Annotated in this window: 46 protein-coding genes and 1 pseudogene (1 of these 47 running past the window's edge); 24 read left to right on the top strand and 23 right to left on the bottom strand. The window is 67.6% G+C overall.

From position 1 onward, the window contains the following. The 3 genes in view from H162_RS0116520 to H162_RS0116510 are tightly spaced (at most 11 nt apart) and all read right to left on the bottom strand, a layout consistent with a single transcriptional unit that may run on beyond the window. A protein-coding gene (locus tag H162_RS0116520) for an MFS transporter (protein ID WP_020654596.1) crosses the window boundary here: on the bottom strand, nt 1–131 show its 5' end (the start). The gene continues 1168 nt to the left of window position 1, outside the view; only the first 131 of its 1299 coding nucleotides appear in the window; the start codon lies at nt 129–131; its stop codon lies beyond the left edge, outside the window. Continuing rightward, nucleotides 128–2608 carry a family 20 glycosylhydrolase gene (locus H162_RS0116515; RefSeq protein ID WP_156885653.1) on the bottom strand — a complete coding sequence of 827 codons (2481 nt, stop codon included), beginning with the start codon at nt 2606–2608 and terminating at the stop codon, nt 128–130. The genes H162_RS0116520 and H162_RS0116515 overlap by 4 nt, the downstream gene beginning before the upstream one ends. Before the next feature lie 11 nt (nt 2609–2619). Further along, nucleotides 2620–5256, bottom strand: a complete 2637-nt coding sequence (locus tag H162_RS0116510) for a TonB-dependent receptor (RefSeq protein ID WP_026354728.1) — start codon at nt 5254–5256, stop codon at nt 2620–2622. A 405-nt stretch (nt 5257–5661) separates the two neighbouring features. Between H162_RS0116510 and H162_RS0116505 the strand changes: the two genes are divergently transcribed. The 4 genes from H162_RS0116505 to H162_RS0116490 all read left to right on the top strand — a co-directional run bounded on the left by H162_RS0116505 (nt 5662) and on the right by H162_RS0116490 (nt 8932). Further along, on the top strand, nt 5662–6297 hold the full coding sequence (locus tag H162_RS0116505; protein ID WP_169444506.1) for a choice-of-anchor J family PEP-CTERM protein: 636 nt from the start codon (nt 5662–5664) through the stop codon (nt 6295–6297). Between the two features lie 51 nt (nt 6298–6348). Continuing rightward, nucleotides 6349–6768 (top strand): post-PEP-CTERM-1 domain-containing protein, encoded by a 420-nt coding sequence (locus H162_RS0116500; protein ID WP_020654592.1) that lies wholly within the window; start codon nt 6349–6351, stop codon nt 6766–6768. Between the two features lie 2 nt (nt 6769–6770). After that, nucleotides 6771–8255 (top strand): PA domain-containing protein, encoded by a 1485-nt coding sequence (locus H162_RS35660; RefSeq protein WP_020654591.1) that lies wholly within the window; start codon nt 6771–6773, stop codon nt 8253–8255. 275 nt (nt 8256–8530) lie between these two features. Then, on the top strand, nt 8531–8932 hold the full coding sequence (locus H162_RS0116490; RefSeq protein WP_020654590.1) for a cupin domain-containing protein: 402 nt from the start codon (nt 8531–8533) through the stop codon (nt 8930–8932). Between the two features lie 64 nt (nt 8933–8996). Here H162_RS0116490 and H162_RS0116485 read toward each other — a convergent pair whose 3' ends face one another. Beyond that, nucleotides 8997–10334, bottom strand: coding sequence for an HD-GYP domain-containing protein (locus H162_RS0116485; protein WP_040787597.1), 1338 nt, complete (start codon nt 10332–10334; stop codon nt 8997–8999). Nucleotides 10335–10569: 235 nt separating this feature from the next. On the opposite strand from H162_RS0116485, the gene H162_RS0116480 reads away from it, so the two are divergent. Then, a complete protein-coding gene (locus H162_RS0116480) occupies nt 10570–12156 on the top strand; it encodes an FAD-dependent oxidoreductase (protein ID WP_020654588.1) in 1587 nt (528 codons plus the stop codon). 86 nt (nt 12157–12242) lie between these two features. Here the strand turns inward: H162_RS0116480 and H162_RS34120 are convergent, their stop codons facing one another. Beyond that, entirely contained in the window at nt 12243–12440 is a 198-nt protein-coding gene (locus H162_RS34120) for a hypothetical protein (protein ID WP_156885652.1), read from the bottom strand. 3 nt (nt 12441–12443) lie between these two features. On the opposite strand from H162_RS34120, the gene H162_RS35655 reads away from it, so the two are divergent. Then, nucleotides 12444–14066 carry a methyl-accepting chemotaxis protein gene (locus tag H162_RS35655; protein ID WP_040787595.1) on the top strand — a complete coding sequence of 541 codons (1623 nt, stop codon included), beginning with the start codon at nt 12444–12446 and terminating at the stop codon, nt 14064–14066. An 86-nt stretch (nt 14067–14152) separates the two neighbouring features. On the opposite strand, the gene H162_RS0116470 is transcribed toward H162_RS35655, so the two are convergent. Together H162_RS0116470 and H162_RS0116465 are read right to left on the bottom strand one after the other, a co-directional pair. Next, nucleotides 14153–14809 carry a hypothetical protein gene (locus H162_RS0116470; protein WP_020654586.1) on the bottom strand — a complete coding sequence of 219 codons (657 nt, stop codon included), beginning with the start codon at nt 14807–14809 and terminating at the stop codon, nt 14153–14155. Nucleotides 14810–14942: 133 nt separating this feature from the next. Next, nucleotides 14943–16178 carry a serine hydrolase domain-containing protein gene (locus tag H162_RS0116465; RefSeq protein ID WP_156885651.1) on the bottom strand — a complete coding sequence of 412 codons (1236 nt, stop codon included), beginning with the start codon at nt 16176–16178 and terminating at the stop codon, nt 14943–14945. 164 nt (nt 16179–16342) lie between these two features. On the opposite strand from H162_RS0116465, the gene H162_RS0116460 reads away from it, so the two are divergent. Next, nucleotides 16343–17329, top strand: a complete 987-nt coding sequence (locus tag H162_RS0116460; protein ID WP_026354724.1) for an LLM class flavin-dependent oxidoreductase — start codon at nt 16343–16345, stop codon at nt 17327–17329. A gap of 6 nt (nt 17330–17335) precedes the next feature. On the opposite strand, the gene H162_RS0116455 is transcribed toward H162_RS0116460, so the two are convergent. The 3 genes from H162_RS0116455 to H162_RS0116445 form a co-directional block, all read right to left on the bottom strand. Beyond that, on the bottom strand, nt 17336–17926 hold the full coding sequence (locus H162_RS0116455) for an isochorismatase family protein (protein WP_020654583.1): 591 nt from the start codon (nt 17924–17926) through the stop codon (nt 17336–17338). A 186-nt stretch (nt 17927–18112) separates the two neighbouring features. Beyond that, on the bottom strand, nt 18113–20887 hold the full coding sequence (locus H162_RS0116450; RefSeq protein WP_020654582.1) for a M16 family metallopeptidase: 2775 nt from the start codon (nt 20885–20887) through the stop codon (nt 18113–18115). Between the two features lie 180 nt (nt 20888–21067). Further along, nucleotides 21068–22243 carry a PQQ-dependent sugar dehydrogenase gene (locus H162_RS0116445; protein ID WP_020654581.1) on the bottom strand — a complete coding sequence of 392 codons (1176 nt, stop codon included), beginning with the start codon at nt 22241–22243 and terminating at the stop codon, nt 21068–21070. 134 nt (nt 22244–22377) lie between these two features. Here H162_RS0116445 and mepK point away from each other — a divergent pair, with 134 nt between their 5' ends. Genes mepK through H162_RS0116425 form a run of 4 tightly spaced genes read left to right on the top strand, consistent with a single transcriptional unit; the run spans nt 22378 to nt 25394 of the window. Continuing rightward, entirely contained in the window at nt 22378–22917 is a 540-nt protein-coding gene (mepK, locus tag H162_RS0116440) for a peptidoglycan L,D-endopeptidase MepK (protein WP_026354722.1), read from the top strand. 4 nt (nt 22918–22921) lie between these two features. Next, the gene (locus tag H162_RS0116435; protein ID WP_020654579.1) at nt 22922–23734 is read left to right on the top strand and encodes a hypothetical protein; all 813 of its coding nucleotides are present in this window, start codon (nt 22922–22924) and stop codon (nt 23732–23734) included. Further along, on the top strand, nt 23731–24042 hold the full coding sequence (locus tag H162_RS0116430) for a hypothetical protein (RefSeq protein ID WP_020654578.1): 312 nt from the start codon (nt 23731–23733) through the stop codon (nt 24040–24042). Before H162_RS0116435 ends, H162_RS0116430 begins: the two co-directional genes overlap by 4 nt. A gap of 56 nt (nt 24043–24098) precedes the next feature. Further along, nucleotides 24099–25394 (top strand): M20/M25/M40 family metallo-hydrolase, encoded by a 1296-nt coding sequence (locus H162_RS0116425; RefSeq protein WP_020654577.1) that lies wholly within the window; start codon nt 24099–24101, stop codon nt 25392–25394. A gap of 33 nt (nt 25395–25427) precedes the next feature. On the opposite strand, the gene H162_RS0116420 is transcribed toward H162_RS0116425, so the two are convergent. After that, nucleotides 25428–26513, bottom strand: a complete 1086-nt coding sequence (locus H162_RS0116420) for an endonuclease/exonuclease/phosphatase family protein (protein ID WP_020654576.1) — start codon at nt 26511–26513, stop codon at nt 25428–25430. A gap of 293 nt (nt 26514–26806) precedes the next feature. On the opposite strand from H162_RS0116420, the gene H162_RS0116415 reads away from it, so the two are divergent. From H162_RS0116415 to H162_RS0116395, 5 genes are all read left to right on the top strand, one after another. Further along, nucleotides 26807–28234 (top strand): PQQ-dependent sugar dehydrogenase, encoded by a 1428-nt coding sequence (locus H162_RS0116415; protein ID WP_229452103.1) that lies wholly within the window; start codon nt 26807–26809, stop codon nt 28232–28234. A 15-nt stretch (nt 28235–28249) separates the two neighbouring features. Then, nucleotides 28250–28693, top strand: coding sequence for a thioesterase family protein (locus H162_RS0116410; protein WP_020654574.1), 444 nt, complete (start codon nt 28250–28252; stop codon nt 28691–28693). Between the two features lie 118 nt (nt 28694–28811). Beyond that, entirely contained in the window at nt 28812–29396 is a 585-nt protein-coding gene (locus tag H162_RS0116405; protein ID WP_211223708.1) for an RNA polymerase sigma factor, read from the top strand. A gap of 17 nt (nt 29397–29413) precedes the next feature. Next, a complete protein-coding gene (locus tag H162_RS0116400; RefSeq protein ID WP_020654572.1) occupies nt 29414–29917 on the top strand; it encodes a hypothetical protein in 504 nt (167 codons plus the stop codon). Between the two features lie 29 nt (nt 29918–29946). Beyond that, complete coding sequence (locus H162_RS0116395; RefSeq protein WP_020654571.1) at nt 29947–31017, top strand: hypothetical protein; 1071 nt, start codon at nt 29947–29949, stop codon at nt 31015–31017. Between the two features lie 98 nt (nt 31018–31115). Here the strand turns inward: H162_RS0116395 and H162_RS0116390 are convergent, their stop codons facing one another. Next, a complete protein-coding gene (locus H162_RS0116390; protein WP_020654570.1) occupies nt 31116–31607 on the bottom strand; it encodes a DUF3016 domain-containing protein in 492 nt (163 codons plus the stop codon). A gap of 150 nt (nt 31608–31757) precedes the next feature. On the opposite strand from H162_RS0116390, the gene H162_RS0116385 reads away from it, so the two are divergent. Together H162_RS0116385 and H162_RS0116380 are read left to right on the top strand one after the other, a co-directional pair. Continuing rightward, nucleotides 31758–32495 carry a DNA-formamidopyrimidine glycosylase family protein gene (locus H162_RS0116385; protein WP_020654569.1) on the top strand — a complete coding sequence of 246 codons (738 nt, stop codon included), beginning with the start codon at nt 31758–31760 and terminating at the stop codon, nt 32493–32495. A 190-nt stretch (nt 32496–32685) separates the two neighbouring features. Then, nucleotides 32686–34191: a DUF3369 domain-containing protein gene (locus tag H162_RS0116380; RefSeq protein ID WP_020654568.1), complete on the top strand. Its 1506-nt coding sequence runs from the start codon at nt 32686–32688 to the stop codon at nt 34189–34191. Between the two features lie 57 nt (nt 34192–34248). Here the strand turns inward: H162_RS0116380 and H162_RS0116375 are convergent, their stop codons facing one another. Further along, a complete protein-coding gene (locus H162_RS0116375; RefSeq protein WP_020654567.1) occupies nt 34249–36201 on the bottom strand; it encodes a GAF domain-containing sensor histidine kinase in 1953 nt (650 codons plus the stop codon). Between the two features lie 128 nt (nt 36202–36329). After that, on the bottom strand, nt 36330–36839 hold the full coding sequence (locus H162_RS0116370; RefSeq protein WP_020654566.1) for a hypothetical protein: 510 nt from the start codon (nt 36837–36839) through the stop codon (nt 36330–36332). 549 nt (nt 36840–37388) lie between these two features. On the opposite strand from H162_RS0116370, the gene H162_RS0116365 reads away from it, so the two are divergent. Next, a complete protein-coding gene (locus H162_RS0116365) occupies nt 37389–37766 on the top strand; it encodes a hypothetical protein (protein WP_020654565.1) in 378 nt (125 codons plus the stop codon). Nucleotides 37767–37906: 140 nt separating this feature from the next. Continuing rightward, nucleotides 37907–40561: a bifunctional diguanylate cyclase/phosphodiesterase gene (locus tag H162_RS0116360; RefSeq protein ID WP_084677036.1), complete on the top strand. Its 2655-nt coding sequence runs from the start codon at nt 37907–37909 to the stop codon at nt 40559–40561. Here the strand turns inward: H162_RS0116360 and H162_RS31090 are convergent. Together H162_RS31090 and queC are read right to left on the bottom strand one after the other, a co-directional pair. Next, the gene (locus tag H162_RS31090; RefSeq protein WP_020654563.1) at nt 40558–41238 is read right to left on the bottom strand and encodes a metallophosphoesterase family protein; all 681 of its coding nucleotides are present in this window, start codon (nt 41236–41238) and stop codon (nt 40558–40560) included. The genes H162_RS0116360 and H162_RS31090 overlap by 4 nt on opposite strands. A gap of 12 nt (nt 41239–41250) precedes the next feature. Then, the gene (gene queC / locus H162_RS0116350; protein WP_020654562.1) at nt 41251–41967 is read right to left on the bottom strand and encodes a 7-cyano-7-deazaguanine synthase QueC; all 717 of its coding nucleotides are present in this window, start codon (nt 41965–41967) and stop codon (nt 41251–41253) included. Nucleotides 41968–42178: 211 nt separating this feature from the next. Between queC and H162_RS0116345 the strand changes: the two genes are divergently transcribed. Together H162_RS0116345 and H162_RS0116340 are read left to right on the top strand one after the other, a co-directional pair. Continuing rightward, a complete protein-coding gene (locus H162_RS0116345; protein WP_020654561.1) occupies nt 42179–43969 on the top strand; it encodes an autotransporter assembly complex protein TamA in 1791 nt (596 codons plus the stop codon). Further along, nucleotides 43969–48411: a translocation/assembly module TamB domain-containing protein gene (locus H162_RS0116340; RefSeq protein ID WP_020654560.1), complete on the top strand. Its 4443-nt coding sequence runs from the start codon at nt 43969–43971 to the stop codon at nt 48409–48411. The genes H162_RS0116345 and H162_RS0116340 overlap by 1 nt, the downstream gene beginning before the upstream one ends. 52 nt (nt 48412–48463) lie before the next feature. Here H162_RS0116340 and H162_RS34755 read toward each other — a convergent pair whose 3' ends face one another. Continuing rightward, nucleotides 48464–48634 (bottom strand): hypothetical protein, encoded by a 171-nt coding sequence (locus H162_RS34755; RefSeq protein WP_020654559.1) that lies wholly within the window; start codon nt 48632–48634, stop codon nt 48464–48466. A gap of 137 nt (nt 48635–48771) precedes the next feature. Here H162_RS34755 and H162_RS0116330 point away from each other — a divergent pair, with 137 nt between their 5' ends. Beyond that, a complete protein-coding gene (locus tag H162_RS0116330; protein WP_020654558.1) occupies nt 48772–49290 on the top strand; it encodes a CcdC protein domain-containing protein in 519 nt (172 codons plus the stop codon). Between the two features lie 22 nt (nt 49291–49312). Here the strand turns inward: H162_RS0116330 and H162_RS0116325 are convergent, their stop codons facing one another. The 6 genes from H162_RS0116325 to H162_RS0116295 form a co-directional block, all read right to left on the bottom strand. Then, nucleotides 49313–49819 carry a hypothetical protein gene (locus H162_RS0116325; RefSeq protein WP_156885649.1) on the bottom strand — a complete coding sequence of 169 codons (507 nt, stop codon included), beginning with the start codon at nt 49817–49819 and terminating at the stop codon, nt 49313–49315. Nucleotides 49820–50213: 394 nt separating this feature from the next. After that, the gene (locus H162_RS0116315) at nt 50214–53036 is read right to left on the bottom strand and encodes an ATP-binding protein (RefSeq protein WP_020654555.1); all 2823 of its coding nucleotides are present in this window, start codon (nt 53034–53036) and stop codon (nt 50214–50216) included. An 8-nt stretch (nt 53037–53044) separates the two neighbouring features. Next, nucleotides 53045–53764, bottom strand: coding sequence for a hypothetical protein (locus tag H162_RS0116310; RefSeq protein WP_020654554.1), 720 nt, complete (start codon nt 53762–53764; stop codon nt 53045–53047). Further along, on the bottom strand, nt 53757–55127 hold the full coding sequence (locus H162_RS0116305; protein WP_020654553.1) for a hypothetical protein: 1371 nt from the start codon (nt 55125–55127) through the stop codon (nt 53757–53759). Before H162_RS0116305 ends, H162_RS0116310 begins: the two co-directional genes overlap by 8 nt. A gap of 208 nt (nt 55128–55335) precedes the next feature. After that, complete coding sequence (locus H162_RS0116300; protein ID WP_020654552.1) at nt 55336–56088, bottom strand: DUF3108 domain-containing protein; 753 nt, start codon at nt 56086–56088, stop codon at nt 55336–55338. Between the two features lies 1 nt (nt 56089). Beyond that, nucleotides 56090–57235, bottom strand: a complete 1146-nt coding sequence (locus tag H162_RS0116295) for a DUF3108 domain-containing protein (RefSeq protein ID WP_020654551.1) — start codon at nt 57233–57235, stop codon at nt 56090–56092. A 234-nt stretch (nt 57236–57469) separates the two neighbouring features. On the opposite strand from H162_RS0116295, the pseudogene H162_RS0116290 reads away from it, so the two are divergent. Continuing rightward, nucleotides 57470–57671: pseudogene (locus tag H162_RS0116290) on the top strand (IS630 family transposase); the annotation flags it as partial.

Genomic DNA, 57671 nt, shown 5'->3' with positions numbered 1-57671 from the left:
TGCCCGGCCACCAGCGCCACCGCGTAGAACGGCAGTCCCTGCGCCAGGTACAGGGTCGGCACCCAGGCCAGCGGATGGCGGTGCGTGCCTACGGCGGCGGCGGGCGGGGTCAGGTCGTGCATGGCGCTCATGGCATATCCAGGGTCAGGCTGACGATGCGGCTGTGGCGGCCGCGGGTATCGAAACTGGCGATCCGGAACGTGCTGCCTGCCGCCAGCGGCACCGGCCCTGCATAGCGCGCCGCGCCCGCATGCGGCTCGGAACCGTCGACAGTGTAATGCAGGGCAAGTCCCGGCAAGGCGACATTCGCATGGGCCGCCCCGTCGCGCAGCAGCACGCCTGGCGGCGGCAGGCGGTAGCCATAGGGGCGCGGCGCGCGGTCCAGGCGCGGCAGCTCGCGCCGTCCGAGCCGGTTGGCGAATTCGTTCCAGTCGCGCTCCACCACGGCGGCGCGCTCGCGCGCGTCGGGGATGTGCTGCCAGCCGGGATCCGGCGCCCAGGCCCGCTCGGCCAGCGCGATCAGGCGCGGCAGCGCCAGGTAATCGATGCGCGCGGCGCTGCGCGCGTTCTCGCCCCACAGCTGCCCCTGCAGGCCAACGATGCGGCCATGGCTGCCGGCCTCCAGGCGCTGCATGCGCGCCAGCAGCGCCGGATCGAGCCTGCGTCCCATCGGGTCGTGTTCGAGCGTGGCGGCGGCGTCCAGCGGGCAGAAGGAAAACGCATGGCGGGTCTCGACGAAACCGGCCCAGTAGTAGCCCGGCTCCTCGGGATGCTTGGCATAGGCCAGGTCGAAGTACAGGTTGGACGCGTTGGACAGCACCACCTCGTAGCCGGCGTTGGCCAGCCGGTAGGCGCAGTCCTCCTGGCCCGAGCCCCAGGCATTGTTCCACACGTAGACGTGGAAGCCCGGCCCGGCGAAGCGCGGGTTGGGCCGCATCGCGCCGCCCTGCTCTTCCACCAGCGCGGTCTCTTCCCAGCCCGCGAAGCCGACCCCGTGGCGCGCCAGGATCGCGCGGCAGCGCGCCACGAAGTCGCCATGCAGCTGCGCCGCCGAGGTCCAGCCTTCCTGCGCCATCTTCGCGCGGCAGCGCGGCGACCCGAGCCAGGCGCCGGCCGGCACTTCGTCGCCGCCGGTGTGGATCACGCGCAGCATCACGCCGGCCTTGCGGTACAGCGCGCACACCGTTCCCACCACGGTGTCGATGAAGCGGTCGACCGAGGGCAGCGCGATGCAGATCACGTTGTCCTGCCACAGCTGGACCGATTCATAGTCGGAGCGGTCGTCCGGGTCGCTCAGCAGGTAGCGTTCGGCGCCTTCGAGGTCGCCGGCGGCGCGCAGGCGTTCGTAGCGGGCGCGCATCGCCACCACCGCCGCGCGCGCGTGGCCGGGCATGTTGAACTCCGGGATCACCTCGATGTGGCGCGCCTGCGCATGGCGCAGGATGGTGATGAATTCCTCGGCGCTGTAGTAGCCGGTGCCGGCCGAACCGTCGACGGCGGCGCCCGAGCCGAACGAGGGCGGCAGGCAGGACTGGCCATCGCTGGCGACGCCGCGGCGCGCGCCGATCGCGGTCAGTTCGGGCAGCGCGCCGATCGCCAGGCGCCAGCCTTCGTCGTCGGTCAGGTGGAAGTGAAAGCGGTTCAGCTTGTAGCTCGCCATGCAGTCGAGCAGGCGCAGCACGGTGTCGACGCCGGCGAAGTGGCGCGCCACGTCGAGCATCATGCCGCGGTAGCCGAAGCGCGGCGCATCCAGCACCCGTCCCAACGGCAGGCTGCCGTCCGGCGCCAGCAGCTGCGCCAGGCTCTGGATGGCGTTGAACACGCCGTGGCTGCCTGCGCCGCGGATGCGCACCTGGCCAGGCGTGATCACGATCTCGTAGGCCTCCTGCGGCGCGCCGGGCACGGCGCAATCGACCGGCCCGGTCTCGAGAGCGATGCCAGCCGCTTCGCCCGGCGCCGGCGGCAAGGCTTCCAGCATGGCCGCCAGCAGCGCCGCTTCGTTCACCAGGGCGGCTTCATGCAGCGGCAGGGAATCAGGTCCCAGGCGGCACCGTCCGGACTCGAAACGGGCCAGGAGCGGGCGCGGCGTGATGCGGCCCAGCTCGTCCTCCGGCAGCAGCCGCAGGCCGGCATTGCGCGCATGGCGGCGCCGCGCATCCTCGGTCGGCAGCCGGTCTTCGCTGCTGCGCCGGCGCTGCTCCGGCTGCGCGAAGGGCGCGATCGCCGGATCGCCCAGGTCGAGCGCTGCGCCGCCGTCTCCCGGGATCAGGTAAAAGCCGAGCGGCGCATCGGTGACGCTGATCGCCCAGTGCAGCGAACTGTACTCGACGCGGTGGCGCTGCCCCGGCAGCCAGGCGCCGGCGTCCGCCATCGTCAGGCGGAACAGGTCGCCGTTCAGGTGCTCGATCGCATAGCCTGGCGTCACGCTGCCGGCCAGCGCCTTGCGGCAGGTGTTGAAGCACACCGCCCATCCCGGGGCGAGCGCCTGCTCCGACACGTTGGTCAGCTCCAGGCGCGCCCGGAAGCTGGCGTCATCGAGGGTGTTGGTCAGGCATTCCCAGGACACGGCGACCGGCGTCGCGCCCGTTCCGGATTCATGCTCGCGCATCGGCATCCTGCTTACAGCTTGCCGCGCAGGCCGAGGTAGAAGGTGCGGCCGTTCGAGTAGAACGCGCGCGGCCGGTCTTCGTTTTCGGCGTACATCCTGATGGTCTCGTTGGTCAGGTTCAGCGCATCGAAGCTCAGGGTCAGGCGCTCGCCCAGCTTGACGTTGACCGAGCCCGCCAGCGAAGGCATGCCGTCCACGTGCTGGCTGGCGCCGCGGTCCACGCCGGCCTTGTAGCGCGAGCGGTAGTTGTAGGCCAGCCGTGCGGAAAAGCGCTCGTTCTCGAAGTAGCCGGTGACATTGCAGGTATTCTTCGAGGAGTTGAGCAGCTCGCCGCCGTCGTCCAGTTCGCCGTCGGCGAAGGTATAGTTGACCAGCATGCCGAAGTTGTTCGCGAGCGGCTGCTGCCAGCTCAGTTCCACGCCCCGGTTCCGGCCGCTGGTGTTGAACGGCGACGTGATCTGGTAGGTGGCCAGGGCGCTGCGCTTGTTGTTGTAGTAGGTGCCGCTCGAGGTGCCCTGGGCCACGATCGAGCGCAGGTCCATGTAGAAGAAGCCTGCCGACAGCAGCGCCTTGGGTGCGAAGTACCATTCGGCCGAGAGGTCGAAGTTGGTCGAGCGCACCGGATCGAGCCTGACGTTGCCGCCGCTGCCGCTCAGGGCGTCGTCGTTGAGCGATACCGAGCCGCCCAGCGCGCTGTAGTCCGGGCGCGCCATGGTCTTCGCCAGCGCGCTGCGGATGCTCAGGTCCGGCGTCAGCGCGTATTTGACATTCATGCTCGGCAGGTAGTCGCGGTAGGTGCGCTTGAAGGTGGTCGGGGTATAGGGACCGAAGGCCGAGCCGGTGATCGGGCTCGGGCCGCCCGGCAGGTTGACCACCGTGGCCTGGCGCGTCTCGATCGCGCGCAGGCCGAGGTTGCCGCTCCAGCGCTCGCCGCCGAAGTCCAGCATGCCGTACAGCGCGGCGGTCTTCTCGGCGACCTGGAATTCGTCCATCCAGTTGTGGCGCAGCGTGTAGTCGAGCAGGCGGTTGCCGGGGAGCGCGCCCCAGGCGCCGAGCGCGGCGCCGTCGTACTTGAAGTAGTTCGACGCCAGGTTGCCACCCAGGCCGTTGGCGAAGTCGGACGGATACATCTGGCCGCTCCATGCCGGGCCGGGATTGGTGAAGCCCAGCGGCCCCGGACGGGTCTCCAGCGGGTGCTCGGCGGTGCGGTGGTGGTCGGTCCAGCGCGCGCCGAAGCGCAGCGCCTGCGCCAGCGGATGGTCGAGGCGCAATTCGCCGTCGAGCTGGGCGTATTTTTCCTGGTCGACCGACTGCGCCTCGCCGCCGCCGGCCCACGCGGTCGAGCCGGGCGAGGTGGTGTTCCCGCCCGGGTAGCCGACCGAGGCCGGGGAGAGACCGTTCAGGGCATACACCATGCCGCCGTCGACATTGTTCTGGTAGAACACGTCGTTGCGGTCATAGCCGACGCCGTGGGTCTTGCCCAGCTTGCCCGACAGGGTCAGGCGCTGGCTGACGCGCAGCTTGCCGTTGAAGTCCAGGTACCACGATTCGCCGCCCGCTTCCGGGCGGTAGATGTTGTCGACCTCGCCCGCATTGCGGGTGAAGCCGGCCGCTACCAGGGTGTTGTTGCGCACCACCGGGTTGGCCGGGACCAGGTTCATGCTGTTGATCGAGTTGGCCGGCGCGGCCAGCCAGTTGGTGTTCAGGTGCGGGGCTTCGAGTTCGGAATAGAAGCCGTTCAGGTCCAGGCTCAGGTCGCGCGAGGGGCGCACTTCGATGTCGAAGGCGCCGCCGGTGCGCTTCTTGGTCTGCTCGAACAGGCTGGCGCCGATGAAGGTCGGCACCGCCACGCCGGCCAGCGCGGGATTGGCGATGGCGGCGGCGCTGGTCGCGCTGATCGGGGTGTAGCCGAGGATCTCCTGGCCGTCGCGGCGCACGGTGGCCTTTTCCGAGAACGCCTGCACCAGGATGCCGGCGGTATTGCCGGCGTTCTTCCAGCTTACCAGGCCGGACAGGTGCGGCTCGGTTTCTTCCGACAGGTCGTTGTAGTTGGCCTGCACCGAAGCCTCCACCGTCAGCTGCTGGCGGAAGTCCAGCGGGCGGCGGGTGATGACATTGATCGCGCCCGAGACCCCGCCTTCGACCAGGTCGGCCGTCGGGCTCTTCTGCACCACGATCGAGCCCACCAGTTCCGAGGGCAGCAGCGAGAAGCTGCTCGAGCGGCCGACATTGCCGCCGATCTGGTTCAGCAGGAACCAGTCGCCCGTCGAGATCGCATGGCCGTTGAACAGGGTCTGCTGCAGGCTGGGGCTGGTGCCGCGCAGGCTGACGCGGTCGTTCTCGCCGAAGCCGCCCTCGCCGCCGGCCGAGGACTGGGTGTTCACGCCCGGCAGGCGCTGGATCGCATCGGCCACGTTCTTGTCGGGCATCTTGCCGATGTCTTCCGCGGTCACCACCTCGACCACCGCGTCGGCATTGCGCTTCTGGCGCAGCGACTGTTCCAGCGCGGCGCGCACGCCCGTCACCACCACCGTCTGCGTCTCGCCCTGCTGCTCCTGCGCCCGGGCCTGCGCCGCCATCACGCATGCCGCCACCACTCCGGCCGCGATCGCGGTGCGCCTGGTCTGCCGTGCCATCCCCTGGTTCATGTGCTCTCCCCCAAAACTGGTTGTGATTGTTCTCAGCCTTCCGGTCGCGGATGCGGTGGACGTTCGGGCGTCTCTGTGTTGTTGGGTCGCATTGTGGCGGCATCTTGACAGGCATGTTTGTCAAATCTTGCTATCCACACGGGATTTCATCCTCCTGTCATACAGCGCCGCCAATCTTGCCTGAAAGATAATAGTGTCAACTTTTTTTACATGTTGTGGGTCCACAAATTGTTCCAATGTAAAATTTTTAACAAAATCAACTAGCTATCCCTGCTGGCATATTTGATGCATGTAGTCAATTCAGGCGGCGCGGCGATCCCGTTGCCGCCGTATATCCGGGGTGCTAGGTTGTGCGTATCTGTTCCTGTGTCGCCCCGCAGTCCAAAACCTTCGGAGGCGTTTTACATGAAGAGAACTGTTCTGGTTGGTCTTGTATTCGCAGGGATGATGGGGTCGGCCCAGGCGGACGTCCTGCTGCGCGAAAATTTCAACGATGTGGGGACCCTGTCGGGCTCCGGCTGGGTGCGCTCGAACCAGGGGCAGCCCGCGGGCGCGGCCGAGACCTGGTTCCAGGGTGGAGATGACACGTTCGGGGCGCACAAGGGCGCGCCGACTTCCTATATCGCCTCGAATTACCAGACCGCGGCGCCTGGCGGCACCCTGGCCAACTGGCTGATCACGCCGGAATTCTCGACCACCCTGAACGTGGTGGTGTCGTTCTTCCTGCGCGCCGAACAGTTCGAGGACTTCCGCGACCAGCTCGAGTTCCGCTTCAGCAATGGCAGCGCCGACCTGGACGACTTCACGCTGGCCCGTCCCGAGCCGGTCACCGCGCCGACCGACGGCTGGACCCGCTACTCCGTCAACCTCGGACGCATCGGCACCGGCCGTTTCGCCGTCGTGCATACCGGCGCGGCCGACCTGTCCAACTATGTCGGACTCGACACCCTCACGATCCACGCCATTCCCGAACCGGCTACCGCGATGATCCTCGGCCTGGGACTGGCCGGCTTCACCCTTGCCCGCCGCCGCCGCGCGTGATCCGCGCGGCGGCGTCATGACTTCAACAACCATCCCACTAGGAGACATGTGATGTCAGAGTTCATGCAATTCCGCCAGCGCCTGCTGCGCGCCGGCCTCGGCCTTGCCCTGCTGGGCCTGGCCGGCCACCCCGCCCTGGCCCAGGACAAGCCCGCAGCACCGACCCCGGCGGCCGACAACGTCACCGTGGTGCGCGACGCCGAGACCGGCGCCCTGCGCCCCGCCACCGCCGCCGAACAGGCCGTGCTGCAGGCGGCCAATGCGCGCCGCGTGATGCGCGCCGCTCCCGTTCCGATGCAGCAGAAATTCCATGGCAGCGGCGCGCGCGGCGTCCGCCTGACCGACGAGTTCATGACTTCCTCGGTCGCGGTCCGCAAGCCGGACGGCAGCCTGGAAATGCAATGCCTCGAAGGCCACGGCGACGCCAAGGCCGCGCCCCATACCCATGCGCCGCAATCGGATACGGAGTAAACATGACCATGACTTTCTCGCTCCGTACCGCTCGCACCCTGGTCGCCGCAGCCGCAGCCCTGAGCTGCTTCGCCGCCGAAGCCGCCAGGATCACCATCACCAGCCGCGACGCGCCCGGCGTCGGCTTCAACGACCCGACCCCGGTGGCGCCGGTGGGCGGCAACGCGGGCGTCACGCTCGGCCAGCAGCGCATGAACGTCTACCGCTACGTCGCCGACATCTGGGAAAAGAACCTGCAAAGCGACGTCAACATCACCGTCAGCGCCGGCTGGGAGCCGCTCGCCTGCACCGCCACCGGGGCGACCCTGGGCAGCGCCGGCGCCTGGAACATCTGGTACGACTTCCCGAACGGCGTGCCGGGCACCTGGTATCCGCAGGCGCTGGCCAACAAGCTGGCCGGCGTCAACCTGAGCGCGGGCAACCCGGATGACGGCAGCGGCTACGGCAACGTCGACATCAAGACCCAGTTCAACATCAACCTCGGCAAGCCGGACTGCCTGGCCGGCAGCGGCTTCTACCTGGGCCTGGACGGCAATGCCGGCACCCAGGTGAACTTCGTCGCCACCCTGCTGCACGAACTGGGCCACGGCCTCGGGTTCTCGGTGCTGTCGGTGCAGACCTCGACCGGCCGCCGCATCAACGCCGCCGGCACCGCCTACACCGACAACGGCCTGCCGAGCATCTGGGAACGCCACATGTTCGACAACACGGCCAACAAGACCTGGCTCGAGATGACCAGCGCCGAGCGCCGCGCTTCGGCCATCAATCCGCTCCAGCTGGCCTGGATCGGACCGCGCGCGGCCGGCGCCGCGCCAGGCCTGCTCAAGCCGATCGGCCTGGTCAAGGCGAGCTCGCCGGCGCCGGGCGGCAACCGCGTGTCCGACTACTCGCCGGCCAGCTTCGGCCCGGCGCCGAAGGTGGGCGCGCTCGGCACGCTGGCCGTGGTGGCTCCGCAGGCCGGTGAACTCGGCCAGGGCTGCGATCCCTTCAACGCCGCCAACGCGGCGGCGGTGAAGAACAAGATCGCGCTGATCCAGCGTGGCGGCTGCAACTTCGCGATCAAGGCCAAGAACGCCCAGAACGCGGGCGCCAACGCGGTCATCGTGTACAACAACGTGGCGGGCGCGTTCACCGTCGGCGGCGCGGACCCGAGCGTCACGATCCCGACCGTCGGGGTCCTGCTGGCCGACGGCGAAGCGCTGAAGGCGGCGGTGGCGGCCGCGGTGCCCTACGGCAGCCGCAACAAGCCGGGCGCGGTCAGCATCGCGCTCGCGCTGGATCCGGTGCGCCTGGCCGGCGCCGACGCCAAAAAACGCCCGCTGCTGTACACCCCGAACCCGCTGATCGGCGGCTCGTCGGTATCGCACTGGGACGTCACCGCGTCGCCGAACCTGCTGATGGAGCCGAACATCAACGGCGACCTGACCATCAACCTGGTTCCGCCGTATGACCTGACGGTGCCGCTGCTGAAAGACCTCGGCTGGTAAGCAGCCCTGCCCGCGCGCACGCGCGGGTTTTCCGCCGCCGGCACCCCTGCCGGCGGCGGCTTTCCTTCCTTCGGGGCAGGCGCATGGCGGATTTTTGTACCGCCATGTATCCGGCGCCGCGCCCGACACAAATGCGCCGACTTCGGACGCTCCCCCAACACATCCGGAATACATGCTGGTGATCTACTAGGAATCACGGGAGCGGTCCTGCGCAGGCGCAAACCAGGCGCCTGGAGCCGGGATCGCCGAGTGAATATCCATAGGAGAGAACCAAGATGCAAACCATGAAAACCCTGGCAGCCGCCGCGCTGATCGCCGCCGGCACCCTGTCGGCCAACCTGGCCCTGGCCCAGCAGGACGGCATCGGCCGCACCGAACTGCAGCGCCACGACCTGAGCGCCAAGGGACGCGAAGTGATCCAGGTGCGCGTGGACTTCGCCGAAGGCGCGTCCTTCCCGATGCACACCCACCCGGGCGAGGAAATCGCCTACGTCCTCGAGGGCACGCTGGAATACGGGTTCCCGGACAAGCCCTCGGTCACCCTGAAAAAGGGCGACACGCTGTTCATCCCGGCCGGCCAGCCGCACTCGGCCAAGCATGTCGGCACCGGCAAGGCCAGCGAGCTGGCGACCTACGTGGTCGAGAAGGGCAAGCCGCTGGTGGTGAAGACCAGGTAAGGGCGTCGCCCGGTTTGGGGGCTGCGGTGCGAACCGGCCCCCCGCCCCGCGCAACGGCGGCAAGCTACGCCGCCGGCGCAGGCGGGATCCGCTCCATGGCCCGCTTCAAGGCCTCGAAGCAGTCCGGATCGAGCGCCGTTCCCACAGTCCTTTCCATCATCTGCAGCGCCTGCGCCACCGGGATCGCGCCCCGGTAGGGCCGTTCGGCCGTGATCGCATCGAAGATGTCGGCGGTCGTAATGATGCGGGTCTCGAGGCGGATCGCGTCGGCTTCCACGCCGCGCGGATAGCCGGTTCCGTCCAGGCGCTCATGGTGTGCTCCGGCGATCGTGGCCAGTTCGGCGAAGGCCGCGATGCGGCCAAGGATGGTCTCCGTGTATTCGGCGTGCAGGCGCACCGCCGCCCATTCCTCGCGGTCGAGGGCTCCCGCCTTGTCCAGCACACTGTTGCTCACGCCCAGCTTGCCCACGTCGTGCAGCAGCGCGCCGCGCCTGAGCCAGCGGCGGCGCTGGCCCGACAGGCCGAGCGCCTCGCCGATCATGTCGGTATACAGCGCCACCCGGCTGCTATGGCCGCTGGTGTACGGGCTCTTGGCGTCGACCACCTGGCCGAACGCGGCCGCGATGTCGTCCAGGTAATCGTCGTCCAGCGCCACTTCATGACCGGCGGGTTCGAGCGCGAACACCGCCGCGTCGATATCGGGTCCGCACAGGGTGGACCAGAACGCCGCGGAACGCGCCACTTCCTCGAAGGCCGCCGCCAGGCGCGGATCGAACCAGCTGCCGGCGCGGCCGCGCACTTCGCGCAGCGCGGCGTCGCGGCCGCTGGCGGTGTGGAACACGTCGATCACCTGGGCCAGCAGCGCGATGCGCGCATACATGGGAATCGCCTCGCCTCGCACGCGGGCCGGCTTGCCCTTGCCATCGAAATGCTCATCGAGCGAATAGATGCCCTGCGCCACCCCTTCCGGGAAACGCAGCAGGCGCGCGATCTCGGCGCCACGCTGGCAGCGGGTGGCGATCAGGCCCTGGGCGATCTCGGGACCGTCGCGCAGGATCGTCATCACGCTGCGGAAGCGCTCGGCCAGGCCCGCCTTCAGCCCGGTGTGGGTGAACACGAAGGACAACACCTGCGGCAGGCTGTCGCCGACCGTCTTGAAGTCGCGCTTGAACTGCAGGTCGTCGGTCAGGTACAGCTCGCAGATGCGGGCGGCATTGCTGCTGCAGCCGAGGTCCTTGAGCAGCAGGGTGTAATACAGTTCCCACAGGGCGTCTTCGTCGAGGCCGATGACACGGCCGACATGCATGCCGATCCAGCAGCAGCGCACGCAATGGCCGGGCGGCTGGCCTTCGGTGATGTCGAGCGCATAGCTGAGCGCGCCCATCAGTTCGGACAGTTTCATTGCGCTGGGGCTCAACGCGTCTGCCGGGGCGGCGACCAGTTCCATAACGCAGTTCCTGTATGCAATATAAATTAATTCTACGCCACAACCCCTCCCTGTAGCGATGTCCCTTTCACACTGCGGCGTCCGCACCACACGCGGCCGGATGGCGCTGCCGGCCATCGTGCACCGGTACTTTTTTCAAACCAGTAGACTCTCCTCAGGCGTGTCCCGCGCCCCACGAAAGGAGAACGTCATGCTCGGTTCCACGAACGGCAGTTCCACTTCGGTGTGGATGGACACCGCCTCGGTGCCCGCCTTCCCTCCCCTGCAGGGCGATGTCGAGGCGCAGGTATGCGTCATCGGCGCCGGCATCGCGGGCCTGACCACGGCCTACCTGCTCTCGAAGGAAGGCCGGACTGTCGTGCTGATCGATGCGCTCGGCATCGGCGCCGGCGAGACCGGGCGCACCACCGCCCACATGTTCCCGCCCGACGAATGGTATGCCTTCATCGACGAACGATTCGGCGCCACGCACGCGCGCCTGGTGGCCGACAGCTATGCGCGCGCCATCGACCGGGTCGAATCCATCGTGCGCGAGGAAGGCATCGGCTGCGAATTCGAGCGCCTCGACGGCTACCTGTACGCCCTGCCCGGCAACGCCTTCCGCGACTTCGACAAGGAACACGCCAGCGCGGTGCGCGCCGGCGTCCCGGCCCAACTGCTGCCGCGCGTGCCCGGACTCGCCTTCGACACCGGCCCCTGCGTGCGCTATCCGAACCAGGCCCAGTTCCATCCGCTGAAATACCTCGATGGCCTGGCGCGCGCCTTCGTGAAGAACGGCGGGCGGATCCACGGCGGCACCCACGCGCACCGCATCCGCGGCGACCACCAGCGCCAGACCGTATTCACCGACAGCGGCCAGGTCCATGCGGGCGCGGTGGTGGTGGCCACCCACACCCCGTTCAACGACCGCGTCGTCATGCATACCAAGCAGGCCGGCTACCGCACCTACGTGGTGGGCCTGCGCGTGCCGCGCGGCTCGGTGCCGCGCATCCTGCTGTGGGACACGGGCCAGCCTTACTACTACGTGCGCCTGGAAACGCCGGACGGCGCGCGCGACCACGACATCCTGATCGTCGGCGGCGCCGACCACAAGGTCGGCCAGGACGACCATCCCGAACACCGCTACGACGAGATCGAGCGCTGGACCCGCGAGCGCTTCCCGATGGCGCAGGAACTCGCCTACCGCTGGTCGGGCGAAGTGATGGAACCGTCCGACGGACCGGCCTACCTCGGGCGCAATCCGATGGACGACGACAATGTCTACGTGATCACCGGCGACTCCGGCAACGGCATGACCCACTGCACCATCGGCGCGGTCCTGGTCACCGACCTGGTCATGGGACGCAGCAATCCCTGGACCGCGCTGTACGACCCGTCGCGCAAGCCGGTGCACGGGCTGGCCGACTTCGCCGCCGAACAGGCGAACGTGATGGCCAGGTATGGCGACTGGCTGACCGGCGGCGACGTCGATTCGGTGCAGGAGATCGCCGCCGGCGAGGGCGCGGTGGTGCGCGACGGCCTGCGCCGGATCGCCGTCTACCGCGATCCGGAAGGCGCGCTGCATGCGGTGTCGGCCAAGTGCAGCCACCTGGGCTGCGCCGTCCACTGGAACTCCGCCGAGCGTTCCTGGGACTGCCCCTGCCATGGATCGCGCTTCGATACCGAAGGCCATGTGCTGCACGGTCCGGCCTCGCTCGCGCTCGACAAGGTCGAGCTGAGCGCCGAGGGCCTCCCGCCGCCGCGCACGCAGCGCGGAGCACGCCGTCCGGTGCGCTGAGCAGGGCCGCGCCAAGTCCGCCGCGACGAGCGTGAGCGCCGCGGCGGCCGGCACTCGCCGGCTCGCATGAGCTCGGCCGGCAGTCGTTAAATTTCCTTCAGGCAAATGTTGTTTTTATACAAAATTTCCCAAAAGCAATAGACAGCCTCTTCCAAATCCGGATACTTGTATTTACATGATGGCAGCAGCGTTCCCGCCACCGCCCGCGCTGCGCTGCGTCTTGCCCCCGCCATCATTTTTTCAGGGCCGCCACCCGGGCGGCCTGCACGACTACGAGGAACCATGCGATGACACTCCGGAAAATGAAGATCGGCCCCCTGCTTTCACTCGGCTTTGCAGCGGTGCTGCTGCTGATGCTGCTACTGGTCGGCACGGGATTGTCAACCATGGATTCCATCGACGACATGACCCACGACCTGACCGTCGAGCAGATCCGCAAGTCGAACACCTTGCAGGAATGGAAGGCCATCATCGAAGTCAACACGGCCCGCACCATCGCGGTGGCCAAGGCCACCGATCCGGCCACCGAACAATACTTCCTGGATGCGATGGGCGCCGCCTCGAAACGCGCCGACGAGCTGCAGAAGACGGTCCAGGCCAGCGTGAAGAACGACCCGCAGGGCCTGCGCCTGTTCGAGCAGGTGGTGGCGGCGCGCGAAGCCTACCGCGGCGCGCGCCAGCAGGCGTTCAAGCAGAAGGCGGCCGGCGAGCTGGATGCCGCGGCGCGTTTTTTTGAAACCGACATGCTGCCGCGCGTGAACGACTATGTCGGCAGCCTGAACCGCCTGGTCGAATACCAGAAACAGGCCGTCGCCACCCAGGGCGAGGCCATCGAAGCCGCCTTCTCCAGCAGCCGCAAGGTCCAGCTGGGCCTGAGCCTGGCGGCGCTGGCCACCGGCGCCCTGTTCGCCTGGCTGATCCAGCGCGCCATCACGGCGCCGCTGCGCGCGGCGCTGCAGGTGGCGCGCACCGTCGCCAGCGGCAACCTGGGCAGCCACATCGAGGTGGAGTCGGACAACGAGACCGGCCAGCTGATGGCGGCGCTGAAGGACATGAACGACAGCCTGCGGGGCATCGTTGGCCAGGTTCGCCAGGGTACCGAAACCATCGCCAGCGCCTCGCACCAGATCGCGGGCGGCAACCTGGAACTGTCCGCGCGCACCGAACAGCAGGCCAGCTCGCTCGAAGAGACCGCATCGTCGATGGAAGAGCTGACCGCGACCGTGAAGCGGAATGCCGACAACGCCAGCCAGGCCAACACGCTCGCGCTCGACGCCTCCTCGATCGCGGCGCGCGGCGGCGCCACCGTGACCCGGGTGGTGGCCACGATGGACGAGATCAGCGCGGCGTCCAGGCGCATCAACGACATCGTCGCGGTGATCGACGGCATCGCGTTCCAGACCAATATCCTGGCGCTCAACGCCGCCGTGGAAGCGGCGCGCGCCGGCGAGCAGGGCCGCGGCTTCGCGGTCGTGGCCTCCGAGGTGCGCGCGCTGGCGCAGCGCTCGGCCACCGCCGCGAAGGAGATCAAGACCTTGATCCAGAACTCGGCCGGCAAGGTCGAGGAAGGCAGCCGCCTGGTCGGCGAGGCCGGCACGACGATGCGCGAGATCGTGACCAGCATCGACAAGGTCGCGGGCATCATGTCGGACATCGCGGTGGCCAGCGGCGAACAGTCGAGCGGCATCGAGCAGGTCAACCGGGCGGTGGCGCAGATGGACCAGGTCACCCAGCAGAATGCCGCCCTGGTCGAGGAAGCGGCGGCGGCCTCGGATGCGCTGCGCGAGCAGGCCGCGGCGCTGTCGCAACTGGTGGGCGCCTTCCACCTGGAGCCGTCCGGCAGCGCCGCCGTGCTGCCCTTCCCCGAGCGCAAGCAGCTGGGCCACGCGCGCCAGGCGCTGGCCGCCTGAACCGGGGCCCACAAACGGCGACACCAGCCCGCGGGCTGGTGTCATGGCCCCCGCCGGGCGGGCGCCAGGGTGCTTCAGGCAAGGACTTAGTAGCCGCGACCGGTGTTGCCAGTCGTACCGGTAGTGCCGGTAGTGCCGGTGGTGCCGGTGGTGCCGGTGGTGCCGGTGGTGCCGGTACTACCGCTGGTGCCGGTCGCGCCCTCGGTCGTGCTGCTGGAACCGGTGCTGCCGCTCGTGCCGCTCGAGCCGCTGGTGCCAGTGCCGGTGCCGGTGCCCACGTCGCCGGTCGTGCCGGTGCCGGTGCCGGTGCCAGTTCCGGTCCCAGTTCCGGTACCGGTAGCGCCCGAACCGGTCGTACCACTGGTGCCGGTGCCCATGGTGCCGGACGAACCGGTGGCGCTGCTACCCGACGAGCCGGTCGTCCCGCTGGTGCCGCTCGACCCGCTGGTGCCGCTCGACGAATCCATGGCGCCCGCCGTTCCCGACGCGCCGCTGGTGCTGTCGGAATGCTTCTTGCTGTGCTTCTTGTCCTTCTTGTCCTTCTTGTGGGAGCTGCCGGTCGCGCTCGAGGACGAGCTGCCGCTGCTTTGATCGGTCATGCTGCTGCCGCTCTGGCTGCCGGTCGCGGTGCTGCCGGTCTGGTCAGCGGTGCTGCTCGACTGAGCATGCACGGCGGTGGCGCTGAACATGGCGGCGGCGACGGATGCGCCCAACATGCCTTTGAGTAGCTTATTCATCTTCATGTCGATCTCCTAATAATGAACTTCGGGGGCTAAAACTCAACAATATCAATGAGATAATTGTGAGAGGGGCAGAGTTTAGAGAGACCTTCACGATTGAAGCGCACGGTAGCCCAACAGAAATATGTAACAATTCCTACCGAAGAGTTGACAATGCGGCCTGCGCGGCCAGGGTTCCGAGCTCGGTATATAGGGTCAGTACGTTGCTTTTATCGTCAGGATAGACCCGGTTCGACAGGAATACGTAGAAGGTCTTCGAGGCCGGATCGATCCACAGGATGCACCCGGTAAAGCCCGTATGACCGTAGCTGCCGACCGGAAACACCGTGCCGCGCGGGCGCTGCGCGTAGGGCGAATCGATGTCCATGCCCATGCCGCGCAAGGCCGCGATGCCGGGCGGCGATTGCACCGTCGTCAGCAGGCGTACGCTGTCCCTGGACAACACCCGTACACCGTCCAGCTCGCCGCTGTTCAGGAGCATGCGCGCGAAGCGGGCGATATCGCGCGCGGTCGAGAACACGCCGGCCGAACCCGCCACGCCGCCGATGCGGCGCACGGTCGGATCGTGCACCACGCCGCGCAGCAGCTGTCCCGGCGCCAGGTCGCCATGCAGGGCGGCGTCGGCGGCGCCCTTCTGGGTCGGCGCGATCGCGGCGGCGCCGGTCCGCGCCAGCGGCAGGTAGCCGGTGTCGCGCATGCGCAAGGGCCCGAAGATGCGGCGCTGCGCGAATTCGTCCAGCGGCATGCCCGAGACCTTGCGCACCAGCTGGCCCAGCAGGATGTAGTTGATGTCCGAATAGCGGAAGAAGGTGCCGGGCGCATGGGTCACCTGTTGCGCGCAGGCGAGTTCATGCGCGGCCGCGTCGCCGCTCCAGCCCGGCCGTGCCGGCAGGCCCGCGGGCAGGCCCGAGGAATGGGTCAGCAGGTGGCGCACCGTGATTGCTTCCTTGCCTCCTCCCTTGCATTCGGGGAAATAACGCAGCAGCGGCGCCTCGAGGTCGATGCGGCCCTCTTCGGCCAGCATCAGCACCGCGGGCGCGGTGGAGATCACCTTGCTCAGCGATGCCGCATCGAAGATGGTGTCGGGTGTGACGGCGGCCGCGTCCGGCTCGTAGCTGAGCCTGCCAAAACCGCGCTCATGCACGGCGCCCTCGCGCTCCATCCGCAGCACCGCACCCGGCAGCTTGCGCGCCGCCACCGCGTTGTCCAGCACCCCGTCGAGCGCGGCCAGGCGCGCGCGATCGAACTGGCGTTCATCCCGCATGGCGGACGGCTCCTGCGGCGGCAGATGGGTACAGCCGGCGGCCAGCGCCGCCAGCAGGGCGGCGGAGACGAGACGGCGTGAGGGTGCGGGGAAACGGAATCGGGACATGGCGGGCTCGCAGGCAGGTCGACGGGCCGGGCGTGCCCGGCTTGGTTTTCCGGGCATCATAAGGATGGGCATTCCCAGGGTCAATGTTTACATCCTGAGGAGCGGCTCTGCCGTTTTTGGGCCGGCCCGCACGCGAAAAAACGCATCGGCGTATCATGCCTTTCATGATCCCTTTCTCGATACTCGACCTTTCGCCCATCGCTGAAGGCAGCGATGCGGCCACTTCCTTCCACCGCTCCCTCGACCTCGCCCAGCATGGCGAGCGCTGGGGCTACAACCGTTTCTGGCTGGCGGAACACCATGGCATGCCGGGCATCGCCAGCGCCGCCACCGCGGTCCTGATCGGCCATGTCGCGGCCGGCACCTCGCGCATCCGCGTGGGCGCCGGCGGCATCATGCTGCCCAACCATTCGCCGCTCGTGATCGCCGAGCAGTTCGGCACCCTCGAGTCGCTCTTCCCCGGCCGCATCGACCTGGGCCTGGGCCGCGCGCCCGGCTCCGACCACGTGACGGCGCGCGCCCTGCGCCGCAACCTGGCCTCGGATGCCGACGAGTTCCCGCAGGACGTGGTGGAACTGATGGATTATTTTGCCGGATCGCCGCGCCGCCAGGTGCGCGCGGTGCCGGGCGCGGGCCTGGATGTGCCGCTGTGGATCCTCGGCTCCAGCCTGTTCGGCGCCCAGCTTGCCGCCCAGCTCGGCCTGCCCTATGCGTTCGCCTCGCACTTCGCGCCGCAGGTGATGCTACAGGCGATCGAACTGTACCGCGCCAACTTCCGCCCGTCGACCCGGCTCGACAAACCTTACGTGATGCTCGGCTTTAACGTGTTCGCCGCCGACAGCGATGACGAGGCGAAGTTCCTCGCTACCTCGATGCAGCAGGCCTTCGTCAACCTGCGCAGCGGCCGCCCGACCAGGCTGAAGCCGCCGGTGCACGGCTATCTCGAGGCGCTGGACTTACCGGAGCGCATGATGCTCGACAGCGTGCTGTCGTGCTCGGCCATCGGTTCGCCGTCCACCGTGAAGGCCCAGCTGCACGCCTTCATCGAGCGCACCAGGCCGGACGAGCTGATGATCACCTCGCAGGTCTACGAGCACGCGGCGCGCCTGCGATCCTACGAGATCACGGCCGAGATCCAGCGCGCCGGCTGAGGTCTTTCAGGCGTCGCCGGTGCCGGCTTGCAGCATGTCGATCAGGGTGCGCGTCGAGCGCACCCGTCCCATGCGCGGGAAAATGCTGCGGCAGGCGAACTGGTGGGCGTCGGCCTCGATGCCGCTCATCGCATCCTCGGCGAACACCAGCGCATAGCCAAGGTCGAACGCGGCGCGCGCCGTCGATTCGACGCCGAAATTCGTGACGATGCCGCCCAGTAGCAGCGTGTCGATGCGGCGCCGGCGCAGCACCAGGTCGAGTTCGGTGCCATGGAACGCGCCCCACTGGCGCTTGGCGATGACGATGTCGGTGGCTTCGACGCCGGCCTGCGGCGCCAGCCGCGAGGCATCGTACAGGGCCGCCGGCGCGCCCGGCGGACGCAGCGGCATGTCGGCCGGCGGCGTGGGCAGCTCGTTGACGAGCACGTGCACGTAGATGACCATCGCGCCGCGGTTGCGCATTTCCTGCGCCAGCAGGACGCAGTTGCCGACCACCTTCTCGGCGCTGTGCGGGGCGAGGTCGCGGGATACGTTACTGTTCTGCAGGTCGATCAGGACCAGCGCCGTGCGCGCCAGGTCCAGGGATAGTTCGTCCATGGTTGTCCTCCTGAGCGAAGTATTCCTGAATCCGGGGGGCGTTGGCGCACGGGCGGTGCGGTGCGCATGGGGTTCGTGGGTGAGCGGCGAGGCTGGCGGGAACAATGCCGATGACATCGTTCCCGCCTTCGCAGGGATCCGGGTTTGCATGCACACCGACCACGCATCCAGCCGGCGGCACACGCCTTACTGCACCGGATTGCCGTCCGTATCGATCTTGCGCACTTCCCCCAGGTTGAGCGCCCGAATGCCCTGCTCCACCTTGCTCATATCCCCCACCACCACCCACACCAGCCGGTCCGGCGTGAAGCTCCTCCCCGCCAGCGCATTGGCCTGCTCCGGCGTCAGCGCCAAGGCCTTCTCCGTGAAGGTATCGTAGTAATCCTCCGGCAAGCCATACTGCAGGATGGTCGAGTAAGCCGAGGCCAGCTGCCCCGCGGTCTCGAAACTGCCCGGCAGGCGCAGGGTCTTGTTGTTCTGCGCCGCCAGCAGCTCGTCGGCCGCGATCGGACGGCCGCCCGCGATGTCGCGGTACTCGCGCACCAGCTCCTTCAGCGCATCCTCGGTCTTGTCGGTCTGCACCGGCGAGACGCTCATGAAGGGACGCTGGCCGATCGCCGAGGGCAGCGAGCTCGACACGCCATACGACCAGTGCTTGTCTTCGCGCAGGTTCATGTTGATGCGCGAGCTGAAGGTGCCGCCGAACACGTCGTTGACCACCTCGAGCGGCACCGCCTCCGGGCTGTTGCGCGGCGGGGCCAGCTGGGCGCCGACGATCACGCTCTGCAGCGCGCCCGGCCGGTCGACCAGGTACACCAGGCTCTTCTCGGGCGGCGCGACGGTGGCGATCACCTTCTTCGGCACCTCGCCCGGCTTCCAGGCGGCGAACGCCTTCTCCAGCAGCGGCTTGACCTCCTCCAGCGTGGTGTCGCCCACCACCAGCAGGGTCGCGTTGTTCGGCTTGAACCAGGTGGCGTGGTACTTCGCCAGGTCGGCGCGGGTCATGCGCTTGACCGATTCCTCGGTGCCGCTGCCGGTGAGCGGATGGGCGTAGACGTGCTCCTTGCCGTACAACAGGGGCGGCAGCACGCGCAGCGCGGTCATCTGCGGCACCGATTTCTCGCGCTGGATCGCGGCCAGGCGGTCCTGCTGCAGGCGCGCGAACTCGTTCTGCGGGAAGGCCGGATGCAGGATCAGGTCCGAGTACACCGACAGCGCCTGCGGCATCGTCGCCTTCAGCGTGTTCATGCTGACGAAGGCGCTATCGAGGTTGGTGCCGGTGCCGAAGCTGGCGCCCAGGCCTTCGAGTTCCTCGCCGATCTCCAGCGACTTGCGGGTCGGCGTGCCTTCTTCGAGCATGCGCAGGGCCAGGCTGGCCACGCCCGGCATGGCGGGCGCGTCGGACGCGTAGCCGCTGTCGACCAGCAGCTGGAAGTTGACCACCGGCGCTTCATGGCGCTCGGCCAGCACCACCTTCAGGCCGTTCGACAGGGTCGCCTTCTGCATCGGCGGCAGCTTGAGCGACATCGGCTTGCCCGGCAAGGGCTCCTTGCTGCGGTCGATGCCCTGGGTGGCCGCCAGGCCGGTCGGGAAGGGATCGACCTGCAGGATGAAATCGCCGTCGCGCAGCCAGTCGTTCATCGCCTTCTTCACCGAGGCCGGGGTCGCGTCCTTGATGCGCTGCAGGTAGACCTTGTAGCAGTCCGGATTGCCGGTATAGGTGGTGCACGATGCCAGCAGGTCGCTCTTGCCGCCGAAGCCGCCGACGCGCTCGATCAGGCGCGTGTACTGGGCCAGGAACGCGGTCTTGGCCAGGCGCAGCTCGGCCTCGCTCGGGCCGTTCTTCAACAGGGCGCGCAGCTCCTCGTCCGCCGCCTGCTCCATCTTCTTCACGTCGGCGCCGGGACGCGCGGTCAGGGTGATGTCGAACTGGCCGGCGATCTCGGACGAGGAGTCGCTCGCCGTGGCGCTGGTGGCCAGCTGGTCCTTGTAGACCAGGCGCTTGTACAGGCGCGAGGTCTTGCCGCCGCCCAGCACGTGGGCCGCCAGGTCGAGCTGCACTTCTTCCGGCGTATGCGCGCCCGGCACGTTCCAGGTGCGGTAGATGCGGGTCTGCGGCACCCGGTCCTGGACCGTGGTGCGGTGCGTGCCGCTGCGCTTGGCGATCCAGGCCTCGTGCCTGGCCAGCGGCGGGCCCGGCGGAATGTGGCCGTAGTACTGCTCGACCTTCTGGCGCGCCACCTCGGGCGTGATGTCGCCCGACAGCACCAGCACCGTGTTGTTCGGGCCGTAGTTGGACTTGAACCAGTCCTGCACGTCGGTCATCTTGGCCGCGTCCAGGTCTTCCATCTTGCCGATCACGGTCCAGGAATACGGGTGGCCGACCGGGTAGGTATTCGTCACCAGCAGCTCGTAGGCCACGCCGTAGGGCTGGTTCTCGCGCTGGCGCTTTTCGTTCTGCACCACGCCGCGCTGCAGGTCGAGCTTCTTCTGGTCCACCGTGCCCAGCAGGTGGCCCATGCGGTCGCTCTCGGCGAACAGCGCATAGTCGAGCATCGAGGTCGGCACGTTCTGGAAGTAGTTGGTGCGGTCCTGGTTGGTGGTGCCGTTCAGGTCGGTCGCGCCGATGCGCTCCATCGCGTTCAGGTAGGTCTTGTTGAAGTTGTCGCTGCCGCTGAACATCAGGTGTTCGAACAGGTGCGCGAAGCCGGTCTTGCCCGGCTTTTCATTCTTCGAGCCCACGTGGTACCAGGTGTTGACGGCCACCACCGGGGTCTTGTGGTCCTCGTGCACCAGCACCGTCAGTCCGTTCTTGAGCACGAACCTGGTGTAGGGGATGTGCGGGATCGGAATGTCGGGGGCGGATTGCCTGGCGGCCGGTGCGGCCTGAAGCGTGGATGCGCCGGCGGCCAGCGCAAGCGCTGCGGCCAGTCGGATGCTGCGGCGAACGGATGCTGCCATGCTGCTCCTCCAAAAAGGTCCGGGAAGGACAAGGGAACGGAACGGGACTGGATGCATCGGCGGAGTGCTGGGCCGACGGGCCATTCTAGGCACACTTCAACATTGCAACAAACAAAAACCGCATGGCGGCGCCCGGCGGCGCCAGTCCATGCGTCCTGCATCCTGCTGTCGAGAGCGGGACTATTGCGGCACGATGCGCAGCAGCTTGCCCTTGCTCTCGTCGGTGAGCGCATACAGGTGACCGTCCGGTCCCTGGCGCACGTCGCGCACGCGCTTGCCGATGGACAGGCGTTCCTGCTGCGTCACCCTGCCCTGCGCATCCAGGGCCACGCGCCGGATGTCCTCGCCGGCCAGGCTGCCGCTGAACAGGCTGCCCTGCCATTGCGGGAAGGCCTTGCCGGTGTAATAGGCCAGGCCGGACGGCGCCGGCGACGGCGACCACACGACGATCGGCTGCACCATGCCCGGCACCGTCCTGGTGCCGATCGGTTCGCGCGAGCGGTAGTCCAGCCCGTAGCTCTGCAGCGGCCAGCCGTAGTTCTTGCCGCCTTCGATCAGGTTGATCTCGTCGCCGCCGCGCGGGCCGTGCTCGCTGGCCCAGATGCGGCCGCTTTTCGGATCGATCGCCATGCCCTGGATGTTGCGGTGGCCGTAGCTCCAGATCTCGGGCAGCGCGCCCGCCTTGGCGGCCAGCGGATTGCCCTGGGCCGGCTTGCCGTCGGCGTTCAGGCGCAGGATCGAGCCGTGGTGGCTGCCGAGGTTCTGGGCCTGCTCGCGCGCCAGCATGTTGCCCACGCGCTGGGGCGGATTGCCGCCGTCGCCGATGCTCATCAGGAGCGTGCCGTCCGGCATCCAGAGCAGGCGCGAGCCGAAGTGCTGGCCGCCGCTCTTGCCCGGCGTGACCGAGAACAGGGTCTTGATGCCGTGGACGCGCTTGCCGTCGAAGACGCCCTGCACCAGCAGGGTACGGTTTTCGTCGCTGCTGCCGCTGGCCATGGTCAGGTACACGCGCGCATTGCCCTTGTCGGCCGGATGCACGGCGATGTCGAGCAGGCCGCCCTGGCCGCTGGTGAACAGCGACGGCAGGCCGTCGATGGGAATCTGCTGGAAGCGCTTGCCGTCCAGCAGATGCAGGGTGCCGCCCTTGGCGGTCACCAGCATGCGGCCATCGGCCAGCCAGGCCATGCCCCAGGGTTGATCGATCCCTTCGGCCACGGTTTCGGCACGCCAGCCCTTGGCCGCCGGCGGCTCGTCCACGACCTTGACTTCCTGGGCCATGGCGCCGATGGCGAGCGTTGCGAGCACGGCGGCAAACGCCGTGCTCGTCCCGATGTGGTATCCCTCGAATCGCGACATACGAACATCTCCCAAAAACGGTTGGTAGACTGACATCGTAGCGGATCTGCCGCATTTTGATTCATTTTATCTGCACGATTAGCGCAACAGGCGTATCATGATGAATTAGCGAACCAGCCTAAGGACCCCATCCAATGACTGACCGTCGTTTGTTCCTCAAAAGTTCCCTCCTCCTCGCATCATCCTCCCTCAGCCTCCCAGTTCTTGCCAAATCAGCATCAGCCGTTCCCGGCGAGCGTACTTTGCGTTTGTATAACACGCATACCGGCGAAAGCTTGCGCAGCGTGTTCTGGGCGGAAGGGGAATTCGTGTCGGATGCGTTGAAGGACATCAACAAGGTCATGCGCGATCACCGCACCAACAAGATTGCCGACATCGATCCGCAGCTGCTGCTGCTGGTCGACCAGCTGAACGACAAGCTCGGCAATAACAGGGAATTGCACATCATCTCGGGCTACCGCGCGCCGGAATCGAACGCCAAGCTGCATGCCAACAGCAACGGCGTCGCCAAGCGCAGCATGCACATGGACGGCAAGGCCATCGATATCCGCCTGCCGGGCAAGGACCTGAAGATGCTGCACAAGGCCGCGATGTCCCTGCGTGGCGGCGGCGTCGGCTACTATGCCGACTCCCAGTTCGTCCACATGGATACCGGCCGGGTCCGTTACTGGTAGCACCATGACGCGGCCACTCGTCCGCGTCGTGCTGGGACTGGCCATCGCGGCCGGTCCCGCCTCCTTTCCGGTGACGGCGCTTGCCGACGAGCAAGCCACCGTCACCGTGCGCTCGACCCGCGATCCGGTCGACAAGTCCTACCGCAAGATGATCCGGGGCATGGAACGCTTCGAGCGCGAACGCGCCTTCGCGCCGCAGGCCAGCCTGCGCTTCCAGCTGCTGCCGCGCTCCCCCACCGTCGACATGCACGGCATTACCCTGCGCATCGCCGGCGACAATATCGCCATCTCGGTGCCGGTGGACGCACGCAATACTTTCGTGCTGCCGCGCAACGAGCAGGCGCTGCGCGAAGACGCGGACGTCATTGCCAGCCGCAAGACCACCAGCATGACCTGGCGCGCCCTGATCGTCACCCCCGGCTTGCCGCCCGGCACCCGGCGCCTCGGCGACCTGCGGCTCGAATGCCGGGTCGGCAAGGAAGCCGGGCTGGTGTCCAACAGCTCGCCGCTGTTCGGCTGGATCTCGAACGCCTTCAGCACGGCCGACCAGGTCTGCAACAGTGCGGACGGCAACTACCTGTTCTTTGCCGAGCGTCCCATCTTCGGCGTCACCCTGCGCGCCGGCGAACGCGTGGAAACCTTGCCGTTCAGCATGCTCTACGCGGGCGGCGACATGAGCCGCGCCATGCTCGACTACTGCGACTGCCAGGTCCTGCTCGACCGCACCTATTACGCGCCGATCTGGGACCGCAGCTGGCCCGACGACACCCTGGTCGAGTTCGACTACATGACGGCTTCTCCCGAGGAGGCGCCATGAGCTTGCGCCGCCTGTCGTGCCGCTTCCTGCTCTCCGTCCTGCTGGCCGGCTGCGCCAGCCAGCCCGCGCCCCCGGGCGCCCAGGCGCCCGCCGAGCGGCTGGCGCAGCTGGTCGTTCCGGGCAGTACCACCAGGGCCGAGCTGCTGGCCGCCTTCGGCCCGACGAAACACGTGCGCTTCGACAGCGCGTACGAAGTCTGGGTCTACCAGTCGCCCGCCGGCGGCGGACGTTTTACCGAATTCGTCATCCTGCTCGATCCCTCCGGCGTGGTCAGCAAGACCCGCAGCCGCGCCCCTTCCCTGCCCTAGACACCACGCTTTCTTGTAGTAAAGTTGCATATCTTCATTATTGCCCAGGAAGTCTTATGCAACGCAAGCTTGTCCTCGCGCTGGCGCTGGCGGTCGCCGCCCTGCATCCGGCGCGCGCCGCCGGGCTGTCCCCGGCCGAGCAGCGCATCGTCGAGGAAGTGCGCGCCTGGTCGGGCGCCGCCATCGGCTTGCTCGAACGCAGCGCCCGCATCAATAGCGGCACCATGAACCTGGCCGGCGTGCGCGCCGTCGGCGACGTGTTCCGCAAGGAATTCGACCAGCTCGGCTTCCGCACTGTCTGGCTGGACATGCCGCACGAGATGGGGCGCGCCGGCCACCTGGTCGCGGTGCGCGAAGGCAGGCAGGGCAAGCGCCTGCTGCTGCTCGGCCACCTCGACACCGTCTTCGAAGCCGACAGCACGACGCCGCTGTGGGAGCGCGAAGGCGACTACGCGCGCGGCCAGGGCGTCAGCGACATGAAGGGAGGCAACGTCATCGTGGTGGCCGCCCTGCGCGCCCTGCAGCGCGCGGGCGCGCTCGACGACACGACGATCACCGTGATGTTCACCGGCGACGAAGAGGAAGCCGGCAACCCGAAATCGGTGTCGCGCAAGGACATGGTCGAGCTGGCCAAGCTGAGCGACGTGGCGCTCGGCTTCGAGGGCCTGGTGAGCATCGACGGCCAGCCCGCGGCCACCGTCGGGCGGCGCGCCACCGCCTTCTTCGAACTCGAGGTCAAGGGCCGCCAGGGCCATTCGCAGGGCGTGTTCGGCAACGGCGGCTATGGCGCCGTGTACGAGGCGGCGCGCATCCTCGACGGCTTCCGCCAGCAGGTGGCCGAGCCGGGCCTGACCTTCAATCCGGGCCTGATCCTGGGCGGCACCGATGTCAGCTTCGACGCTGCGAATTCAAAAGGCGCGGCCTTCGGCAAGACCAATGTCATCGCCAACACCGTCACCGTCAAGGGCGACCTGCGCTACCTCGACTATGCGCAGCGCGACCGCGCCCACGCGCGCATGCGCGAGATCGTCGCCCAGAGCCTGCCGGGCGCCAGCGCGAGCATCAGCTTCCGCGATTCGTATCCGCCGATGGCGGTCACACCCGGCAACCTGAGGCTGCTGGAACAGTACTCGCAGGCCAGCAGCGATGCCGGACTGGGCACCATCGGCGCGGTCCCGCCCAGCGCGCGCGGCGCCGGCGACATCCAGTTCGTCGCGCCCCATGTCGACAGCCTCGACGGCCTGGGCGCGAGCGGCGGCGGGGCGCACTCGCCGAACGAGGGGGTCGAACTGGCCTCGATCGAACGCGCCGCGATCCGCACCGCGCTGCTGATCTACCGGCTGACCCGCTGACGCCGGCAAGGCAGGGCTGCCGGGTCCGCTTCCTCAAGCCTGCGGTTCATGCACGTCCGATTCGTCCACCGGCTCTGCGGCAATCTTTTCTTCCGCGAGGGCATGGTCCTCCGCATCGGCCTGCAATCCCTCCTGTTCCTTGCCGCGCGCCTTGTCATAGGTGAGTTCCACCAGCATCGGAAAATGGTCCGAGCCGAAGGACGGGAGCCTCTGGATGTGGGACAGCGTGAAATGCTGGCTGTGGAATAGATGGTCGAGCGGCCAGCGCATGAACCAGTGATCGGCGTGATAGGTATTGAACATGCCGCGCCCGATACGGGGATCGAGCAGGCCGCTGATCTTACGGAACAGCCGCGTCGTCGTGGACCACGCGACGTCGTTCAGGTCGCCCGTGACGATGACCGGCGTATCCAGTTCCGCCACGCTCTTGGCCACGACCAGCAGTTCGGCATCGCGTTCGGTGGATTCGTCGTGCTCGGTAGGACTGGGCGGCGCCGGATGCAGGAAATGGATGCGGACCTTGTGTCCGGACGGCAAGATCACCATCGCGTGCATCGACGGGATATCGTCCTCCACCAGGAACTGGATCGCACTATCCACCAGCGGCAGCCGCGAATACACATGCATGCCATAGAGATTATCGAGCGGACACTTCATCGAAAAAGGATACTCATCCTCGAGCACATCCAGTCTCTCCTGCCACCATGTATCGGTTTCGAGCGTCACGAAGACATGCGGCTTGTGTTCGCGGATCAGGGCGATCAGACCGTCGGCATTCCGGTTCGGGGTCAGCACATTGGCCGTCATGATGCGGATCTGGCGGTCCGGCTCGCTGGTGACGGAATGTTTTACCTCATGGGAAAACACTTTCGTGTAAGGAACAATCCACCAGGTGTGATACAGCAGGCAGACTGCGGTCACGATCATGAGCGTCCGCGCTTCGCTATCCCCGGCGTCAAGAAAAAAAGCTTGTCCAAGCAATGTGCCCACGCACAGGATCGCGATCTGCAGGCGTGGAAAATCCAGGTCGCGTATCCACCATTCCGTGCGTCGCGACAGCGGCAACAGCGTCGCCATGACGATCAGGATGACCAGGGACGTGAAAATGGCAAAATGCATGACAGAAGAGCTCGCTCCAGGCAGTTAGGCATCGCTCACGGGATGCCGTGCGGCTCTAGTATGCACTTTTTGAACACATCGATCTTTACAACTGATGTGCTCGGGCTGAAGCGTGCTGGCGCTTGTCCTCTTTCCGGTGTTCTTCCGAGTGCAGGACTGCCTCGGCAAGCAGCCCATCAGGCGGCGGCCGGCGCACGATTCGATAGTGAATTGTCACCGATCGCTGGCACAATGGATGCCACTAAGCGGCTGCGATGGAGGCGATCATGCTGGTCGGGCGCGTGCGGAGATGGGTGTTGCTCTTTGTGACAATGCTGCTGGCCGCCTGCGGCGGCGGAGGCGGCGATCCGGGACCGGTCGGTCCGGTCACGCCGCCGGTCACCACGGGTACGCTGGCCGTGGTCGCCACCGGCCTGCCGGCCGGGGTCAACGGGTCGCTGCGCGTCACCGGCCCGAACAACTACGTGCAAGACCTGAACCAGTCGCAGACCCTGACCGGCCTGGCGCCCGGCAGCTACAGCCTGGCGGCCGCCTCGGTCACCTCCGGCGGCACCACCTACCAGCCGACCCCGGCTACCCAAAGCGCCGTGGTCAGCGCCGGCGGCAGCGTCACCGCCGCGGTCGCCTATTCCAGCACCACGTTCGCCATCACCCTGACCCAGGTCGTCAGGAACCTCGACAGTCCGACCTATCTCAGCGCGCCGCCCGGCGACACGCGCCTGTTCGTCACCGAACGCGCGGGCCTGGTGCGCATCGTCCAGAACGGCGCCACCCTGACCCTGCCCTTCCTCGACATCAGCGGCCAGGTATCCACCGCCGGCGAAGGCGGCCTGCTGTCGATCGCCTTCGATCCCCAGTTCGCCGGCAACGGCTACTTCTATCTCTATTACACCGACCCGCAGCGCAACATCGTCATCGAGCGCTATACCGTCGGCCCCAACCCGGCCCTGGCCGACCCGACCTCGGGCCTGGTGATCCTGCGCATTCCGCATCCGAACTTCCTGAACCATTTCGGCGGCCAGCTCGTCTTCGGACCGGACGGCTACCTTTACCTGGGCACCGGCGACGGCGGCGGCGGCGGCGATCCGCAGAGCAATGCCCAAGACCTGTCTGTGCTGCTCGGCAAGCTGCTGCGTATCAACGTGGCCGGCGCCACGGTCGCCCAGCCGTATACGATTCCCCTCGACAACCCCTACCGCGGCCAGGCCAACCGCCGTGCCGAGATCTGGGCCGCCGGCCTGCGCAACCCCTGGCGCTTCGCCTTCGACGGCGCCCAGCTCTACCTGTCCGACGTCGGCCAGGACCGGCGCGAGGAAGTCAACATCGCCGGCGCCGCCCAGGGTGGCCTGAACTACGGCTGGAATATCCTGGAGGGCACGCTGTGCTACGGCAGCGCGGCCTGCGACCGCACCGGCCTGACCCTGCCGGCCTTCGAATACGAGCATGGCGCCAACGACGCCAACGGCTGCTCGATCATCGGCGGCTTCGTCTATCGCGGCAGCGCCCTGCCCGAACTGGCCGGACGGTATTTTTATTCCGACCTCTGCCGTGGCTACCTGAAGAGCTTCTTCGCCACCAGCGCCGGCATCGTCGAACAGCGCGACTGGAACATCGGCACGATCGGCCAGGTCCTGTCGTTCGGACAGGACGCGGCCGGCGAACTCTATCTCCTCTCAGCGGCGGGAGTCATCCATAAAATTGGACGGGCTGCCGCGCAATAAGTTTAGAATAAAGAAATGGCACGCTTACAACTCGATTTCCCTGAAGACCAGTTCTACTATTCGACGCCACTGACCGTGCGCGTCACCGACATCAATGCCGCCAACCACCTCGGCAACGACTCGATGATCTCGATGATCTCCGAGGCGCGGGCGCGCTTCCTGTTCGAGTTCGGCGTCGCCGAAACCGAGCGCGACGGCACCGGCATCATCGTCACCGACCTGGCCACCACCTACCGCGCCGAAGCGCATGCGCGCGACCAGCTGCTGTTCGAAGTCGGCGTCATGGACTTTAACAAGTACGGCGGCGACATCACCTTCCGCATCACCCGCCCGCGCGACCGCAAGCTGATCGCCATGGCCAAGTCGGGTTTCGTCTTCTTCAACTACAAGACCAGCCAGGTGGTCGTCATGCCGGAAGAATTCCGCTCCAAGTTCGACCGCGTGAACTGGATCGACTAAGCGTTTTCTTCTCGACGAACCAGCGCCCCGCCCGGCTTCCGGCGCGGGGCGTTTCTTTTTCTGAAAAAAGTTGGAACTTTTTCGCCGCGCCGGCGGAATACAGGAAAAGATGACCATCATGAGCACACCCGACCACTTCGACACCGAACTGCTGCGCCAGATGCATGCCGGCACGGCGGCCGCCTTCGCGGCGCTGTACCGGCGGCACCAGGGCCCGCTGTACCGCTTCGCGCTGCTGCGCTGCGGCTCGGGCGATACGGCGGCCGACATCGTGCAGGAAGCCTTCATGGGGCTGATGACGGGCCGGTTCCGCTACGACCCGCTGCGCGGGCAGCTGCAGCACTTCCTGTTCGGGGTGGCGCGCAACCTGGTCCTGAAGCTGGAAGAGCCGCGCCAGCGCCAGGTCGCCCTGCCGGAGCCCGACGAGGACGGGGAGCTGGAGCTGGCCTGCGAGGCCCAGGAGCCGCTCGGGCGGCTGCTCGGGAACGAGGCGGCCGAGCAGGTGCGCCGTGCGCTGGCCCTGCTGCCGCCGCACTACCGCGACCCGGTCATCCTGTATGAACTGCACGACCTGTCCTACCAGGAGATCGCCGAGATCTGCCAGGTGGACATCGGCACCGTGCGCTCGCGCCTGGCGCGCGGACGGGCGGCCCTGGCCAAGCGGCTGCAGGCGCAGCACCCCGCGGCCAGGGCCACGGCCTGAGCGAGGAAGGAAAGAACATGGACGATACCAGGGACACCCACGACCCGGCGCTGGCGGCGCTGGACGAACGATTCAAGGCGCTGCGCGGCGAACTGGCCGGGCACGAGGCCCCGCGCTGCGTCGAAAAGGAGCTGATGCAGGCCTTCGCCCGCCAGTTCCCGAAGAAGCAGCCGTGGTACCGCAGGCTGTCGCTGCCGCAGTGGGGCGCGGCCGGCGCGCTGTGCTCCTTGAGCGCGGTGGCGCTGCTGCTGGCGCTGTCGCCGCACCGCGCCGTCACCGTGGAGGCGCCGCCATCGCTGGTGAGCGTCGACCAGGGCAGCGCCTTCATCGCGCTCGAATCGCTCGAACGCATCGAACAGGAACCGAATGCGCGCGTGGTCCAGGCCGACCTGCCGCAGACGGCGCTGGCGCCGCTGGGCATGCCGGTCGACCCGGAAAACGCCGGCGGCACGGTGCGCGCCGAAATGCTGGTGGCGGCCGACGGCCATCCGCTGGCGGTGCGCCTGAGCGCGCCCAACTGACAAGACGATTACCAACCGAGGATGCCATGATGACCAAGAAGATCCTGATTGCAGCACTGCTGGCCTGCGCCTTCGCGCCGGCGCAGGCCGACGAGATGGAAGAGCCCCAGGAACGCGTCGAGCGCATGGAGCGCCGCATCGTCACCCGCCAGGGCGACACCCTGCAGGTCCACACCGGCGACCTGGGAGGCCTGCGCGCCTTCGAGGGCTCCTTCACCGGTCCCCTGATCCAGATGCATCCGGGACGGGTGGTCAAGAACGCCCCGTACAGCGCCGAATCGGTGTCCGAACGCGTGCGGCAGCTGGCCGACGGCAACCAGATCGTCAACAAGGCCAGTTCGATGAACTACCGCGACAGCGCCGGCCGCACCCGCAGCGAAGTACGCGACGACAATGGCCAGGTGCGCGTGGTGACCATCCACGATCCGGTCGAAGGCGTGCGCTGGGTGCTGCGCCCGAACAGCAAGACCGCGACCAGGGTTGCGGCGCCGGGAGAAGCCGCGCGCGTCGCGGCGACCGAACACGCCCGCGCGGCGCGAGAATACGCCCGGGTGGCGGCCGAACAGGCGCGCGCCCACGTCGAGCAGTTGCGCCGCGAGGGCAAGCTGTCCGAGGACAGCCGCATCATCGTCAAGGAAGTGGCGCGCGCCGACGAACACAAGGACGTGCGCATCCGCATCGCCGAGCCGGCGGCGGCCGCCGCGCTGGCGACGCGCGACATGTCGATCCAGCTCGGACCGATGATCGCCGGCGCGATCGGCGACGCGAAGTGGGCGGCCAAGGCGGTCAGCCGCGACCTCGGCACGCGCGAGTTCTCGGGCGTGAAGGCCCAGGGCCGCCAGCGCAGCTACGAGATCCCGGCCGGCGAGATCGGCAACCGCGATCCGATCACGGTCAGCAGCGAAACCTGGACCTCGCCCGAGCTGCAGGTCATGGTCTACCACAAGCACAGCGACCCGCGCAGCGGCGACATGGTGTACCGCCTCGACGACCTGAAGCGCGGCGAACCGGCGGCGGCGCTGTTCACGGTGCCGTCCGACTACACCGTCCGCGATGCGATGGCGCCCGGGCGCACGACCGTCATCAAGAAGGGCGAATGAGCGCGCCTCGTCAACCATGAAAAACGGCGCCGCGGGCGCCGTTTTTCTGGACTATCCATCGCCGCTGCGGCCTGTCTCATCCGGCCGTCATCGGCCGCTCAACCCGATTTCTTCTTCAGGATGGTGGCGTTGAACCACTCCAGGATCATCCGCTTTTCATAACGCAGGCTGTCGTTATCGTTATAGCGGTGGATGCGGTGCAGGTAGTTCATGTCGGAGAGCTTGGCGTCGCCGGCATGCAGCACCTGGCCATCCTGGGTCAGGCTGTAGCGCAGGTTGATGATCGGCCAGTCCGCGCCGCCCTTCAGGATGCGCAGCTCGCGCGGCCCGCGCACGTTCGGGTACTCGCGGCCCGCCAGGTCGATGTCGGTCACTTCGATGGCCAGGTCCTGGCCCTGCGGCAGCTTGGCGCCCAGCTCGTTGAAATAATCGGTCAGGTCACGCAGTACTTCCTCGCGCTCCCAGGGCGCGAACGGCATGTCGGCGAACTTGTCCGCCTCGATGTACTTCACGGTCACGCCCGCGGACGCCGTCCCGGCGCCCAATGCGAGCAGGCCCATCAGGGCCACTTTTCCAAACAACGCGTTCATCGCCTTCTCTCCTTCCTTGCGGTCTGGTTCAAATATACGCCCGTTTATTCCTTCTGCGAGTCCGGGATCGTCGGAGTTTTGTATCCAAATGTTAGGCCGCGCACAGGGCGTTTCCGTACGCCGGACGACAATGGCGCCAGGAGGTCATCCGTGCCGGAAGGTCCATCGCTTTACATCCTGAAGGAACAGGCCGCGCGCTTCGTGGGGCAGGAAATCGTCCATGCCGAAGGCAATACCTGGGCCATCGACACCGCCCGCCTCGTCGGGCAGCCCATCGTGGCGCTGCACACCTGGGGCAAGCACCTCCTGATCGAGCTGCCCGGACTGGTGCTGCGCATTCATTTCCTGCTGTTCGGCACCTATCGCATCGACGAGCGGCGCGACAAGCCCGCGCGGCTGTCGCTGCGGATGGCGGACGGCGGCGAGCTGAATGTGTATGCCTGCTCGGTCAGGGAAATCGAGCGCACCGCCTTCGAAGCCTATGACTTCAGCGCCGACGTGATGTCGGACCAGTGGGATCCGAAGAAGGCGCGCAAGAAACTGCGCGCCCGTCCCGAGCTGCTGGCCTGCGACGCCCTGCTCGACCAGGACATCTTCTCAGGCGTGGGCAACATCATCAAGAACGAGGTGCTGTTCCGCATCCGCGTGCATCCATTGTCGAACGTCGGCGCCCTGCCCGCGCCCAAGCTGCGCGCACTGGTCGACGAGGCGCGCCAGTACAGTTTCGACTTCCTCGCCTGGAAAAAGCAGTTCGTGCTCAAGCAGCACTGGCTGGCGCACGCGCAGAAGACCTGCCCGCGCTGCGACATCCCCTTCCTGAAGGCCAACCTGGGACGCACCAAGCGGCGCAGCTTCTATTGCGAGCGTTGCCAGAAACGCTACAACTGACGTCCCTTCGCACTGAGTGTACTTACACCCTTCTTTCGAAAGAGAAGGTGTGACATCTTTCCCCAACACTTTTACTATTGCCTGTTGTTAAGGGTCATTTGTCGTACTACAATTAACTTGACTTGCAGATATTATTTTCTGCAAGAACACGTTCAAACGACACCAGCCAACCACGGTAATTGAAAATCCTATGTCCTTCTTGTCTTCCGCCGTCCCCAAGCTCGCGCCCTGGAAAGTGTTGCTGGTAGACGATGAGCCGGATATCCATGACATCACCAAGCTGACCCTGTCGCGCTTCCGCCTCGACGGCCGCGCGCTCTCCTTCGTGCATGCCTACAGCGGCGCGGAAGCGAAGGAGGTGCTGGCGCGCGAAAAGGACATTGCACTGGTGTTCCTGGACGTGGTGATGGAACGCGAGGACAGCGGCCTCGAAGTGGCGCGCTGGATGCGCCAGGAACTGGACAACCAGTTCACCCGCATCGTGCTGCGCACCGGCCAGCCCGGTCAGGCGCCGGAAGAACGCGTGATCGTCGACTACGACATCAACGACTACAAGGAAAAGACCGAGCTCGATCGGACCAAGCTGTTCACGACCACCTTCGCCGCGCTGCGCGCCTACCGCGACATCATGAAGGTCGAGGAAGCGCGCCGGGTGCAGCAGAACTACCGCGAGGGCCTGGAGCGCGTGATCGCGGCCTCGGCCCACATCTTCCAGCAGCGGAACCTGAAGGATTTCGCCAACGGCCTGCTGCAGCAGGTGGTGGCGCTGCTGCGCCTGGAGCAGAGCATGCTGCTGCGCCTGAAGGGCGCGAGCATGATCACCGGCCAGAGCCAGTACGAGGTGCTGGCCCAGATCGGCGACCTGGGCCGCGAGGATATCGGCCCGGAACTGGTGGCCCAGCTCGACGACGCGCGCAAGAACCGCATCTCGCGCCTGCATGGCGACACCTATGTCGGCTACTTCCCGAACAACAGCGGCAAGGCCTCGCTGCTGGTGCTCAAGGGCGTGGAAGAGATCTCCGAGATCGACGCCCAGCTGCTCGAAGTGTTCTGCTCGGGCGTGGCGATCGCCTTCGACAACATCCTGCTGAACCAGGAGATCACCGATACCCAGGCCGAACTGATCCTGCGCCTCGGCGACGTGGTCGAATCGCGCTCGAACGAGGCCGGCAACCACGTGCGCCGCATGTCGCAGGTCTGCCACCTGCTGGCCCAGGCCGCCGGCATGCCGGACGACGAGACGGCGGTGCTGATGCACGCGGCGCCGATGCACGACGTGGGCAAGATCGCGACGCCGGACGCGGTGCTGCTCAAGCCGGGCCGCCTGACCGAGGACGAGTGGGAAATCATGAAGCAGCACCCGACCGTGGGCCTGCAGATCCTGGACGGCTCCTCGCGTCCGATCCTGAAGGCGGCCGCGGTGATCGCGCACCAGCACCACGAGAAGTACGACGGCAGCGGCTACCCGCAAGGCCTGCGCGGCGAGGACATCCACCCGTACGCGCGCATCGTGGCCGTGGCCGACGTGTTCGACGCCCTGAGCCACAAGCGCTGCTACAAGGACGCCTGGCCGGCCGAGAAGGTCACCGAGCACCTGCGCGAAGTGGCGGGCCACCACCTCGATCCGTACTACGTCGACCTGCTCATCAAGAACATGGACAAGGCGATCGAGATCAACCGCAACTGGCCGGATTGATCGTCGTCGAACGCGTGGTTTGGCACGCAGGACGGGCGGCGCAGCCGCCCGTTTCCGTTATGCGGCCGCCTTTTCCTTGCGCTGCGAGCGCGGGAAGCGCAGGTGGTAGCGCAGGCCCTTCCCCGGCGCGCTTTCCACCCGCACGCTGCCGCCCAGCGCCCCGGTCACCAGGTTGTACAGGATGTGCGCCCCCAGCCCGCTGCCGCCGATCCCGCGCCTGGTGGTGAAGAACGGATCGAACAGCTTGTCCAGCGTGTCCTTGTCCATCCCCGCGCCATCGTCGGCATAGTCGAAGCCGACCCAGTCGTCCTCCAGCGCCGCGCGGATCGTGATGGTGCCCGGCTGCTCGCGCTCGAAACCGTGCACCAGCGAGTTCATCACCATGTTGGTGACGATCTGCGACACCGCTCCCGGGAAGCTGTCGAGCATCAGGTCCGGCGGGCAGGCCAGGTCCACCTTCACCGGCCGCCCCTTGAGCTTGGGCTGCAGCGACAGCAGCACTTCGTTCAGGTAGGTATGCAGGTTGAAGCTGCGGATATCGTCCGAGGACTGGTCCACCGCCACCTGCTTGAAGCTGCGCACCAGCGCCGCCGCGCGCTGCGTGTTGGTGGTCAGGATGCGCAGCGACTGGTCGACGATGTCGAAGAAGCCGTGCAGGCTGTCCTCGGTCATCTCCCCCGCCGCCAGTTCCTCGCGGGTCAGCTTGAGCTCCTGCACCAGGTGGCTGGTGGCTGTCACGCAGATCCCCAGCGGGGTGTTGATCTCGTGCGCCACGCCCGCCACCAGCCGGCCCAGCGAGGCCAGCTTCTCCTGGCGCACCAGCTCCGACTGCGCGTCGCGCAGCGCGCCCAGCGCCTCGTTCAGGGCCGCGTTCTGCTGTTCCAGCCTTTCCTTGGCCTTGCGGATCGCGCGGTCGGCCTGCATGCGGGCGATCGCCACCGCGACGTGGCTGGCCATGAAGGCCAGCAGGTCGAGGTCGGCCTTGCCGTACACGATCGCCGGATCGTAGCTCTGCACGATGATCACGCCGTAGGGCTTGTCGTGCACCAGCATCGGCGCGCCCATCCAGCTCGCGATCCCGGTGTCGCCGAGCGGCTCCCGGACCAGGCCATTGGCCACCAGCCGGCGGAAGCTGTCGGCGTCGTGGAGCTGCGCCTGCTTGCTCGACAGGACGTAGGAGCACATCGCCTTCCCGAACGGGAAGCGCTTGACCGGCGCCTCGCCGTCCTTCTGGTCGACGAAATAGGGAATGCTGATTTCCTCGGTGTCCGGGTGGTACAGCCCGATCAGGAAGTTCTCGGCCACCATCAGCTCGCCGATGATGCGGTGCAGGCTGGCGGTCAGGACCTCGGTATCGAGCGCCTGCGCCGACAGGCTGGCGATCTGGTACAGCGCGTGCTGCACCTGTTCCGCGCGGCGGCGCTCGGCCACCTCGTGCGCCAGCGCGGCGGTGCGTTCCTGCACCGCGCGCTCCAGCCGGTCCATGCTCTGCAGGCCCTGCAGCGCGTTCGACACGTGGTTGGCGATCAGCGCGAACAGCGCCTGGTCTTCCTCGCTGTAGGTGACGCCCTCGGTATAGCTCTGGATGACGATCGCGCCCAGCGCCTGGTGGTTCTGGTCGAGCAGCGGGCAGCCCATCCAGTGCTCGGCCGCGCTGCCGTTGCCCCAGGCGATGCCGCTGCGTTCGCGTTCCCTGAAGTCGTCGGCGGTGATGACCAGGGTGCGGCGGTTCAGCAGCACCCAGGCGGTGGGCGACTGTTCGGGGGAGGCGAGCCGGATCCGCTCGCCGGGATCCGGGCCCTCGTCGGCCTCGTCGACGAAATACGCGAAACGCACGCTGCCGTCCTCGCGGTCGGCCAGCGCCACGTAGAAGTTGGCTGCGTACATGATGCGGCCCAGCGCACCGTGCACGGCCTTGATGAATGCGGTGATGTCGCTGCAGCTGGTCGACAGTTGCCCGATCTCGAGCAGCATCGACTGGACCGCTTCCAGCCGGTCAAGACGTTCCATTGCTTCCCCATATCATTAATGAATGCCTAGGGGAAATAGTAACAGTTTGGGGGCGGTGCAGGAGGGTTGCGGGGCTACATTGTTTGCTGGCTGGAATCGCGACACTGATTCAGCCAGCACTATCTCCCTTACGAGCGCGGCGCGCGGAAATCGTTCGCGAACCACGCCTGCGCCGACGCCTGCGTCAGCTTGAAGCTCGCCGCCACCCGCACCCGCGCCACCTGCTCGCCCATCTGGTCGAAGGCGGCCAGCATCGCATACGGATCGTCGTCATCGGGAACGATATCCAGCGTGACCTTGAGTTCGCCCGTCTGCTCGGTCCAGACATAGATGCTCTTGTGCAGGATCGCGTGCAGTTGCTGCTCGTGGCGCCGGATCACTTCCGATGCCGTCTTGACCAGCGTGTTGAATGCCGCGGTGTCCAGCGGTTTCGGGTTTTTCTTGTCGCGCCCCATGGTCCAGGGGCCGACCAGCGCCGGTTCCGGCTCCCCGTCCTTGATCATCGCGACCGCCCAGCCATCGTCGTCTTCGTTCTTGATGACGCGCGCCGTCCAGCCGTTGCCCTGCCACAGGCGGGGTTCCTGCACCGGTCCGGCCTCTTCGTCGTCGTGGTCGTGATCGTGGGTGTCGTCGTTCATGTGTCGGTTTCCTTCGGCGGGCATCGGCCCAAAGCCGAATCATAGAGGAAACCGGGCACATGAAAAAGCCCGCTTCGTGCGGGCGGCGGGTCAGGCGACCCTGGGACAGCGCCAGTCGGGTCCCCGTGGCGGTATGACCGGCGGACCGTCCGGGGTGCGGCGTGGATCGATGGCCGGCGCTGGTCTTTCCCGATTGAACGGGTTGATGATGATCGGCGGGATGGTCGGTGGCGCCGATGGCGGGCCTTTGGGACCGCTGTTGGCCAATGCGGGATGGAGCGTGGCCAGGTGGTCCCTCGGGACGGGAACAACAGCTTGCATAAGGATCCCCCTGTAACAGAGCAGGCTGTCAGTATAGGTAACAATCCACGCATTTCAAGGAAAAATCCCCGTCCTGAAGCGCGCCGTTCCATCGCGCCAACAGGCTGTCCGGACCGGGGAAAATGCATCCTGTCGCAATCCGGTGGCCCGTCCCGGGCGCCGCGCATACAGTGCAAGCATGCTGCAGACGACACAACGATGCAACGACCAACCCAGATGAGGACCGCCATGAAAAAGTACGCCCCCTATGTCATCCTGTTCCTGTTTGCCCTGCTGCTGTGGAACGTCGCCAGCTACAGCGGCGACATGACGGTCAACTTCGACGGCGAAGAGATCGACGGTCCCCTCGGCGCCCTGCTGGCCGTGCTGTTCGCGGGCGGCGGCACGATCCTCGGGATCCTGGTGACCCTGGTCGTGGGTGTCGTGCTGGCGGTGGTGTTCGCCGGCCTCGGGGTGATCCTGCTCGGCGTCCTGGGCGTGTGCGCGGTGTCGGTGGCGCTCCTGATCTCGCCCCTGCTGCTGCCCCTGCTGCTGCCGCTGGCGCTGGTGTGGTACTTCGTCAACCGTTCGCGCCGCGCCCGCGTGGCCACGCACGCCACCGCGTGATCCGCTCCGGACACTCCCTCTTCGCGGCCGGGTTCCTCCCGGCTTTTTTTTCGCCGCCGCAGCGCTTCATTCCCTGCGGCGCGGAGTATGTACGGGCTTCATGTAAAATTCCCGGCTGAACCCACTCGTCGCGGGCAGGCATGCACATACCGGACAATCCAGCAGAATACCGTACCCGCCCGTACCCCATCGCCCGGCTCGTGATCGTCACGGCAGGCCTGATCGCCGTCCTCGGCCTGGTCACCGCATCGATGCTGTACACCAGCTACCAGGAGACCTTGCGCGACCAGAAAGTCAACCTGCGCAACATCGCCATCGTCTTCGCGGCCCAGGTCGCGACCGCCGCCCAGGGCGTGGACGGCAGCACGCTGCGCCTCGCCAACGTGCTGCGCAAGGGCGCCACAGGCAGGCTGGAAGCGCTCCTGATGGACGAGAGCGCCGGTCCGGCGCGGCCCTACCTGCTGCGCATCGCCGTCTTCGATGCCGACGACCGCCTGCTCGGCAGCGCCCGCACCGCGCGCGCCGCGGCGCGCGTGCTGCCGGCCCTGCCGTCGCCGACCCGCGGCGGCGATGTGGTGCAGATCAGCATGTCCGACGTCGACCGCCAGACCGGCCGCGGCGTGATCAACTTCGTGCGCCAGGTCCGCGACGGCCGCGGCAAGCATCTCGGCAGCGTGCTGGCGCAGGTCGACTCCGAGCATTTCGAGCGCATCACCAGGCAGATCGAGCTGGGTCCAGGCGGCTCGGTGACCCTGTTCCACCAGGACGGCACCATGCTGATCCGCGAACCATCGCTGCCCGCCGGGATCGGCCGCTCGTTCGCCGGCACGCCCCTGTTCCGCGAGTACCTGCCGCGCTCCCCGCGCGGCGAGATCGACGCCCGCAGCCCGCTCGACAACACGGCGCGCCTGTATGGCTACGACACGATCGAGGGCTTTCCGCTGGTGATCATCACGGGCATGAACCGCGCCGAGGCGCTCGATCCCTGGTACGAACGGATGTGGATGGCGCTGGAGTTCTACCTGCTGGTGTCCGTCGTGCTGATCTTCCTCGCCTGGCGCGTGGCGCGCGATTCGCGCCGCAAGTTCCGCCTGATCGAGCTGCTGTCCGCCAGCGAAGCGAGGCTGGGCAAGCGCTTCGATTTCCTGGCATCCCTGATCAACGCCGTCGGCGCGCCGATCTGGGTGCTGGACAGCGAGCGCCGCATCGTGCTGGCCAACGAAGCGTTCGGCAGGCTGGTCGGCCGTCCCGCGGCCGACCTGGCGGGCGTGGACGAACGCGTCCTGCTCAGCGAGGAACGCGAGGAACGCGAACGCCGCTACGCGGCCGCGCTCGCGCAAGGCAGGGGCGTCGAGGCGATCGGCTCGATCAGCGACGGCAGCGGCGAAGTGCGCACCGTGATCGAGCTGACCTCCCGGCTGGTGGGCGAAGGCGGCGACCCGCAGCTGGTGACGGTGCTGACCGATATCACCGAACGCGAACGGGCCGAGGCGCGCCTGGCCTACCTGGCCGAATTCGACGTGCTCACCGGGCTGCCGAACCAGACCCAGTTCCTGCGCCTGCTCGACGCGCGCCTGGCCAGCGCCGCCGAGAGCGGCCGCGGGGTCGCCGCCTTCTCGCTGGTGTTCGAGCGCCTGCACGAGATCATCGACCTGCTCGGCCATGGCGCCGGCGACCACGCGCTGCAGCAGATCGGCGACCAGCTGCGCGCCGCCGCCGGCGACGTGGCGGTGGTGGCGCGCATGCGCGGCGCCGAATTCGCCTTCCTGCTCGATGCCGGCGCCGGACGGGACGAGGTGGCGCGCTACGCGATGCAGCTGCACCAGTTGCTGTCCGGCCCCCTCGCCCTGGACGGCCGCGACTTCTACCTCGCGCCGGTGCTGGGGGTGGCGCTGGCGCCCGAGGACGCCGCCAGCGCCCACGAACTGTACCGCTGCGCGCAGAACGCCAGCACCGGCCATGGCGTGGAAGTGGGCGAGGCGGTCCACTTCTTCTCGACCAGCATGCATTCCGACCTCGACCAGCGCCTGCGGATCGAAGGCCACCTGCGCCGCGCCCTCGAACGCGGCGAACTGCGCCTGGTATTCCAGCCCAAGGTCACCGTGCAGGAGCAGCGCATCGTCGGCTTCGAGGCGCTGCTGCGCTGGTCCAGCGCGGCGCTGGGACCGGTGTCGCCGGCCGAGTTCATCCCGATCGCCGAACGCACCGGCCTGATCATCCCGGTCGGCGCCTGGGCGCTGGAGGAAACCTGCCGCCTGATCGGCGACTGGTCAGAACGCCTGGGACGGCAGGTGAAGGTGGCGGTCAACCTGTCGCCGGCCCAGTTCTACCAGAAGACGCTGCTGGACACGATCCGGCGCTGCCTGGCGCAATACCGGGTGCCGCCCGGCTGCCTGGAGCTGGAGATCACCGAAACCGCGCTGATGAGCCGGGAAGAGGAAGTCGACAGCCTGATGCACGAGATCCGCGCGCTCGGCGTCGAGCTGTCGATCGACGACTTCGGCACCGGCTATTCCAGCCTGGCCTACCTGAAGCGCTTCCCGGTCGCGCGCCTGAAGGTCGACCGCGCCTTCGTGCGCGACCTGGACCGGGACGAGGACAGCGCCGCGATCGCCCTGTCGATCGTCAACCTGGCGCGCGGCCTGAAGCTCAAGGTGGTGGCCGAAGGCGTCGAGACCCAGGCTCAGCTGGAGATCCTGCGCGGCATGGACTGCGACGAATACCAGGGCTTCCTGTTCAGCCATCCGCTGGAACAGGACGCGGTGCTGGCGCTGCTGGGCCGCGAAGGCCTCTAGACCGCGCCATGGCCGTAGGGCACCCGGAAAAAGCATAGTTCACCCGTGACGGCGTCGTAGATGGCGTAGCAGGCGCCGTTGCCGCCGTCGCGCGGCTGCCCCACCGAGCCGGCAATCGCCAGGTACTGGCGCCGCGGTGCGAGCACGATGCAGCTTCCGTCCACAGGCGCCTGGTGGCCCATGCGGCCATCGTCGTCGCGCCGGTACAGTGCCGGAACATGCACGTGGCCCGAGAACACCAGCCGGCAGCGCGTCGCGCGCAAGCTGCGCTCGGCCTGGGCGGCGCCGGTCACGTAGATCCATTTGCCCGGATCCTCGGCGCTCGCGTGCACGAACAGCGCGTGGCCATGCTGCTGGGCCAGCGGCAGGCCGGCCAGGAACGCGAGATGCCCGGGCCGCAGCCGGCCGCGGGTCCAGGCGAGCGCCTCCTGCATCTCCGCAGGCATGCCGGCCGGCGCCTCATGGGTCGTGGCATAGTCATGGTTGCCCTGCACGGCGATCGCGCCGCGGTCCACGTAGTCCATCACCGTGTCCACCACCCAGGCCGGGTCGGCGCCATAGCCCACCAGGTCGCCGAGGAAGGCATACTGGTCGGCGCGCTGGCGCGCGGCGTGCGCGAGGCAGGCCGCCAGCGCTTCGCGGTTGGCGTGCAGGTCGCTCAGGATCGCGAGGCGCATGGCGCCGCCGAATCAGGCTGCCTTGCGCGCCTTGTACCGGGCGTAGCCGCGCGCGCGCAATTCGCACGCCGGGCAGGCGCCGCAGCCGTGGCCCCAGTCGTGCGCCGCGCCGCGCTCGCCGAGGTAGCAGGTATGGGTGTCGAAGCGGATCAGGTCGACCAGCGCCTCGCCCCCCTCCTGCTGCGCCAGTTCCCAGGTCTGGGCCTTGTCGATCCACATCAGGGGCGTCTCGACCTTCAGGCGGGTCGCCATGCCCAGGTTCAGCGCCACCTGCAGCGCCTTCATGGTGTCGTCGCGGCAGTCCGGGTAGCCGGAGAAATCGGTCTCGCACATGCCGCCGACCAGCACGTTCAGGCCGCGGCGGTAGGCGACGGTGGCGGCCACCGTCATGAACAGCAGGTTGCGCCCCGGGACGAAGGTGTTCGGCAAGCCGTTCTCCTGCATCGCGATCGCGACGTTGCTGGTCAGGGCCGTGTCCGAGATCTTCGAGATCAGGGACAGGTCGATCATGTGGTCCTCGCCCAGGCGCGCATCCCAGCCCGGGTCCAGGGCGCGCAGCCTGGCCAGCACGGTGGGGCGCACCGCCAGTTCGATCGCATGGCGCTGGCCGTAGTCGAAGCCGATCGTCTCCACGCGCGCATAGCGCCGCAGGGCCCAGGCGAGGCAGGTGGTGGAGTCTTGGCCGCCGCTGAACAGCACGAGCGCGGTGTCTTGGGATGGGGTGGTCATGGTCGGGAAGGAATGCTACGGAGGAAACCGCAAATTCTGTCACAAATCGCCGGCCCCGGGTAGGCACGCTTACTGCTAAGCGTCCGCCGTATTTTTTGCCAATCCGTTAAGATGCCACAAGAACCGTCACTGGAGCGCCATGTTTCCTTCGATATCGATCACTGCAACCACCGGCCCGCGTCAACGCCTGCGTCCCCTGCCCCGTTTACTCATGGGCATCGGCGCCCTGTTGTTCGCCACGGCGGTGTTCGCGCAGGGGGTCGATTACCAGGTGCGCATCGATGCGCCGCGCCAGCTCGAGGAGCTGCTGGAAGATAACCTCGACCTGATCCGCTGGCGCGGCAACTCCCGCGTAGACATGGAACAACTGCAACGTCTGGTCAAGGAAGCGCCCGAGCAGGTCAAGACCCTGGTCGCGACCGAAGGCTATTACTCGCCGCGCGTCTCGGCCGGGCTCGACACCAGCGGCAGCCGTCCGGTGGCGCGCGTGATCGTCGATCCGGGCCAGCCGGTGCTGGTGGGCGATGTCGACCTGGTGCTGCGCGGCTTCGCGCCTTTCGACAAGGGCGGCGCGCCCTTCGACGCCAACGCGCTGCGCACCCGCTGGACCCTGCCGGTCGGCGCGCGCTTCCGCCAGGGCGACTGGGAAGCGGCCAAGCGCGGTCTGCTGCGCGAAGTGGTGCAGACGCGTTTCCCGCGCGCCCAGCTGGTCGAGACCTCCGCCACCGTCGATCCCGAGGAGCGGCGCGCCCTGCTGCACGTGGTGATCGACAGCGGCCCCGAGATGCGCTTCGGCGAACTGCGCATCCGCGGCCTGAAGCGCTATCCGCGCACCGTGATCACCAACCTGAACAAGATCAACCCGGGCGACGAATACAGCGAGGCCGCGCTCCAGGCCCTGCAGTCGCGCCTGCAGGACACCGGCTACTTCAGCAGCGTCGAAGTGTCGGCCGACATGCGCGCCGTGCTCGCCGCCGAACTCGAGGACCTGAAGGACGCCGACGACGACGCCGGTCCGTCCACCGCCCAGGACCCGACCGGCCCCACGGTGCTGCCGGTGCTGGTGCGCGTGACCGAGAACAAGCGCAAGAACGTGGAGGTCGGCGTCGGCTTCTCGACCGACACCGGCGCCCGCGCCCAGCTCAGCTACGACGACCTGAACGTGCTGGGCAAGCGCATGAAGAGCGACCTGATCTACGAACAGAAGCGCCAGACCGCCCAGGTCGACTTTTACTGGCCGACCACGCCCAAGGGCTACAACGACAGCATCGGCGCCGGCGTCGAGCGCGAAGACCTGCGCGGCGAGATCACTACCGTCGCCCGCGTGGCGGCGCGGCGCGCCTGGGGTACGCCGCTGCTGGAGCGCAGCCTGACGTTCGAGTTCCTGACCGAAAAGCGCGAGGTGGAAGGCCGTGAGCCCACCCGCAGCCGCAGCCTGCCGCTCACCTACAGCATCACCAAGCGCCGCCTCGACAGCCTGATCCAGCCGACCAACGGCTATGTGCTGAGCGGCCAGCTGGGCGGCGCCCTGCTGCCGATCCTGACCGACGAAAAATTCCTGCGCCTGTACCTGCGCGGCCTGGCCTACAAGCCGGTGGGCGACAGCGGCACCCTGGTGCTGCGCGCCGAGCTGGGCGCGGTCGCTTCCAGGGAAAAGCTGGGCGTGCCCAGCACCTTCCTGTTCCGCGCCGGCGGCGACCAGTCGGTGCGCGGCTACGGCTACCAGGAGCTGGGGGTGCAGGAAAACGGCGCCATCGTGGGCGGGCGCTACCTGGCCACCGCCAGCGCCGAGTACCAGTACTGGTTCCGGCCGCCCTGGGGCGTGGCCGTGTTCTACGACGTCGGCAATGCGGCCGACAAGGTCGGCAACCTGAATCCCAAGTCGGGCTACGGCGTCGGCGCGCGCTGGCGCAGCCCGGTCGGCCCGATCAATGTCGATCTCGCCTATGGCCACGCGCTGCGCAAGGCGCGCCTGCACTTCTCACTCGGGTTCACGTTCTGATGGCTGCCAACGACACCCCCAACGATTCCACGCCCGCCCAGGCGCCCGCACCCAAGCCGCGCCGCTGGCCGCGCCGCGTCGCGATCGGCGTGGCCGTGACCGGCGTGCTGGTCGGCGGCACGCTCTGGTACCTCGGGCGCGAGACCACCCTGCAGATGATCGCCCAGCGGGTCGCCGCCGCCACCGACGGCAAGCTGACCCTCAGCGGCGTGTCCGGCTCGCTGTACGGCGCCATGCACATCGAGCGCCTCGTGTGGCGCACCGACGAGCAGCTCGTCATCGCCAACAAGATCGACCTGCAATGGTCGCCGGCCCAGATCCTGTCGAGCGGCATCCTGGTCGACCGCCTGCATGCCGCCAGCCTGCGCATGGAAACCCTGAAGGAGAGCGAGGAACGCACGCCGATGCCGGCCACCCTGGCGCCGCCCTTCCCGGTCTCGGTCAACGACGCCCGCCTGGCCCAGGCGACCTTCGTGAACAAGGGCGCCGAAACGCGCATCGACAACATCCGCCTGCGCGTCAAGGGCGACAAGCAGAGCTGGGTGCTGCGCGACGCCTCCGCCACCACGCCCTGGGGCCTGGTGGCGGCCAATGCCACGGTCGGCACCCAGCGGCCGTTCAAGCTCGATGGCGGCGCCAGCCTGACCCAGTCGCAGGCCAGCGCCGGCGCGCGCGCCGCCCAGCTCCGGCTGAAGGTCGGCGGCGACCTCGAAACCACCCTGGTCGACGCCAGCGGCCATGCCGGACGCGCGGCCGGCGAGGGCCACTTCGAGATCTCGCCGTATGCCGAGATTCCGCTGCGTTCCCTGCGCATCAACGGCCGCAACATCGATCCGGGCTTCTTCAATCCCGCGCTGCCGACCGCCGACCTGACCCTCGCGATCGCGGGCCGGCTCGACGCGAAGCGCAACATCAGCGGCAGCGTGAACCTCACCAACGACGGGCCGGTCGGCACCCTCGACCAGCAGCGCCTGCCGCTGCGCGCGATGCAAGGCCAGCTGGGCGGCAACCTGGCGGCGCTGCAGGTGTCCGACGTGCTGGTCGACTTCGGCGCCGCCGGCCGCTTCACCGGCACGGGCGGCGTGGAGCGCGGCAAGGACGACAAGGGCCTCGGCACCGCGCGCTTCACCCTGCATACCGACCGCTTCGACCTCAAGCACATCCAGTCGACCATGAAGGCCACCGCCATCAAGGGCGACATCCAGCTGACCAACGAGGCCACGCGCCAGACCCTGGAAGCGCGCCTGCTCGATAGCGGCATGCGGCTGGCGGCGCTGGCCACGCTCGAAAACAACCAGCTCAGCTTGCGCGAGGCGCGCCTGTCGGCCGGCAGCAGCAGTGTCACGGCCAGCGGCAGCATGAACCTGGCCGGCGATAAAGCCTTCAAGGGCGCGGCCAGCGCCAGCCGCTTCAATCCGGCCTCGTTCGGCGACTTCCCCGAGGCCGACATCAACGCCAGCGTCAACGCCGCCGGCATCCTGGCGCCGGCCTGGCGCGTGGACGCCGATTTCGCGGTGCGCCGCAGCCGCCTGCTGGGCCAGCCGCTCACGGGCCAGGGCAAGCTGCGCGCCGACGCCAAGCGCATCAGCGGCATCGATGCCGACCTGGCGCTGGGCCGGAACACGGTGGCCCTGGACGGCGCCTTCGGCGGCGCCGGCGACCGCCTGCAATGGAAGATCGACGGCCGCCAGCTGGCCGCCGTGCGCAGCGACCTGTATGGCGCGGTCACGGCCAGCGGCGTCGCCACCGGCACCATGGCCGCGCCGCGCACCAGCTTCGAGGTCGACGCCGACAACCTGGGCTGGGTTGCGGCCCAGCGCAAGAATGGCAGCGGCAAGCTGCGCGCCAGCGGCGAAGCCTGGCTGGCCGGCGCCGACGGTGCGCGCGCGCTCGAGGTCAAGGCGCGCGGCGCGACGCAGCGCTTCAATCCGGCCGCTTTCGGCTCGCCCCTGGCCGGCAACATCAATGCGAGCTTCGACGCCAGCGGACGCGCCTCGAAGGACTGGCGCGGGGCGCTCGACCTGCGGGTGGCAGACTCGACCCTGTCGAATTCTCCATTCTGGGGCCATGCGAAACTCAACGCCGACCGGCGCCACATCTCGAATGCCGACGTCGACCTGCATGTCGGCCCGAACGTGGTGGCGGCGCGCGGCGGCTTCGGCCTGAGGAGCGACCAGCTCACCTGGCGCATCGACGCGCCCCAGCTGGCGGCGCTCGGCCCCGATTACGGCGGCGTGCTGCGCGGCTCCGGTACCCTGTCGGGGACTACGGATACGCCTTCCCTCACGGCCGCCCTCGAAGGCCAGAACCTGAAGCTGCTCGGCACCCACTCGATCCGCGCGCTGCGCGCCAGCGCCAGCCTGGGCGCCGGCCGCGGGGCCAGCGATGCCCTGGTGAGCGACGTGCAGGTCCAGGACTACGCCAGCGGCGAGACCCGCGTCACGTCGCTGCGGCTGCAATCCGAAGGCACGCGCGGCGCGCATACCCTGCGCCTGTCGGCGCTGGGCGAGGCCTTCGACGCGAATACCGAAGTGCGCGGCGGCTGGTCCGGCGACACCTGGAAAGGCACCCTGGCGGCGCTGCAGAACCGCGGCCGCTACGCCTTCAACCTGCAGGCGCCGGTGCCGCTGACCGTCAGCGGCGCGCCCGGTTCCGGCGTGGCCGGCCTGGCGCGGCCGGAGCGCATCGCCTTCAACGGCGCCGTGGTCAGGCTACCCTCGGGCAGCATCACGGTCGACACCCTGACCAAGAACGGGCCGCGCTGGGCCAGCCGCGGGCACGCCGACAACGTGCCGCTGACCTACCTGGCGCAATTCTCGCCGGCGATACGCCAGAACGCGCGCGGCGACCTGACCCTGGGCGCCCAGTGGGCGCTCGACCTGCGCGCCCCCACCAGCAACGGCGCGGCGCCCGCGCTGGACGGCAATGTGCGCGTGTTCCGCGAGCGCGGCGACGCCATCGTGGGCGGCGATACGCCGGTCCCGCTGGGCCTGCGCCAGCTGGAAGGCCGGGCCGAGGTGGTCGGCAGCGCGCTGCGCGTGAACCTCGACCTCGACGGCGTCCGCACCGGCCGCGCCCAGGTCGAGGCCAATGCCCAGATGCTGGGCGGCCGCCTCGAGAAGGACAGCCCGCTGCGCCTGTCCGCGAACGCCGACATGCCGTCGATCGCCTGGCTCGCCGGGCTGTCCGGCCAGCCGGGACTGGAACTGGACGGCGCGCTGCGCCTGGCGCTGACGGGCGGCGGCACCATCGGCACCCCGAGCCTGAACGGCACGGTCAGCGGCGACCGGCTCGCGGTGCGCTGGGCCGAACAGGGTGTGCGCCTGCAGAACGGCGAACTGCGCGCCCAGCTCGCGGGCGACCAGCTGAACCTCCAGCGCCTGTTCTTCCAGGGCCGCCAGGGCAGCGCCTCGGCCGAAGGCAGCCTGCGCTTCTCGGGCGGGCTGGCGGCCGCCAACCTGCGCCTGACGGCGGACAAGCTGGAAGCGCTGTCGCGCCCCGATCGCACGGTGGTGCTCAGCGGCCAGGCCTCGCTGGTGCGCGACGCCAGCCAGTTCGCGCTCGAAGGCCGCTTCCGCGCCGATCGCGCGCTGATCGAACTGGCGCCGCAGGGCCGCCCGACCATCTCGGACGACGTGATCGTGCTGGGCCGCGAAGGCGCCAGGCCGAAGCCGTCGAACCAGGAGAAAGAGATGCCGCTGACGGTCGACCTCAGGGCCGACCTGGGCGACCAGTTCCGCCTGCGCGGCCTGGGCATCGACGCCACCCTGAGCGGCAACGCGCGGGTGCGCATGCTTGGTTCCGGTGCGCCGCGCGTGAACGGCACCATCCGCGCGCTGGAGGGCACCTATGCCGCCTACGGCCAGAAGCTGGCGATCGAACGCGCGGTGATGACCTTCAGCGGCGCCTACGACAACCCCGCGCTGGACGTGCTGGCGGTGCGCAAGCGCCCGGAAGGCGAGCAGCTGTCGGAAACCAATGTGGAAGCCGGGGTGCAGGTGCGCGGCACGGCGCAGTCGCCGGAGGCGCGGCTGGTCTCGACGCCGAACGTGCCGGACAGCGAGAAGCTGTCCTGGCTGGTGCTCGGCCATGGCATGGAAGGCACCAGCGGCAACGAGAAGGACGTGCTGGCCGCGGCGGCGGCCGCCCTGCTCGGCGGCAAGGGCGGCAGCGGCGGCTTCCAGGCCAAGCTGGCCAGCTCGCTCGGCGTCGACGAGCTGGGGCTGAAGCAGGCGAACGGCACGGCGACGGGCCTGGAGAGCACGGTAGTAACGGTAGGCAAGCGCATCTCGTCGCGCGCCTACCTGAGCTTCGAACAGGGGGCGTCCACGGCCACGAGCCTGGTGCGCCTGCGCTACAAGCTCAATCCGCGCATCACGCTCCAGTTCCAGACCGGCACCAACAGCGCCCTGGACGTGCTGTATTCCTGGGCCTTTGACTAAATAAATGTGTGTTGTTGGCTGCCATCACTCGCATTTATTTCAGTTCGAGTACTTAGCTCGGCTTCGGGTCCGGCACCGGCTCTTCGCTCTGGGGCACGTGGCCGGGCTGGTGGTGCGGATGGGGAACGTCGTAGGGTTGCGGCGCCGGTTCTTCGATCGGCACCGGATCGGGTGCACGGTGCGCCTCGACGGGCGCTGCGGGCGCGTACTGGTCAGCAAACATGGCCTGGATCTCCTGACGCTAAGCGGAATGGACACCTTACCATGACGCGGACGAAGCCGACGCGCGCTCCCGGCCGCGTGCGCGGCGCGTCGTTTACAATGCCGGGTTTCGATCAACGCACAGCTGTTTCATCGCACATGGAAATCACGATCACGACCCTGGCCCTGCTCGTCCTGACCCCGCTGCTCGTCTGGCGGGTCTACAGCCGCATCAAGAGCCGCATGGCGCGCCAGCGCTCGATCGTGTCGCGCCACTACACCGGGGTGCTGGCCTTCGGCGCCATGATCCTGGTGCCGGCGGCCCAGCTGCTGGACACCCCCTACAACCTGGGCGCGCTGCTGGTGGGCGCGGCGGGCGGCATCGGCTATGGCGTCTGGGGCCTGAAGCTGACCCGCTTCGAGGATACGTCCGAGGGCTACTACTTCACGCCGAACGCGCGCCTGGGGCTCGTGATGGCGATGGTGCTGGTGGCGCGCATCCTGTACATCGGGGTCGATATCTACGCACGCAAGGGCAGCGGCGTGCCGGCGGAGCGGCTGACCGACAGCCCGCTGACCATGCTGTGCGTGGGGCTGACGGCCGGCTATTTCGCATGGTATTCGGCCGGCCTGCTGCGCTGGCGCCGCCGGATGCGCCAGCAAATCGACATGGCGTGAACCGGCGTCCGGGCCAGCGCTGTCAGCCCGGCGGCGGCGTGTATTTGATGAGCAGCTGACTGTGCAGCTCCAGCAGCTGGCTCAGCACGGGAAGGATGGCCGCGCCACAGGTCTGGCTGCCCGGTATCATGAACATGTAGGTCACGTTGTTGCGCATCAGTGAGATATCGTAGCCGTTATGGCGGCACGGCGCATGGACGTTATTCGGTGCTCCCAGCGTCTTTTCCAGGTTCGTCGATTCGACCAGCGTGGACAGGCGCCCGAAATCCTCGGTGCCCAGGGTGGCCGTGAACTTCACAGGGGTGCCGTCGGGCGCCTGGGACTCATAGGCGAGGCGCCCCGGTGCGTAATCCGTGGCAGCCGTGGCGCTGAACACGGTCGTGCCTTTGTTGAAGATACGCATGCTCTGCAAACTCGAACCTGCCGGCGGCCGGGGCGTCTCGGGCCCGGAATCGGAATCGGATCCGCCGCAGGCGGACAGTGTGCAGAAGGCGAGAACGATGGATGCGAGCTGGAAATTTTTCCTCATGGGGCTCTCCGCGTGTCCTCACGAAAGGATAGCAGAGTAGCGGGGCGGAAGACCATCGCTTTTTCACTGGCCTGTCACCGTTAATGCCAGTCAGTTAAGCTGCAATCTCGTTCTTTTGTTGTCTCAGGATGTGGAACTCAGGGTCAGGTCTGTCATTCGGACACCGAGCGAACACCTTTGCGCTATCTCAAAATGCTGGTTTGTCGATCCCAAACTCGTTAATGCTCGGTTCACCTTTGTCACCGCAACCCGTGCATCACGAACCATGTCGAAAAGCGGAAAAAATCTCACGATACGTAAAACTGTTCTGAGATTTCGCAAGGGTTGTGCGCCCATGTCCGAATGACAGACCTGACCCCGAACGTAAAAAAGGGACCCGAGGGTCCCTTTCGCATCACGCGGCCTTCGCCGCATCCTTCCTTCTCTGCAGCACGAAAATCGGCTGCGCCCACTGCACATCCTTCTTCTTCTTGCTGGTGATCAGGGTCAGCTCCGACGGATCGTAGACGTCCGTATTGTGCGTCAGCGGCGTCGTCATCAGGTACTGGGCGTCGGTGTTCTTCAGGAACTCGCCGACCAGCTGGATGTTGCGGATGTCCAGGTGGGCGAATGGTTCGTCGATGAACACGAAGCCGCCCGAGCCCTCTTCCGACTTCAGCAGGCCGATCAGCAGCACCAGCGACTTCATCACCTGCTGCCCGCCCGAGGCCTCGCCGTCGTTCATCCCGATCTGGTCCTTGCCGTCGAACTTGAAGCGTACGTGCAGGCCGGCCTGGGCCAGCTGGACGTCGTCGTTCTCCAGGCGCACCGGATCGGCCTGCACGTCGATGCCGGCCAGTGCGCCCAGCTCCTTGATGTTCTTGGTGTAGGTCTTGATCGTGTAGCGCAGGCGCTCGATGTAGGCCCCGCGCGCATTCGCCGTGGCTTCGATCGCGCGGTTGTTCTGGTAGCGGCGCTCCTCGGTCTCGGACTGGCGGTTCTGCAGCTGGTCGTGCAGGCGCTGGTACTGGTCGATCACGGTCGCATCCAGCTCCCAGTCGCTGCGCGCCAGCGCATGGTCGAGCGACTGCAGGCGCAGGTTCACCTGGTGCGCGTTCTGGTGCTTGGCCACCAGCGCGCCGCGCCAGTCGCCGTTCTTCCAGTTGGCCGGCACATGGCGCCAGCTGCGGCGCAGGTCGAGCAGCGTCTTGGCGTGCTCGGTGCGCTGCTCGATCTGGCGGCGGTGGTTCAGGCGCATGCCCGCTTCCGCTTCCGACAGCGCCATGCGCGCGTTCTGCCACACGGTGTCGGCGCGGGTGCGCGCCACCGTCGCGTTCTTGCTCAGGGTCTGCAGCTCGCCCAGGCGCGCGCCGACTTCCAGGCGCTCGGTCTTGAGCGGCGCCAGCGCGCGCGCGGCTTCCTCGAACTCGGCCTGGCGCGCAGCCAGTTCCTTGGCCGCGTCCACGCCCGCGATGCGCGCCTTCAGGCCGCCCACTTCGGCGGCCAGCTTGCTGATCGCCAGGGTCAGCGCGTCTTCCTTCTGTTCCAGCGCCGGCAGCGACTTCTGGATCGCTTCCAGGCGCTGGGTCTTGCCCGCGGCGCCGAAACGGTAGCGCGAAGGCTCGACGAACAGCGAGCGGCCGCCGCGGCGTTCGCGGTGGTAGGCGTCCGGCGTGATCCATTCCTCGGAACGGGTCTTGAAGCCGTCGTCGACCGAGTCGACCCGCTCGATGCGCGCCAGCTGGTCGATCAGCCAGCCCGGCGCCCTGCTCGAGAACCGGACCACCGACAGCAGGCTGTCATCCTTCACCAGCGGCGCGTCGATGCAGTCCGGGACGATGAAGTGGCGATAGCGTTCCTTCTCGGCCAGGCGGTAGGCCGCCGGCGCATCCTTGGCTTTCTCCAGCAGCACCACCGATGCGTAGCCACCCAGCACGCCCTCGACCGCGCCCTGCCACTTCGGATCGGTCACCTCGACGATGTCCGACAGCATGGCGTGGGCGATGCCCTCGTCGCGCAGCACGCGGCGCATCAGGCGCTGCGCTTCCGGCTCCGGCATCGCGCTCTTGCCCTGCAGCGCAGAGATGGTGGCCATCTCGCCCGCGATCTTCGAGGAGATGACTTCGCGCGCCTGCTTCTGGCGCGCCAGCTCGGCTTCCTTCTCTTCCAGCTGCCTGGCCACGTCGGCGATGTCGGCGCCGGCGTCCGCGGACAGCTTCTGCAGGCGTTCCTTCTGTTCCAGCACGCTTTCCAGCGGCTTCAGGCGCGCGTTGATCTGGTTCAGGCGGCTGGCCAGCTCGGTGCCTTCCTGCTCCAGCTGGGTTTCCAGTTTCTGGGCGTCGGTCAGGGCGCGCTGCTGGGCCACGAGCTGGTTGCGCTTCTCGTTCAGGATGCTGTCGGCCTGCAGCATGGGCTTGCGCGCTTCGCGCAGCTGGCGGCTGTTGCTGGCGGCCTTCTCGCGCGCCTCGTGGTATTCGAGCGCCGGCAGCACGCCTTCCTTCAGCTCGCGCTTTTCCTTGTGCAGGTCTTCCCACTGGTGGTAATTGGCCACGCGCAGGCGCAGGCCCTCGAGGTTGATGCGCGAGGTTTCCAGCTCGCCCTCGAAGCGCTTCAGTTCCGTCTCGGTGTCGCGCTGGTGGCGCTTGGCTTCGTCGTAGGCGTCCAGCACTTCCTTGTCGCCGAACACCTGGAACACCAGGTCGAGCAGCTGGCGCGGCGCGTATTCGCACAGCTTGTCGGTCTCGCCCTGCTCCAGGGCCAGCACCTTCGACATCGCCGGCGACAGGCCGGCCGAGGCCAGGCGCTTGCGGTAGTTCTCGACGCCGAGCCAGTCGGTCGCCTCGGTGACTTCCTCGATCTCGACGTTACCGGGCCGCATCAGGTACTGGCGCTTCCAGTCGCCGCCGTTCTTCTGCACCTGGCAGAACAGGGTCACCTCGTCGTCCGAGAAGAAACCGGAATGGCGGAACGGACGGTTCGACAGCTGGCGGCCGACCGGCTTGTTGTCGACCACGGCGCGCAGCCAGGCGCTTTGCTGGCCGGAGTGGCGCGCATAGTGCTTGTAGGTGCGGCCCATCGAGCAGTCCAGGCCGAACAGGGTGCGCATCGCATCGAGCAGGGTGGTCTTGCCCGAACCGTTCTGGCCGGCGATGGTGATGATCTTGGCGTCCAGCGGGATGTTCTTGATCCGCTGCCAGTAATCCCAGTGGACCAGTTCGAGTGATTTGATATGGAACATCGGCTATCTCAGTTCGGGGTGTCGGTGGCTGGGTCGGGTACCGCGTCGGCCGCTTCGGCGACCGCGTCGTTGGCGGCGTCGATGCGGCGCGGGGCGGCGGCCAGCGGGGCGCGCTTGAACACCTCGGCCAGCGCGCCGTTGATGATGCGCTCCTTGAGCACGTCGGTGTCCATCATCAGGTCCAGCAGCGGGCCTTCCAGGATCACGTCGCCGCGGCGCTCGATGAAGCCCAGCTTGGACAGCACGCCCAGGTTCATGTCCATGCGGGTCTTCTTGCCCAGCTTGTCGCCGAAGTCGGACAGCAGCGCGGTGTACGAGATGCCGATCGAGGTGTCCTCGGCGCGCGGGATCGACGCTTCCTTGTCGAACATGTCGCTCTGGTCGTCGTCGACCGTGGTGTGGGTTTCCTGGCGCTCGCGCTTGGGCAGGATGATCTGCGCCCACAGCACCACCAGCAGGGCCACGCCGTCGCGGGTCAGGCCGAAGTTGTTGTTCTGCCAGATGTCCTTGGCGCCGAAGATCTTCGGCTCGACGTTGCGGTGCAGCGCGATGGTCACATGGTCGGCGTACACGTTGTCGAGCAGCTTGAGGCCCGATTCGAGCAGGCGCTTGTCGACTTCGGTGCGGAACATGTCGTCCGACAGCGCGCGCTTGACCATCTTGTCGTCGCGGCGCAGGGTCTGGTGCGTGAGCAGGCGCGCGATCAGGATTTGTGCATCGTCATTCATTGGGCGTGCCGCTTTCTGGATTGAGAGAGAGGGTTGCAATCGACATGGCCGCCACTTCCGGGTCGTCCAGCTGGATCATCTCGTCGACCGGCTCGAAGCTGAGCGGCAGGCGCGCCAGGTCGGCGGTCGCGCCCTGCAGGCTGGCCTCGGCCGCGTCGCCCAGCAGCGGCAGCAGCGAGGCGCGGTAGGACGCCACCGCGAAGCTGGCCGGCAGCAGCGACTCGTGCAGCTGGACCTTCTTGGGGCCGATCTCGGAGAATTCCGGGAAGTTGCCGAGGTTGGCGAAATCGGCCAGCTTGTTGATCCAGTCGTTCAGCTCGACCATCATGGCCGGGTTGTCGTTGACGGTCAGCGGCGCGTCCTGGCCGCTCGGCAGGCCCTTCGGACCGGTCGAGGTGACGCGCTCGGCCAGCAGCTCGGTCTCGGCCACGTCGATCATCTCGGCCGGGGTGGCGAACAGCGGCACCACCGGACGGTCGATCGCGCCTTCGGCCAGGCTGGCCAGGTCGTCGTGGGCCAGCAGCCAGCGCTTGACGTCGGTGGTCGACAGGCCGGACTGGCCCAGGTGCACGCGCTGGCGCTCGATCTGGTTCAGCGCGCGCGAGAACATGCCCTGCATGTTCAGCAGCGCGCTCTGGGCGCGGCCGATCGCCTGCGCCGCCTTGTGGGTGGCCGAGTCGGCCCGTTCGTCGGAGGTGATCGCGCGCAGGATCACCGAGCCCTTCTCGACCCAGTCGCAGGCCATGTGCCACTTCGCCTGCGAGGTGCGGAGGCGGAATTCGGAACCGGAGGCGATCGCGTCGCGGAATTCCTCGGTCAGCTCGACCAGGCGTCCCAGCAGGTGCTTGAGCTGGTCGACGGTCACGCCGCCGACCGCCTGGGCGCCGGCCACCTGCGACAGCAGGAAGCCCATCTCGGCCTCGTCGTCCTCGGGCTTGCCCAGCGCCAGCAGGGTCTCGAGCGCCGCCAGCACGTTGCGCGCCAGCGGCGTGATGCGGTACACGCCGGCCGGGGCGTCCCAGGCCAGCAGGCCGTGGGTGCGCAGGCGGTTCAGCACCGTCTCCAGGCTTTCCGGGATCAGGTAGGCCAGCTTCTGGTTGATGTCGGCGCGCGAGAACGCCGAACTGGCGGTGTCGCCGGCCAGCTCGCGCAGCACCAGCAGGCGCACCAGCACGCCGTCCTGGGTGCCGTGGAACAGCGCCGTGAACGCCGACAGCATCGTCTGCGCGCGCTTGAGGTGGAACACCTGCTCGATCTCGTCGGGCGCGACGCCTTCGTGGAAGTGCGCCTGCAGCGGATCGTCTTCTTGCGCTGTCGTAAAGGAGTCTGCGGCGAGCGCCGCACCGGCCAATGTATCGATCATGTATTGATGTCCAGTCTGCGTGGACGGACGGGACGGCGCCTTGATAAGGCAGGTCCGGCCGGCTCCGCGGGGGCGTCAGTATAACAGTTTAGACTGGGCAATTCGCTGCCGGCGGGCCCGGCAAGGGTGCGAAATTGCAGGAAAGACACACTTTATTGCGGATAGCAAGATTACAAGATTGTCTTAAAACCTTGCAATTCCTGCCAACTCAGCGCTTCGTCACCGTGCTGAGGGTCTGCTCGATGCTTTCCTTCTCGCCCTCGGTATAGCGCAGCTTGACCGGATACCAGTCATGCGCAGGGGCCAGCCAGATCTCGAGGGTCCGGTCCTTGTCGTCCTCGAGCGGTTCGCGCGTCACCAGCACCGCCTCGATGTCGCCCAGGCCGGTGCGCAGCTTTTCGCGCTTGCCGACCGTGAAGATCCAGGTCTCGGCATCGCGCCGGCCGGCCACGAAGAAAGGCCATTCGGACCCCGGCCGGAAGCGTGCGCCCGCAGCCCGTGCGATGGCGGCCAGTTGCCAGGTGATCGAGACGCGGTCCTGCTCGCCGCCCTTGAGCGGATAGGTTTCCTTGCTCTCCGAGAAGCGCAGGATCTTGTCGTCACGGTCGAAGGTGGTCGTGGTCGGGCTCTTGCGCAGGCGTTTTTCCCAGAACTCGAGCGGCGCCAGGCCGTAGGCGTCGACCGTGCCCTGGCTGCGGTCTTCGGTGATCGTGCCCAGCACCGACACCCGCGATTCGGCGCGCACGCTGTACTTGCCCTCGCCGGCGCGCCAGGTGACCACCGCCTCGCCCTTGAGCGAAAAGCCGCGCTGGCGCGCATTCAGGTCATAGCTCAGGTCGGCGGAAGGCGGCAGGTCGAACGGACGCCTGGGCGCCGGGCGGGCTTCCTGGGCCCAGACGCTGCCCAGGCTCAGGGCCAGCAGCAGTCCGGCGCCGGCTTGTCGAATGGTGTGTTGATGCATATCAGGGTCCAGGTCGAGTCAAGACGATATTATTCACTGTTTGCGTCGTGACTGCTCCTTTTGATTCGGTATTGCGAATCTGTACAGGAACCCAGCCATGGGCCGGCGCCAGCCAGATATCCAGGCGCGACTTGTACGAGCCCGGCTTGGGCGGGCGCGTCAGGTGCCAGGTCTGCAGGCGGCCGATCTTGGTCTCGATCTCTTCCTGTCCCACCACCTGGAAGCGGAATACGCTGGCGTCGCGGTCTTCCCCGACCAGGATATCGATATCGCCATTCAACTGCTTCGGATCGCCGCGCGCGATCGCCGCCAGCTGCAGCGGTACGCTGGCCTTGTCCTGGGCGCCCGGCGCCAGGGGATGAGTCGCCTGAGATGCCGAAAAGCTGATCTTGTTCCCCGGCCAGTCGAAGTGCGTCGCGGTCAGCGAGCGCCCGCGCCGTTTCTCGGTCATCTTGAGCGGCACGAAGCCGGTGGCGTCCACCCTGCCTTCGCTGCCCAGGACCAGCAGGTTCACGCGGGTAAACACGACCCGGAGGCCGGCTTCGATCCTGATCCGGTAGCTGTCGCCGCTCAGTTTCCACGACAGCAAGGCTTCGCCGGACCAGCGGGCGCCGTCGGCGTCCGTGCGTGCGACGTCCATCGTGATGTCGGCCGAGGGCGGCATGTCGACGGCATAGCGGGGCGATTCCGGCGCGGCCGGCTGAGGTTCGGCCGATTGGGGCGTGGCCGGTTCGGGCACAGGCTGGGCGGGGACGGCGTCGGCGGGTGTGGCGGCCGCGAGCGGCGGCCCGTTCGCCTCCACTGTGGAACCCGCCTCGACCGGGCCGGGCGCGTCTTCCGGGGCGGCCCCGGCGGCCGGCAGCGGCGTGCCCGCCTCGGCAGGCAGGGCCGCGATCTCGGGCAGGGGCGGCGGCGCCAGTTCCGGCAGCGGCGCGGCCGGCGCCTCGGACGGGGCCGCGACCGGGGCCGGGTCCGGCGCCGGCAGCACTTGCGCCAGCATCGTGCCGGCCCCGTCCTCGCCGCCGAACTGGCGCGGCAGGCCGAGCCGCGCGTCGACCAGGACCAGCGCCAACCAGTGCAGCAGCACCACCACTGTACCGAGCAGCAGCGCCCGGCGCGGCTGGTGGAAGAATGAAGCGGAACTCATGACTAGTGTCCTGGGTGGCAAGTTCGTTGAACAATAAATTTGGCGAAATCGGTCTGAGACAAGGAACAAAGCACAGCAAGGCCGGTGGCCTTGCGCGCATTTGTGACGCAGTATCAGGCCGATTCTCGCTAAATTTATTCAACGAATTTGCCATTCAGGGCACTAGTGGAGCGGCTACCCACAATTTTCTCCAAAAGGTCTAACCTGACGGGTAAACCCTGTCAGGAGGCCATCGTGAACAAGAAGTATGTTGTGAAGCTGACAGCTGAAGAGCGCGCGCAGTTTGAACGCATTGCCCATACAGGCAAGTCGGCAGCGTGGAAGATTCTGCACGCCCAGGTGCTGCTCAAATTGGATGAGGGTGAACATGGCCCTGGCTGGGAGACCGCACAGATTGCCGAAGCGTTCGGCGTGACGATGCGCAGTATCGACAATT

Source organism: Massilia niastensis DSM 21313 (assembly GCF_000382345.1).
Taxonomy (GTDB): Bacteria; Pseudomonadota; Gammaproteobacteria; order Burkholderiales; family Burkholderiaceae_D; genus Telluria; species Telluria niastensis.
Note: the sequence above shows the minus strand (reverse complement) of the source record. Positions and strands in the feature narration are given on the sequence as shown.

Coding starts and splice junctions, on each gene's coding strand:
- H162_RS0116500 (WP_020654592.1), top strand. CDS start 6,349: ATGTCAGAGTTCATGCAATTCCGCCAGCGCCTGCTGCGCGCCGGCCTC.
- H162_RS0116490 (WP_020654590.1), top strand. CDS start 8,531: ATGCAAACCATGAAAACCCTGGCAGCCGCCGCGCTGATCGCCGCCGGC.
- H162_RS31090 (WP_020654563.1), bottom strand. CDS start 41,238: ATGCGCCTCGCGATCCTGAGCGACCTGCACGCCAACCGCGAAGCGCTG.
- H162_RS0116410 (WP_020654574.1), top strand. CDS start 28,250: ATGGCACGCTTACAACTCGATTTCCCTGAAGACCAGTTCTACTATTCG.
- H162_RS0116450 (WP_020654582.1), bottom strand. CDS start 20,887: ATGGCAGCATCCGTTCGCCGCAGCATCCGACTGGCCGCAGCGCTTGCG.
- H162_RS0116325 (WP_156885649.1), bottom strand. CDS start 49,819: ATGAGGAAAAATTTCCAGCTCGCATCCATCGTTCTCGCCTTCTGCACA.
- H162_RS0116405 (WP_211223708.1), top strand. CDS start 28,812: ATGAGCACACCCGACCACTTCGACACCGAACTGCTGCGCCAGATGCAT.
- H162_RS0116420 (WP_020654576.1), bottom strand. CDS start 26,513: ATGCATTTTGCCATTTTCACGTCCCTGGTCATCCTGATCGTCATGGCG.
- H162_RS0116375 (WP_020654567.1), bottom strand. CDS start 36,201: ATGGAACGTCTTGACCGGCTGGAAGCGGTCCAGTCGATGCTGCTCGAG.
- H162_RS0116360 (WP_084677036.1), top strand. CDS start 37,907: ATGCACATACCGGACAATCCAGCAGAATACCGTACCCGCCCGTACCCC.
- H162_RS0116300 (WP_020654552.1), bottom strand. CDS start 56,088: ATGCATCAACACACCATTCGACAAGCCGGCGCCGGACTGCTGCTGGCC.
- H162_RS0116455 (WP_020654583.1), bottom strand. CDS start 17,926: ATGGACGAACTATCCCTGGACCTGGCGCGCACGGCGCTGGTCCTGATC.
- H162_RS0116485 (WP_040787597.1), bottom strand. CDS start 10,334: ATGAAACTGTCCGAACTGATGGGCGCGCTCAGCTATGCGCTCGACATC.
- H162_RS0116425 (WP_020654577.1), top strand. CDS start 24,099: ATGCAACGCAAGCTTGTCCTCGCGCTGGCGCTGGCGGTCGCCGCCCTG.
- H162_RS0116345 (WP_020654561.1), top strand. CDS start 42,179: ATGGGCATCGGCGCCCTGTTGTTCGCCACGGCGGTGTTCGCGCAGGGG.
- H162_RS0116515 (WP_156885653.1), bottom strand. CDS start 2,608: ATGCGCGAGCATGAATCCGGAACGGGCGCGACGCCGGTCGCCGTGTCC.
- H162_RS0116395 (WP_020654571.1), top strand. CDS start 29,947: ATGACCAAGAAGATCCTGATTGCAGCACTGCTGGCCTGCGCCTTCGCG.
- H162_RS0116310 (WP_020654554.1), bottom strand. CDS start 53,764: ATGAATGACGATGCACAAATCCTGATCGCGCGCCTGCTCACGCACCAG.
- H162_RS0116435 (WP_020654579.1), top strand. CDS start 22,922: ATGACGCGGCCACTCGTCCGCGTCGTGCTGGGACTGGCCATCGCGGCC.
- H162_RS34755 (WP_020654559.1), bottom strand. CDS start 48,634: ATGTTTGCTGACCAGTACGCGCCCGCAGCGCCCGTCGAGGCGCACCGT.
- H162_RS0116370 (WP_020654566.1), bottom strand. CDS start 36,839: ATGAACGACGACACCCACGATCACGACCACGACGACGAAGAGGCCGGA.
- H162_RS0116505 (WP_169444506.1), top strand. CDS start 5,662: ATGAAGAGAACTGTTCTGGTTGGTCTTGTATTCGCAGGGATGATGGGG.
- H162_RS0116510 (WP_026354728.1), bottom strand. CDS start 5,256: ATGAACCAGGGGATGGCACGGCAGACCAGGCGCACCGCGATCGCGGCC.
- H162_RS0116465 (WP_156885651.1), bottom strand. CDS start 16,178: ATGTCCCGATTCCGTTTCCCCGCACCCTCACGCCGTCTCGTCTCCGCC.
- H162_RS0116330 (WP_020654558.1), top strand. CDS start 48,772: ATGGAAATCACGATCACGACCCTGGCCCTGCTCGTCCTGACCCCGCTG.
- H162_RS0116305 (WP_020654553.1), bottom strand. CDS start 55,127: ATGATCGATACATTGGCCGGTGCGGCGCTCGCCGCAGACTCCTTTACG.
- H162_RS0116430 (WP_020654578.1), top strand. CDS start 23,731: ATGAGCTTGCGCCGCCTGTCGTGCCGCTTCCTGCTCTCCGTCCTGCTG.
- H162_RS0116390 (WP_020654570.1), bottom strand. CDS start 31,607: ATGAACGCGTTGTTTGGAAAAGTGGCCCTGATGGGCCTGCTCGCATTG.
- H162_RS0116460 (WP_026354724.1), top strand. CDS start 16,343: ATGATCCCTTTCTCGATACTCGACCTTTCGCCCATCGCTGAAGGCAGC.
- H162_RS34120 (WP_156885652.1), bottom strand. CDS start 12,440: ATGGTTCCTCGTAGTCGTGCAGGCCGCCCGGGTGGCGGCCCTGAAAAA.
- H162_RS0116340 (WP_020654560.1), top strand. CDS start 43,969: ATGGCTGCCAACGACACCCCCAACGATTCCACGCCCGCCCAGGCGCCC.
- H162_RS0116380 (WP_020654568.1), top strand. CDS start 32,686: ATGTCCTTCTTGTCTTCCGCCGTCCCCAAGCTCGCGCCCTGGAAAGTG.
- H162_RS0116400 (WP_020654572.1), top strand. CDS start 29,414: ATGGACGATACCAGGGACACCCACGACCCGGCGCTGGCGGCGCTGGAC.
- queC (WP_020654562.1), bottom strand. CDS start 41,967: ATGACCACCCCATCCCAAGACACCGCGCTCGTGCTGTTCAGCGGCGGC.
- H162_RS35655 (WP_040787595.1), top strand. CDS start 12,444: ATGACACTCCGGAAAATGAAGATCGGCCCCCTGCTTTCACTCGGCTTT.
- H162_RS35660 (WP_020654591.1), top strand. CDS start 6,771: ATGACCATGACTTTCTCGCTCCGTACCGCTCGCACCCTGGTCGCCGCA.
- H162_RS0116445 (WP_020654581.1), bottom strand. CDS start 22,243: ATGTCGCGATTCGAGGGATACCACATCGGGACGAGCACGGCGTTTGCC.
- H162_RS0116315 (WP_020654555.1), bottom strand. CDS start 53,036: ATGTTCCATATCAAATCACTCGAACTGGTCCACTGGGATTACTGGCAG.
- H162_RS0116480 (WP_020654588.1), top strand. CDS start 10,570: ATGCTCGGTTCCACGAACGGCAGTTCCACTTCGGTGTGGATGGACACC.
- H162_RS0116365 (WP_020654565.1), top strand. CDS start 37,389: ATGAAAAAGTACGCCCCCTATGTCATCCTGTTCCTGTTTGCCCTGCTG.
- mepK (WP_026354722.1), top strand. CDS start 22,378: ATGACTGACCGTCGTTTGTTCCTCAAAAGTTCCCTCCTCCTCGCATCA.
- H162_RS0116470 (WP_020654586.1), bottom strand. CDS start 14,809: ATGAAGATGAATAAGCTACTCAAAGGCATGTTGGGCGCATCCGTCGCC.
- H162_RS0116295 (WP_020654551.1), bottom strand. CDS start 57,235: ATGAGTTCCGCTTCATTCTTCCACCAGCCGCGCCGGGCGCTGCTGCTC.